A 57,671-nucleotide genomic window follows, 5' to 3' on the forward strand; every position below is an offset into this window, starting at 1 on the left:
CTCGCGCACCTGGGACCAGTTCCTGTACCAGACCGAGTCGGTCGCCAAGCAGATCCCGTGGATGGTCTCGTACGGCAACCACGACATGGAGGCCTGGTACTCGCCCAACGGCTACGGCGGCGAGGAGGCCCGCTGGACGCTCCCGGACAACGGCCCGGACCCGGAGAACCTCCCGGGCGTCTACTCGTTCGTCTACGGCAACACGGCGATCATCTCGCTGGACCCCAACGACATCTCCTTCGAGATCCCGGCGAACCTGGGCATATCCGGCGGAACCCAGACCAAGTGGTTCGAGGCCCAGCTGAAGAAGTTCCGGGCCTGCGACGACATCGATTTCGTCATCGTGTTCTTCCACCACTGCGCGTACTGCACGTCCAAGGCGCACGCCTCGGAGGGGGGCGTGCGCCAGGAGTGGGTGCCGCTGTTCGACAAGTACCAGGTGGACCTGGTCATCAACGGCCACAACCACCAGTACGAGCGCACCGACGTCATCAAGGGCGGCGAGGTCACCAAGAAGCTGCCCATCGGCGGCACCGCGTACCCCGAGACCGAGGGCGTGGTCTACGTCACCGCCGGTGCGGCGGGCCGCAGCCTGTACGCCTTCACCGCCCCGGACTCCTACGAGGGCAACGAGAACGAGGTCGACTCCGTGTCCTCGTTCATCTGCCTCAAGGACGGCGCCCGGCAGCCCGAGACCGTCACCTGGTCGCGCGTGCGCTACCTGAACTACTCCTTCCTGCGCGTGGACGTCACCCCCGCGCCGAAGGGCCGCTACACCACCCTGAAGGTCCAGGGCATCGCCGAGACCGGTGACCGGATCGACCACTTCACGGTGGCACGCCGGGCCAAGTAGGGCGTCTCCGGCAGCAGGCGGTCCGCTACATGCGTCGCAGGACCGCCTGCTTGGCCAGGGTGAACTCCTCGTCCGTCAGCACTCCCGAGCGGTGCAGCTCGCCCAGCTCCCGCAGCCGCCGCAGCAACGCGTCGTGATCGTCCTCGGCGGGGGACGCCTTCGTGAGCCGCGGCGGCTCGGGGCGTACGTCCGTCTCGGCGGGCGGCGCCGACGGGTGCGGCAGCCTGGCCTGTACGGCGGCCGCGACCAGGGCCATCAGCGGGTCCCTCTTGAAGCCCCACAGCTCGACGGCGTTGGGGTCGTACTTCGCCGGTGCGGTGGCGGGCGCGCCGCGCACGGTGAAGCGCAGATGACCGTTCTCCAGGCCCGCCGCCGGCTGCCACTCCACGGCCGTGATCTCGCTGAGCGGGATCGTACGGGGCCCGGTGGCGGCCTTCGCGTCCTCCGTCTTCCAGTTCCACTCCAGCCGCACCTGCTCGCCGTCGAAGCCCGCCGTGCCGTCCCCGGCCGAGGCGGACAGCGGCACGGACGGCCCCGGCAGCAGGTAACCGTCGACCGGGTCCGGTGAAACCCCGTCCAGCAGCAGGGCGCCTCGGACCTCGTCCGCGAAGTACTCGGCGACGCCGTACCGGTCGGACTCCACGGTCAGCTGATAGGGGTCGTGCGGCTCGGTGAGCCGGCCGCCGGTGGCGTGCAGCAGCGGGTCGGCGCCGTCGCGCAGCCGCAGCCTCAGCCGCCCGGACTTCTTCCCCTGCTCGAACGAGACCCCCGCCAACGCTCCCAGCGGTACGACGAGTTCACCCAGCGTGCCGCGCAACAGACCGATGTTCCTGTCCCGGCCCGGGGTCAGCCTGAGGGCGTCGCCGTCGAAGGCCCAGGTGCCGTCCCTCTGGATGATTTCCGCCATGCGGGGATTGTTTCACCGGATCTGCGGGAGAGTGGTCTTTACCACTCGTGAAGGGAGCGCATGTGAGACCGAACCACAGCACGACTCCCCGACTCACCCGGATCCTCGGGTCCCTGCTGCTTCTGGCGGCCGCAGGTGTGTTCACCGTCGGCGCCGCACCCGTCCCGAGCGCCGCCGCGACGACCCCGCTGGACCGGGTGGTCCCCGCGCCCGCCTCGGTCAGGCCCGCCGGATCCCCGTACCGCATCACCGGCGCCACCCAGCTCCGCGTCGACGACTCGGCCGAGGTCCGCCGGATCGGCGCCTACCTCGCCGGCATCCTGCGCCCGTCCACCGGCTATCCGCTGCCGCTCACCGCGCAGGGCACCGGCGGCATCCGACTCCACCTGGCCGACGGGCCGTTCGGCGCAGAGGGCTACCGCCTCAGCAGCGGACCCCACGGCGTCTCCCTCACCGCGCGCACCCCGGCCGGCCTCTTCCACGGCGTCCAGACCCTGCGTCAGCTGCTCCCGGCCTCGATCGAGAAGAAGACCGTCCAGTCCGGCCCCTGGCGGATCGCCGGCGGCACCATCGAGGACCGCCCGCGCTACGGCTACCGCGGCGCCATGCTGGACGTCTCCCGGCACTTCTTCACGGTCGCCCAGGTCAAGCGCTACATCGATCAGCTGGCCCTCTACAAGATCAACACGCTGCATCTGCACCTCAGCGACGACCAGGGCTGGCGCATCGCCGTCGACTCCTGGCCGCGCCTGGCCACCTACGGCGGCTCCACCCAGGTCGGCGGCGGCCACGGCGGCCACTTCACCAAGGCCGACTACCAGGAGATCGTCCGCTACGCCGGCTCCCGCTACCTGGAGGTCGTCCCCGAGATCGACATGCCCGGCCACACCAACGCGGCCCTCGCCTCCTACGCACAGCTCAACTGCAACGGCACCGCACCCCCGCTGTACACCGGCACCGACGTCGGCTTCAGCTCGCTGTGCGTGCCCAAGGAGGTGACGTACACCTTCGTGGACGACGTCATCCGCGAGCTGGCCGCCCTCACTCCGGGCCGCTACCTGCACATCGGCGGCGACGAGGCGCACTCCACCAGCCACGCCGACTACGTGAAGTTCATGAACCGCGTGCAGCCGATCGTCGCCAAGTACGGCAAGAAGGTCATCGGCTGGCACCAGTTGACCGGCGCCACCCCCGCCCAGGGCGCCCTCGCCCAGTACTGGGGCGTGGACGGCACCAGCGCGGCCGAGAAGGCCCAGGTGGCCAAGGCGGCCCAGAACGGCACCGGGCTGATCCTGTCCCCGGCCGACCGGGTCTACCTCGACATGAAGTACACCAGGAACACCAGGCTGGGCACCAAGTGGGCGGGCTACGTGGAGGTGAAGCGCTCCTACGACTGGAACCCGGGCGCCTACCTCCCCGGAGCACCCGCCTCGGCCGTCAAGGGCGTCGAGGCGCCGCTGTGGTCCGAGACGCTCACCAAGTCCGCCGACATCGAGTACATGGCCTTCCCGCGGCTGGCGGGAGCGGCCGAGCTGGGCTGGTCCCCGGCGGCCACCCATGACTGGGCCCGCTACAAGGTGCGCCTCGCGGCCCAGGGCCCGCGCTGGACCGCCCTCGGGATCACCTACTACAGGTCGCCCCAGGTGCCCTGGCCGACGAGCTGACCCACGTCCGACGGGCACCCCTGAGGACCGTACTCAGGGGTGCCCGTCCGTCTGTCAGAACCCGGCGATGGGGTTCTTCAGGTTCCCGACCAGCTGGAGCGCGCCGGACGGATCCGCCAGGTCCACCATCTGCCGGTTGTTGCGCAGCTGGAGCCGGTTCAGGCAGGACAGCGCGAACTCCGGGGCGAACATGTCGTACTGCCGGAACTTGTCCGCCAGCTCCGGTGTCGCCTCCTGGCACTCACGGGTGACCTCCGCGACCGTGCGCCAGAAACCGTCCTCCGCCAGGATCCCGTCGGCGGCGAGGTTCGCGGCCAGGAACCGGAAGAAGCAGTCGAAGACGTCGGTGAAGATCGACAGCAGCTTCTGGTCCTCGGGCACCTCGACACGGATCCGCCGCACCTCCGGCGGCAGCACCGCGTCCGGGTCCATGACGACGATCTCCTCGGCGATGTCCTTGTAGATCGCCCGCTCGACCGCACCGTCCTTCAAGACGAGGATCACGTTCTCGCCGTGCGGCATGAAGGCCAGGTCGTAGGCGTAGAAGCTGTGCAGCAGCGGGGTGAAGTAGGCCCGCAGGTACTGCCGCAGCCACTCGGCGGGCGCCAGGCCCGACCGCGCGATCAGCGCGCCCGCGAACGAGGCGCCCTCGTGGTCCACGTGCAGCAGGGACGCCATCGTCGCGAGGGACTCGCCCTCCCGCAGCGACGGCACCGGGCTCTCCCGCCACAGCGCGGCCAGCATCTTGCGGTACGGCGAGTAGCGGTCGGTGGCCTGCTCGTACTCCAGATGCCGGTAGCCGACGGCCGCCCGCTCCCGGATGATCGTGAGGCCGGTCGACTTCAGCACGCCGTCGTTCTCGACGAGCTGGGCGAGCCAGTCGTTGATCGCCGGGGTCGCCTCCATGTAGGCGGCCGAAAGCCCGCGCATGAAGCCCATGTTGAGGACGGACAGGGCCGTCTTCACATAGTGCTTGTGCGGGTCGGAGGTGTTGAAGAAGGTCCGTATGGACTGCTGGGCCAGGTACTCGTCGTCGCCCTCGCCCAGGCACACCAGGTGCCGGCGGGCCACCTCGGCGGCGAAGGTGACGCTGAGCTTGTTCCACCACTGCCAGGGGTGGACGGGTATGAGCAGGTAGTCGGCGGGGTCGAGGCCCTGCTCCGTGAGCGTCCCGTGGAACCGCTCTACGGTGGCCGCCCCCAGCTCCTGCCGGACGAAGTCCTCGTACTCGATCCCGGCCCCCGCCGTGAACGCCGCCCGCGAGCGGTGCGCGGCAAGCCACACCAGCCGGACGGGGCTCGCGGTCTCCGGGGCGTACGACAGGTACTCGTGGATGCCGAAGCCGAGCCGCCCGTTGTTCGCGACGAAGCAGGGGTGGCCCTCGGTCATCCCGGTCTCGATCGCCTGGAAGCCGCTCCGCGCCAGCTCGGCGGAGGTGACCTTCGGCTTGGTCAGCTTGTAGCAGGTGCCGGAGAGGGTGGAGGAGATCTCCTCCAGGTAGACGGGCAGGATCTCGTCGCTCAGCCCCAGCGCCTGCCGCAGCTCGACGAAGAAGTCCAGTGCGGCCAGGGGGAGTTCGGTCCCGGCGCGATGACGGGTGATCGAGTCGGCGTCGACCGCCCAGTGGTCGAGGCCGCGCAGGGTGGCCGCGAACCGGTAGACGGTGAGCCCGTCGTCGCTGCGGACGACGTACCGGTCGCCCTCCCGCTCCGGCGTGATCAGCCGCTCGTGCGTGAACTCGGCGAGCGCCTTGCGCACCAGCAGCCGGTTGGCGGTGTCCCAGCGCTCCGGGGACAGATGGGCCACGGCGTCGGGGAGGCTCATGCGGCCACCGCCTTCGCGAACTGCTCCCGCGTGCAGAAGCTCAGCAACGCCCGCTTCTCCGGCTTCCTTATCTCCCGCTCGGGCACGAACCCGACGGCCTCGTTCAGGGCGTGCACGGCCTTGTTGCGCACGTCGGGCTCGACGACCACCCGCTCCACCTCCGGGTCCTCGAAGAGGTGGGCCATGACGGCGGTGATGACGGACCGCGTGAACCCGTGCACGGGCATGTCGGTCGCGGGCGTGAGGAAGTGCATGCCGACATCACCGGGCCGCGGCTCGTACAGGCCGACCAGCTCTCGGTGGGCGGGGTCGTACACCTCCATCAGAAAGGCGGGCACACCGTCCCGCAGCCCGAGCAGGGCGTGGTGGTGCTCGTCGGCGGCGATCTCCATGTAGGCCCGCTCGACGTCCTCCAGTTTCGCGTCCTGCATCATCCAGAAGGCGGCCTTCGGGTGGGTGACCCAGGAGTGCAGCAGCTCGGCGTCCTTCAGGGGGTCGAGGGGGCGGAACGTGAAGGTCGTGGTCGGGCTGGTCATACCGAGAACTCCTGGAAGGCGATGGTCTTCTCGACCGGGTAGTACTCCGTGCCGAGCAGCTCACGGATGATGTACGAGTTCCGGTACGGGCCCATGCCCAGGTCGGGGCTGGTGATGCTGTGGGTGTGGACGCCGGCGTTCTGGAGGAAGACGCCGCGGCCCGTCACGTCGATCGCGTAGTTGCGGGCGACGTCGAAGCGGCCGTGGCCGTCGAAGCGGAGCCGGTCGCGCAGCGGGGCGAGGAAGGCCGGGGGCTCGTAGTGGTAGCCGGTGGCCAGCACCAGCCCCTCGGTGCGGATCTCGAAGTCCTTGTCCTGCTCGTCCTGGTGGAAACCGAGCGTGTAGGAGCCGTCCTCGTGAACGGCGCTCTGCAGGGAGGAGTTGGTGAGCAGCCGGGTGGGGACCGGGCGGTCGCCGCTCTCGACGTTCTTCTGGTAGAGCAGGTCGAAGATCGCGTCGATCAGGTCCGAGTTGATGCCCTTGAACAGGCCCTTCTGCTGCTTCTCCAGCCGGTAGCGGGTCTCCTCGGGCAGCGCGCGGAAGTAGTCGATGTAGTCCGGAGAGGTCATCTCCAGCGTCAGCTTGGTGTATTCGAGGGGGAAGAAGCGCGGGGAGCGGGTGACCCAGTTGAGGTCGTAGCCGTGGACGTCGATCTCGGAGAGCAGCTCGTAGTAGATCTCCGCCGCGCTCTGCCCGCTGCCGACGACGGTGATGGACTTCTTGGCCTGCAGCTCCGCCTTGCGGTGCATGTACTGGGAGGTGTGGATGACGTCGCCGCCCAGGTCGCGGCACGGCTGCGGGACGGAGGGGACCGTTCCCGTGCCGAGCACCAGGTGCCGGGCGTGAAACGTTTCCCCGCCCTGGGTGCGAACGACGTACCGCTCCTCCTCGTACGTCACCTCGGTGACCGTGGTGTTGAAGCGGACGCTGCCGAGCTTGCTCGCCGCCCAGCGGCAGTAGTCGTCGTACTCGACGCGCAGGGGATAGAAGTTCTCGCGGATGTAGAACGGGTACAGTCTGCCCTTCTCCTTCAGGTAGTTGAGGAAGGAGTACGGCGAGGTCGGGTCGGCCAGTGTGACCAGGTCCGACATGAACGGGGTCTGCAGATGGGCACCGTCGAGGAACATGCCCGCGTGCCACTCGAAGCCGGGCTTGGAGTCCAGGAAGACTCCGTCCAGTTCGGCGATCGGCTCGGTGAGGCAGGCGAGGCCGAGGTTGAAGGGGCCGAGCCCGATCCCCACGAAGTCGTGGATCGCAGGAGAAGGTGTCGGTGCTTCAGGACGCGCGGTCAAGGGACTCTCCCAGGTACTGCTCGGCGTGGCCGGCGATCAGGTCGAGGACGGCGGCGATGTCGGCCGTCGTCGTCTCGGGGTTGAGCAGGGTGAATTTCAGGTAGTGGCGGTCGCCGACCTTGGTGCCCGCGACCACGGCGTCGCCGGAGGCGAACAGGGCCCGCCGGGCGTACAGGTTGGCGCGGTCGATCTCGGCCGGGTCGGTGACGGCCGCCGGGATGCAGCGGAAGACGAGGGTGGAGAGCGAGGGCTCCACGACGACGTCGTAACGGGGGTCGGCGGCGAGCAGCTTCCAGCCCTCCTGGGCCAGCTCGCACACCTGGTCGAACAGTTCGCCGATGCCGTCGGCGCCCATCACCCGCAGCGTCATCCACAGCTTGAGGGCGTCGAAGCGGCGGGTGGTCTGCAAGGACTTGTCGACCTGGTTGGGGATGCGCTCCTGCACCATGCGGCGCGGGTTCAGGTACTCCGCGTGGTAGGTGGCGTGGCGCAGGGTGGCGGCGTCCCGGACCAGCACGGCGGAGGAACTCACCGGCTGGAAGAAGGACTTGTGGTAGTCGACGGTGACCGAGTCGGCGCGCTCGATGCCGTCGATGCGGTCCCGGTGCCTGAGCGAGGCGAGCAGACCGCAGCCGTAGGCCGCGTCCACGTGCATCCAGGCTCCGAACTGGGCGCACAGCTCCGCGATCTCCGGCAGCGGATCGATGGACCCGAAGTCGGTGGTGCCGGCGGTGGCGACGACGGCCATGGGGACGAGGCCGTCCTTCCTGCAGCGCTCCAGCTCGTGGGCGAGGGCGAGGGTCTGCATCCGCTTGTCGTGATCCACCGGGATGGAGACCACGGATTCCGGGCTCAGCCCGAGCAGTTTCGCCGACTTCTTCACGCTGAAGTGGCTGACCTCGGAGGCGAAGATGCGCAGTTTGGGGATGCAGCCCCCCTCTTCCCACCCTGCCCGCCCTGGCTTGGCCTCCTCCCGCGCCAGCAGCAGCGCCTGGAGGTTGGACTGGGTGCCGCCGGAGGTGAACACGCCGTCGGCGGCCGGGCCGAGGCCGATGCGCTCGGCCGTCCAGTCGATCAGCTTCCGCTCGATGAGGGTGCCGCCGGCGGACTGGTCCCAGGTGTCCAGGGAGGAGTTGACGGCGGAGAGCACGGCCTCGCCGAGCACCGCCGGGATGACGACCGGGCAGTTGAGGTGGGCGAGGTAGCGGGGGTGGTGGAAGTAGATCGCGTCCCGGAGGTAGAGGTCCTCCAGCTCGTCCAGGACCGCGGCGGAGTCGCCCAGTGGCCGGTCGAGGTCGATCGCGTCGATGCGGGGGGCGAGGGCGTCCACGGTGACGCCGGTGAACGGACGGTCGGTGGTGGCGAGTTTGGCCGCCACCCGCTCGACTCCTTCGGTCACGGAGCGGCGGTAGTGCTCCGCGGTGAGGCCATTGAGCAGGTGCGAGCGCATGTGGGGGTCCTCCGAGGGGACTGTCCGTGCGGGGAGATAGCTTAGGTTAGCCTAACCTAAGCTCTATGGGTCAAGGCGTGCCTGTGCCGTGACTGCCGTCACTTCAAAGGGAGTTACTCGGCGGTGCGGAGCTGTTCCTCCGTCATGCCCTGGCGCCAGTAGCCGACGAAGGTGACATGCCGCCGGTCGAACCCGCGCTCGCCGACGAAGTGCCGACGCAGCTCCTTCACCCGCCCGGACTCACCGGCGATCCACGCGTACGGCCGTTCGGCGACGGGGAGTTGAGCGTCCTGTACGACGTCGACGGCCACGGGGGAGCTGTCGTGCCGTACGAGCCACGTGACCTCCGCGTCCGCCTCGGTCGCCACGTCCTGCATGTCACCGGCGTGCGGCACCTCCAGCCAGGCGCGGACGCGGGTGCCGGCCGGGAGGGACTCGAGGATGGCGGTGGCGGCGGGCACGGCGCTCTCGTCGCCCCAGAGGACGACGAGATCCGTGTCGGCCGGCGGCCGGAACCGGATCGCCCGGTTGTCCGCGATCGCCGGCCCGAGCAGCAGGACCCGGTCACCGGCGGCGGCCCGGGAGGCCCAGCGGGAGGCGGGCCCGGCGGGCGTGTGCAGCGCGAAGTCGATGTCGATCTCGTCGGGGTCCCGGCGCAGCGCCCTCAGTGTGTACGAGCGCATCACCGCCCGTACGTCGTCGGGCAGTTCACGCCATCCCTGCCACCATCCGTCCCCCAGCTCCAGCGGTACGACGGGTTCGGTCTGCCCCGGGTGCGGCAGGAAGAGCGACAGGGACTGGTCACGCCCGTCGGAGTGGAAGGCGTGCAGATCGGCACCGGTGAAGGTGACCCGGACCAGAGACGGCCCGAGCCGCCTCGTCCGTACGACCTGAAGAGAGAAGAAGCGGAACGGGGCGGCTACGGCCGTAGTCATGGGGTCTCCTGAGGCTGGGATTCAGGAAGGGATGCGAGGGGAGGGGTTCAGCTGACCTTCTTGGCCTTTTCCAGGGCCTGCGCCAGGCTCGTCAGCAGCGGTACGCACTTGTCGTACGACAGGATCGGCTCGGGCGAGCGTGCGATGACCTGACCCGCCTTCACCGCGGGCAGCTTCTTCCAGGTGGCCTTGGTGATGTCGGCCGGCTGGATCGTCGCGGAACGGTCGTCCATCATGATGATGTCGGCCTGGTACTTGTCGACGTTCTCCCAGCTCAGCGACTCGTACCAGCCGCCGCCCTGCTTCTTGGCGCTCTCCGGGGGCTCGACGAAGTTCACGCCGAGGGCCTTGAAGTACTCCAGGTCGATGGAGAGGTTGGTGCCGGAGACGTAGAAGAGCTGGTCGCTCGCGGAGCCGGCCATCACCTTGATGCCGGGCTTGGCCTTGGCCGCGGTGCGCAGCCGGGCGGCGGCATCCTCGAACCGCTTCTTCGCGTCGGTGACGGCGGCCGCCTTCATGTCGGCGCCGAGCGACTCGGCCAGCTCCCACATGCGCTGCAGCGGCTGGGTGAGCTGACGGTCGTAGACGGAGATGCCGACGCTGGGCGCCAGCTGGGCGATCTTCTTCTTGGACTCGCCCGGGACGTACCAGAGGGTGCCGGCGCCGTCGAACATCGTCGTGATGAGCACGTCAGGCGCGAGGGCCGCGTACTTCTCGATGTTGAACTGGCCCCAGGTGTTGCCGAGGACCGTGAGCTTGCTGACGTCCATGTCGCCGGCCTGGACATCGGCCTTGCCGGCGCTGGTCTTCGTCGGGCCGAAGACGCCCTTGACCTGGATGCCGTAGTCGTACAGCGCGGCGCCGACTCCGGTGAACGCGACGATGTTCGCGGGGACCTTGTCCAGCTTCACCGTCGTGCCGCGGTCGTCCTTGAAGCTCCAGGGGCCGGACTTGCCGCTGTCGGCCGCCTTCCCGGAGTCCGAGTCTTTCCCCTTGTCGTCCCCGCAGGCGGCGAGTGCCGCGCCGAGTCCGAGGGCGCCGCCCGCGGCGAGCAGGCCGCGGCGAGTGAGGTGGGTGGCACGGGCGTTGGACATGGGTGTGACTGCTTTCGAACGGGGCGGAGCGCCCGCCGGACAAGTTCGAAGGTAGGTTAGCCTAACCTCAGTACATGTCCAGAGGCTGGTCCCGGTCACCCGCGGCGGTCGGGCGTGAACCGCCCTCCTCTGCACAGCCGTTGGCGCGAGGGCGTACTCACCTCGACAACCCGAAAGGCCCCGCGTCCGGTACTTCGAAGCCGCCCTCAGCGCCCCCGCGCACCTGAGGGGCGAGGGGGCGCTGAGGGCGGCTGAGGGGTATCACACGGGCGTGCCGGGAATCGGGGCGAACCCGGTGCCGCAGGCCGCCACCAGGTTCGACGCGTCGAACGGAGTGGCGGTCAGGCGGCAGACGGCCTCGTAGGCCACCCCGGTCGAGGCCAGCAGGGTCACGTGGACGTCCTCGGGGCTCTCGTCGATGCCCACGGAGCTGCCCACCACGCAGGACGGGGTGCCGGCGATGGCGTCGAGGTTCACCCAGACACCCGGGTTCCGGCTGTCATTGAGGAAGGCGTCCCCCTTCGTGTTCGTTGCCACGTGGATCTCGGTCGGGTTGAAGTTCCCGAAGTCCTTGACCTCGGAACTGATGGTGCGTGCCGGCTTGCACTTCTCGCCACCGACGGGGCCGCTCTGGGCCATCGCGGCCGGGGCCATGAGACCCCCGGCGAGAAGGGCTCCGGTCGCCACGGCGAGGCTTCTGCCGACCCAGGTGAAGCCCCCGCACTTGGTTTGCATCCGCTTTCGTTCCTCTCGTTTCCGAGCACGAGGCCGCGTAGCGCCGAGGGGCATCTGCCCACCCGGGCAGAGACCGGGCAGAACCGTGGACTCCCTGGACGCGTTCGGCGGCGGTGGTCGGGTCGTAGATTCCACCGGGGCCGAGGCCGAGTCGCGCCGGTGCTGATTGCTACCCGGGAGGAGTAACACTGCGCCTCGAACGGTCCTCTGCGCCCCAGAGGAAACGTCAGAGCCGACGCGCCGAGGTCATCGCCTCCGCCGCCGTCCTGTGCACAGGCTCGTCCGGGATGCGCCCCCAGTTCCCGGCAGTACTCTCCTGACGTGCGCCTCCGCGCCGCTTGGAGGACCACCACGCAGATGTGCGGGCCCCGCTTCTCCACACGGTGACCGGTACTGGCAGCGCACCACCCCGGCGTCGGCGGATGAGTACACCAAGCGTCCGGCAACATCGGGCAGAGCCAGCCGTCAGCGGCCTCGCCCGTCCTCACGGTGGTGATCCGCGCCACCCGCTGACCCAGCCCCCACGGCCGAGGCGGCCCACCCCCCGATCCTGGGGGCAAGGGGTGGGCCGCCTCCGTCCGCGGGGGCAGTCGGTTGCTGCGCAAGAGTGGAGCTGTCTCAGCCCACCAGCCCCAGCTCCCGAGCGATCAGCATCCGCTGGACCTCGCTGGTGCCCTCGCCGATTTCCAGGATCTTGGAGTCGCGCCACATGCGGGCCACCGGATACTCGTTCATGAAGCCGTAGCCGCCGTGGATCTGGGTGGCGTCGCGGGCGTTGTCGACGGCGACCGTGGAGGAGTAGAGCTTGGCGAGGGCGGCTTCCTTCTTGAAGGGTTCGCCCGAGACCAGGCGGCTGGCCGCGTCGCGCCAGGCGAGGCGGGCCGTGTGGGCCTTCATCTCCATGTCCGCGATCTTGAACTGGATGGCCTGGTTGGCGCCGATGGGCCGGCCGAAGGCGTGGCGTTCCTTGGCGTACTTGACCGACTCGTCGACACAGCCCTGGGCCAGGCCGGTCGCGAGCGCCGCGATGGCGATGCGGCCCTCGTCGAGGATGCGCAGGAACTGGGCGTAGCCCCGGCCCTCCTCGCCCAGGAGGTTGGCGGCGGGGACACGGACGTCCTGGAAGGAGAGTTCGCGGGTGTCCGAGGCGTTCCAGCCGACCTTCGAGTAGGGGGCGGCGACCGTGAAGCCGGGGGTGCCCGACGGGACGATGATCGCCGAGATCTGCGGCCTGCCGTCCGGCTTGCGGCCGGTGACCGCCGTGACCGTCACCAATCCCGTGATGTCCGTGCCGGAGTTGGTGATGAAGCACTTCGTGCCGTTGATGACCCACTCGTCGGTGTCGGGGTCCAGGCGGGCCGTGGTGCGGGTGGCCCCGGCGTCCGAGCCGCCGTCCGGCTCCGTCAGGCCGAACGCGCCCAGGATCTCGCCCGTGCACAGGCGGGGGAGCCACTCGCGCTTCTGCGCCTCGGTGCCGAACAGGTGCAGCGGCATGGCGCCCAGCGAGACGCCCGCCTCCAGGGTGATGGCCACGGACGAGTCGACGCGGGCCAGTTCCTCCAGGGCGATGCCGAGGGCCAGGTAGTCGCCGCCCATGCCGCCGTACTCCTCCGGGAACGGCAGCCCGAACAGACCCATGCGGCCCATCTCGCGGACGATCTCGTACGGGAACTCGTGCCGCTCGTAGAAGTCACCGATCTTCGGCGCCACGACGTCGTGGGCGAACTCCTCCACCGTGCGGCGGAGTTCTTCGAGTTCGGGGGAGAGTCGGTGGTCCATGGTGATCACTGCTCCTTGTGGGACAGGGCTCGGACGGTGCGAGACGGGCTGGGTCGGCCCAGGTGGGCGGCCATCCAGACGCTGGTGGCGACTAGTCGGCCGAGGTCGACTCCGGTGTCGATGCCGAGGCCCTGCAGCATCCACACGAGGTCTTCGGTGGCGAGGTTGCCGGTCGCGGACTTGGCGTAGGGGCAGCCGCCGAGACCCCCGGCGGAGGCGTCGATCGTCGTGACCCCGTGTTCCAGTGCCGCGTAGGTGTTGGCCAGTGCCTGGCCGTAGGTGTCGTGGAAGTGCACGCCGATGACGTTGGTCGGCACGCCCTCCTCGTTGAGCAGGGAGAGGAGTTCGAGGACGTGGCCCGGGGTCGCGACCCCGATGGTGTCCCCTAGGCTCAGCTCGTCGCAGCCCATGTCCGTCAGCGCCTTGCAGACGCGGGCCACCTGGTGGAGCGGGACCGCACCCTCCCAGGGGTCGCCGAAGCACATGGAGACGTAGCCGCGCACGTGCGCGCCCTGGTCCTTCGCCTGCCGCACCACCGGGTCGAACACGGCCAGTGACTCGTCGACCGTCCGGTTGAGGTTGGCCTTCGCGAAGGACTCCGTGGCGCTGGCGAACACCGCGATCCGGCGGGCGCCGAGCGCCAGCGCCCGGTCCAGGCCGCGCTGGTTGGGCACCAGCACGGGGAGTTCGACACCGAGGCCGTCGACCAGCGGGTACAGCTGCTCGGCGTCGGCGAGTTGGGGCACCCACTTGGGGTGCACGAAGCTCGTCGCCTCGATGGTGGTCAGACCGGCGTCGGCGAGCCGGCGGATGAACTCCGCCTTGATCTCCGTCGGCACGGTCATCTTCTCGTTCTGGAGCCCGTCCCGCGCGCCGACCTCGTGGATCCGCACCCGCTGGGGCAGGTCCTGGGCCGGTACGACCACGGGCAGTCCGTCGGCGCTCATTCCGCCACCGCGCCTTCCTTGTCGTGGGGTGCGATCACGGCGAGTACCTGGTCCATGGCGACCGTCGCTCCCGGGGTCACGTCCAGCTCGGCGACCGTGCCGGCGTGCGGGGCGGAGATGACGTGCTCCATCTTCATCGCCTCGACCACCAACAGGCTCTGGCCCGCGGTCACTTCGTCACCGACGGCCACCTTCACCACGGTCACCGTGCCGGGCATGGGCGCGGTCAGCGAGTCGGCGCCCGCGTGCGCGGCCCCGGTGAGGGAGGCGGCCACCGGGTCGTGGTCGCGCACCTGCCAGGCGTCGCCGTCCCGGCCGATCCAGTCACCGGCCCGGTGGAAGGAGTGCCGGACGCCGTCGAGGGTGACGGACACCCGGTCGTCGGTGACGGTGTGGGCGCCTCGCGGGGCGTATGTGACCGGGTCGGTCACGCGCAGGTCGAACGCGGGCTGCTTCGGGGTCCCGCCGAGGCGCCAGCCGCTCGGTACCGAGAAGGGGTCGGTCCAGCCTTCGGAGCGAGGCCGCAGCTCCTCCAGCCGTACGGCGGCCGCCGCCTCGTACACCTCCTCCGGGACGTCCGTGGCGACCAGCTCGTCCACCACCCGCTCGACCAGACCGGTGTCCAGCTCGCCCGACACCACGGCCGGATGGGCCAGCAGCCGTCGCAGGAAGCCCGCGTTGGTCTGCACGCCCAGCGTCACGGTCTCGGCGAGGGCGGCCCTGAGCTTGCGCAGCGCCGTCTCCCGGTCGGGGCCGTACGCGATGACCTTGGACAGCATCGGGTCGTACAGGCTGCCCACCTCGGTGCCCTGGCTGAGCCCGGAGTCGGTGCGGATGCCCTCGCCCTGCGGCTCGTTCAGGAGCAGCACCGTGCCGCCCGACGGGAGGAACCCGCGCGCGGGGTCCTCGGCGCAGATCCGGGCCTCGACCGCGTGCCCGGTCAGCCGGACGTCCTCCTGCGCGAAGCCCAGCCGCTCCCCGGCCGCCACCCGTAGCTGCCACTCGACCAGGTCGAGCCCAGTGATCAGTTCCGTGACCGGGTGCTCCACCTGGAGGCGGGTGTTCATCTCCATGAAGTAGTACGAGGACGGGTCGCCGCCCGGCACGATGAACTCCACCGTGCCCGCGCCCCGGTACCCGCACGAGCGCGCCGCCTGGACGGCCGCCTCGCCCATCGAGGCCCGGGTCTCCTCGTCGAGGAGCACGCTCGGCGCCTCCTCGATGATCTTCTGGTGCCGGCGCTGCAGCGAGCACTCGCGCTCGCCGAGGTGGACCACGTTGCCATGGCCGTCCGCCAGCACCTGGATCTCGATGTGCCGGGGACGGTCGACCCACCGCTCCACCAGGAGCGTGTCGTCGCCGAAGGAGGCGCGGGCCTCGCGGCGGGCGGCCGCGATCTCCTCCTCCAGCCGGGTCACGTCCCGCACCAGGCGCATGCCCTTGCCGCCGCCGCCCGCCGAGGGCTTGAGCAGCACGGGGGTCCCGATCTCCCGGGCCGCGTCGGCCAGCTCGGCGTCGGAGAGCCCGCTGCCGCTGGAACCCGGCACGACCGGCACCCCGGCCGCCTTCACCGTCTCCTTGGCCCGGATCTTGTCGCCCATCAGGGCGATCGCGTCCGCGGGCGGGCCGATGAAGGTCAGCCCTGCCTCCTCGCACGCGCGCGCGAAGCCCGCGTTCTCGGCGAGGAAGCCGTACCCGGGGTGGACGGCCTGGGCGCCGGTGCGGGCGGCGGCCTCCAGCAGCCGCTCCACCGACAGATAGCTCTCGGCCGCGGGCGCCGGACCGATCCGTACCGCCGTGTCGGCCTCCCGTACGTGCCGCGCATCCGCGTCGGCGTCGGAGAAGACCGCCACCGAGCGCACACCCAGCGAGCGGAGCGTACGGATGACGCGTACGGCGATCTCGCCCCGGTTGGCCACCAGCACTGTGTCGAACACGGTTCCCCTCCTCACATCCGGAAGACGCCGAACTGGGGGTCACCCAGGGGCGCGTTGGCACAGGCCGTCAGGGCGAGTCCCAGCACCTGACGGGTTTCCAGCGGGTCGATCACGCCGTCGTCCCAGAGCCGGGCGGTGGCGTAGTAGGCGTTGCCCTGGTGCTCGTACTGCCGGCGGATCGGCGCCTTGAAGGCCTCTTCGTCCTCGGCCGGCCAGTCCTCGCCGCGCGCCTCCAGCTGGTCGCGCTTGACGGTGGCGAGGACGGAGGCGGCCTGCTCGCCGCCCATCACGGAGATCTTGGCGTTGGGCCACATCCACAGGAAGCGGGGGGAGTAGGCCCGGCCGCACATCGAGTAGTTGCCCGCGCCGTAGGAGCCGCCGACCACGACGGTCAGCTTGGGGACCCTGGTGCACGCCACGGCCGTCACCATCTTGGCGCCGTGCTTGGCGATGCCACCCGCCTCGTAGTCCCTGCCGACCATGAAGCCGGAGATGTTCTGCAGGAACACCAGCGGGATGCCGCGCTGGTCGCACAGCTCGATGAAGTGCGCGCCCTTCTGGGCGGACTCGGAGAACAGGATGCCGTTGTTGGCGACGATCCCGACCGGGTGGCCGTGGATCCGGGCGAACCCGGTGATCAGGGTCTGCCCGAACTCGGCCTTGAACTCGGCGAAGCGGGAGCCGTCCACCACGCGCGCGATGATCTCGCGTACGTCGTAGGGGGTGCGGGAGTCCACCGGGACCGCGCCGTAGAGCCCGTACGGGTCCACCTTGGGCTCCGCGACCGGCGTGACCTCCCAGGGGAGGGACTGCCGGGCGGGCAGGGTGGCGACGATGTTGCGCACGATGCGCAGGGCGTGCGCGTCGTCCTCGGCGAGGTGGTCGGTGACGCCGGAGATCCGGGAGTGGACCTCGCCGCCGCCCAGCTCCTCCGCGGTGACGACCTCGCCGGTGGCCGCCTTCACCAGGGGCGGGCCGCCCAGGAAGATCGTGCCCTGGTTGCGGACGATCACGGCCTCGTCGCTCATGGCAGGGACGTACGCGCCGCCGGCCGTGCACGACCCGAGGACCGCGGCGATCTGCGGGATCCCGGCGCCGGACATCCGCGCCTGGTTGTAGAAGATCCGCCCGAAGTGCTCCCGGTCGGGGAAGACCTCGTCCTGCATGGGCAGGAAGGCGCCCCCGGAGTCGACCAGGTACAGGCAGGGCAGCCGGTTCTCCAGGGCGACCTCCTGCGCCCGCAGATGCTTCTTCACCGTCATCGGGTAGTACGTGCCGCCCTTGACGGTGGCGTCGTTGGCGACGATCACGCACTCGCGGCCGCTGACCCGCCCGATCCCGGCGATCACGCCGGCGGCCGGTGCCTGCCCGTCGTACATCCCGTCGGCCGCCAGGGGGGCCAGCTCCAGGAAGGGCGACCCGGGGTCGAGCAGTGTGTCCACCCGGTCCCTCGGCAGCAGCTTGCCGCGCGCGGTGTGCCGGGCGCGGGCCTTCTCGCCGCCGCCGAGAGCCGCGGCGCCCAGCTTGGCGCGCAGCTCGTCGACGAGTGCGAGATGGGCTTGTTCATTGGCCCGCCAGGCCTCCGACGCGGGATCTGCCGCGCTCGTCAGCTCCGGTGCCTCCTGCATCCTGCGGTCCCCTCACCCAGTGGTCGTACTGTTAATGAGCGTTAACCATTTCCTTCAGGTTAACGACCGCTAACCTCGCTGTCTAGAATTGCTTGCATGGTCACCAGAACCGACGCCCCCACCCGTCGCGAGCAGATCCTCAAGGAGGCTGCCCGGCTCTTCGCCGAGCGCGGCTTCCACGGTGTCGGCGTCGACGAGATAGGCGCCGCGGTCGGCATCAGCGGCCCCGGTCTGTACCGGCACTTCCCGGGCAAGGACGCGATGCTCGCGGAGCTGCTGGTGGGCATCAGCGGCCAGCTGCTGACCGGGGCGAAGCGGCGCCTGGCGGAGTCCGACGGCCACACCGGCCCCGGCGCCGTCCTGGACTCCCTCATCGAGGGTCACATCGACTTCGCCCTGGACGACCGTCCGCTGATCACCCTGCACGACCGCGAGCTGGACCGCCTGCGCGACAGCGACCGCAAGCTGGTGCGGCAGCTGCAGCGGCAGTACGTGGAGCTGTGGGTCGAGGTGGTCCGCGAGGTCTACCCCGCCCTGACCGAGCCCACCGCCCGCTCGGCGGTCCACTCGGTCTTCGGCCTGCTGAACTCCACCCCCCACCTCGGCCGCGCCGGTACCCTGCCCGGCCGGGGGGCCACCGCGGAGCTGCTGCACCGGATGGCGCGGGGGGCGTTCGCGGCGGCGGGTGCAACCGGGGACTGAGCCCGTGCGGGCCGATGGGCCTGCCGGCAGGGGTGAGCCTCAGTACTCTGAGGCCATGGGCATGGACTACGCGAAGATGCGCGCGATTGCCGAGGAACTCGGTGCTTACGCAGAGCAGCTCGAAGGGGCTTGGAGCGTCGAGATCGGGCCGTCGGGTCCGATACTGGCCATGATGTGCCCTTCGAAGCGTCATGAGGGCACGGTCAGCCGCATCCGTAATCAACTCAACGCGCAGCTCCCTACCACCCACCCCGGCTACGTCTGCGAGAACGGTCCCGAGATCGAGCACCCGGAGATTGGTCGTATGCGCCGACCTGATGCGGTCGTCATCCCTGACTGGGTCCTCGACGAGGAGGGCGCCGCCGTCGACGCGACGGAGGTGCTGGCGGTCATTGAGATCGTCTCGCCGTCCAACCCGAACAACGACTACATCGAGAAGCTCTCCGACTACCCGGCCATGGGCATCGCTCGCTACCTGATCGTCGACCCGCGCACCGGCACGATCGAAGTGCACTCCGACCCGTGCAAGGGCCGCTACACACGCAAGGAGCCCTACATCTTCGGTGACTCGGTGCCGTTCGGCCCTTGGACCGTGGACACCTCCGCCTTTCGCCGGTACGGCAAGGCCGGGAACTGACGCTGCCCGCCCACCCGCGCCGAGCGGGTGGGCAAGCTCACTCTGGACGCCGCAACGTACTCGCCGGTATCTTTGGGTCTGAGCAAGCGCTTAGACAGGTACCTGGAGGTGGCGGCGTGCGCCGTACGGTGTTCAACGAGGATCACGAGGCGTTCCGGGAGACCATCCGCGCCTTCATCGAGGCCGAGGTCGTGCCCGTTTACGACGAGTGGTTCGCCGCAGGCCAGGCCCCGCGCGACTTCTACTACAAGCTCGCCGAGCTGGGCGTCTTCGGTATCCGGGTCGACGAGGAGTTCGGCGGCGCGGGCATCGACTCGTACAAGTTCGAGGCCGTCATCTACGAGGAGACCGCCCGCGCGGGCATCTCCTTCGGCGGCTCCGGCGTGCACGTGCTGCTCGGCCTGCCCTACATCAAGCTGCTCGCCACCGACGAGCAGAAGAAGCGCTACCTGCCCAAGTTCGTCTCCGGCGAGGAGATGTGGGCCATCGCGATGACCGAGCCGGGCACCGGCTCCGACCTCGCGGGCATGAAGACCACCGCCAAGCTGTCGGAAGACGGCACGCACTACGTGCTGAACGGCGCCAAGACCTTCATCACGGGTGGCGTGCACGCCGACCGCATGATCGTCTGCGCCCGCACCGCCGCGCCCACCGCCGAGGACCGCCGCCACGGCATCTCCCTCTTCGTCGTGGACACCAAGGCCGAGGGCTACTCGGTCGGCCGCAAGCTCGACAAGCTCGGCCTGAAGACCTCCGACACCGCCGAGCTGGCGTTCGTCGACGTCAAGATCCCCGTCGAGGACCTCCTCGGCGAGGAGAACAAGGGCTTCTACTACCTCGGCCACAACCTCGCCTCCGAGCGCTGGGGCATCGCCTTCGGCGCCTACGCGCAGGCCAAGGCCGCCGTCCGGTTCGCCAAGCAGTACGTGCAGGACCGTGTCGTCTTCGGCCAGCCCGTCGCCGCCTTCCAGAACACCAAGTTCGAGCTGGCCGCCTGCCAGGCCGAGGTGGACGCCGCCGAGGCCGTCGCCGACCGCGCCACGGAGGCCCTGGACGCCGGCGAGCTGACCCCCGCCGAGGCCGCCTCCGCGAAGCTCTTCTGCACCGAGGTCGCCCACCGCGTCATCGACCGCTGCCTCCAGCTGCACGGCGGCTACGGCTTCATGAACGAGTACCCGATCGCCCGCCTGTACGCGGACAACCGCGTCAACCGCATCTACGGCGGCACCAGCGAGATCATGAAGACGATCATCGCCAAGGACATGGGTCTGTAAGGTCACCGCAATCACTGGCCGGTACAACTAACGCCATGAGCCAGGCACTCCAGAACCTCCTTGAGCTGCTCGACCTCGAGCAGCTCGAGGAGGACATCTTCCGCGGCCAGTCCCGCTCCGCCGTCGTCCCGCGCGTCTTCGGCGGGCAGGTCGCGGCGCAGGCGCTGGTCGCCGCCGGGCGGACGGTCCCCGCCGACCGGCTCGCCCACTCCCTGCACGCGTACTTCCTGCGTCCGGGAGACCCCGGCGCGCCGATCGTCTACAGCGTCGACCGCATCCGCGACGGCCGGTCGTTCACGACCCGCCGCGTGGTGGCCGTCCAGCACGGCAAGCCGATCTTCCACCTCTCGGCGTCCTTCCAGACGTACGAGGAGGGCCTCGACCACCAGGCCCCCATGCCGCCCGCCCCGGACCCGGAGACCCTGCCCACCTCCCAGGAGCGGCTGCGCGGCTACGACCACCTGGACCCGGCGGTCGTGGAGAAGTTCATCGAGGCCCGCGAGGCGATCGACCTGCGCTACGTGGACGAGCCGCCGTACGGGAAGTTCGGCGAGCCGCGCGAGCCGCACAGCCAGGTGTGGTTCCGGGCCAACGGCAAGCTCGACGACGACCCCCTGCTCCATGTCGTCCTCGCCACCTACGTGTCCGACATGACCCTCCTCGACGCGGTGCTGCTCGCGCACGGGCGCGGCGGCTGGGCCGTCGGGGACGTCGTCGGGGCGTCCCTGGACCACGCGATGTGGTTCCACCGGCCCTTCCGCGCCGACGAATGGCTGCTGTACGACCAGGAATCGACGTCCGCGCACGGCGGCCGGGGCCTCGGCCAGGCCCGTATCTACACCCAGGACGGGCAGCTCGCCATCTCCGTCATCCAGGAGGGCGTGGTCCGCGTCCCGCGATGACCCGCGCGCAGCTGTTGAAGGCTGAACGCATGCGGGGCGCAACGGAGTTGACGATCCGGATGTCGGCGGCGTGCCCGGCCGGGGGACGGGTGCGTCCGGGGGGCCCTCCCGGAGCCCGGGAAACAGATGGTCGCTCGAAATGACGAGTGACGCATGGGGTACTAGGCTCTTTGAGTGAAAGCCGCAGCGCACGGTTGGCCCGGCCGACGAGGCCCCGTACCCGACGGACCTCAGCCGCGGAGCCCGATGGCGCGACCGCGCACGGGTGGCCACGGGTGGCCGCAGGTGTCGACATCGTTGGCATACGCCGTGCCGCTCAACACACTGCGGTGACAGGTGACATCTGAAGACCGCGCCGCATCTTCTCTTCCCCCTTATCGCGGCGTCGGCCATCACCTCGCGCCTCCCCTCCTCGGGAGCCGCGAGAGACGATGGAGATGGAAGGTATATCCCATGCGATCACAGCGCACGAGGCGTCTTGTCGCGATGTCCGCAGCCGGGGTGCTGCTGGCCGGCGGAGCCGCCATCGGCACGGCGGGCACCGCCTTCGCGGGCTCGTCCCACAACGACCACGGTTCCTACAGCAACAACTGTGACGACCACGGCTGGTGGAACGACGACAACTGCGACAACGGCGACCACGGCGACCATGGCGGCTATGGCGGCGACCACGGCGGCTACGACAACGGCGACCACGGCGGCTACGGTGGCGACCATGGCGGTGGTGACCACGGTGACAACGGTGGTGACCACGGCGGCAATGGTGGCCACGGCGGCAATGGCGGCCACGGTGGAGGAGGCCACGGAGGTAAGTGATCCGACGAACTGAGAGTGGTGTGCGGTCCTTCCGACAGGGCCGCACATCATGCGCGGGGCGCCTGTGGGCGCCTTATGCCAGGCCCGCCTCCGCCAGCAGATACGCCGTCATCGGGTCGTAGTAGCGCGGGCTCACCACATGGTCGTCGAGCGGCACCGCCACCTGGACGGTGCCCTCGGACTCGGCGAGGAACAGCGCGGGGTCGTTGCAGTCGGCGTACCCCACGGAGTCGACGCCGTGCTGTCCGGCGTACCCGGCCCAGCCGTGGTCGGCGACCACCAGGTCCGGCAGCGGACGCCCCTCGCGCTCAAGTCCGGTCAGGATGGCCCGCATCGGCTCACCGGAGTGCGTGTGCCACAGCGTCGCACCGTGCTCCAGGACGGCCACGTCCGCGAACTGCATGACGTACCCCTCCTCCGTCTGCAGCCCGTCCGGGATGACCACGATCTCGCAGCCGGCGGCACGCAGCGCGGCGGCCGTGGCCCGGTGCACGTCCAGCAGACCGCCCGGGTGGCCGGTCGCGAACAGCACCCGCTGCTGCCCGTCCGCCGCCTTGCGCAGCCGGAGTGCGAGGCGCTCCAGGGCGTCCAGGGTCAGCTCGGGGTCGATGGTGTCCTGCCCGTACCGGTGCTCGGGATCGTCGTTGACGCCCACCCGTTCGGCCATGACCGCGAGCACGTCCTGCTCGTCCGACCAGCGGTCGCCCAGCTCCAGACCGAACCAGTAGTGGCGGTCGCCGTTGGCCAGCTTGCGGTAGTGGGAGAGGTTGTTCTCGCGGGGTGTGGCGACGTCCCCCGCGATACGGGTCCTCACCAGGTGGTCGACGAGCTGGGCGCGGCTGGGTGTCCCGGATATCGGCATGCCTCCCATTGTGAGGGCAGCGGACGGGGCGCGTCCTCGTCATATCGCACCCTGGGACGTGGCTCACTCACCCCTGGCGCAGCGCGAACCACAGCTCCATCCGTACGTCCGGGTCGTCCAGGTCGGCCTCAAGCAGGGCCGCGCAGCGGGTGATCCGCTGCCGCACGGTGTTGCGGTGCACGTCGAGCGCCACCGCCGTACGGTCCCAACTGCCGTGCAGGGAAAGCCAGGAGCGCAGGGTCTCGGCGAGCGCGGGCTGTGCGGCGAGCGGGGCGAGCAGGGCCCGGGCGTGGGCCTCGGCGTCCGCCCGGGGCACCAGGTCCTCCAGGCCCGGCCGGGCGCCGTGCCGGACCAGCGGGCTGCGGGTGGCGCGGGCGCGGGCCAGGGCGCGGGCCGCCTGGGTGTCGGCGGCCGGCCACTCCCGCGGGCCGGCGGCCGCGCTGACCCCGAGGGTCCAGCCCGGCTGCGGGACCGGTTCGCGCTCGGCGGGCACCAGCACCCGTACGACGTCCCGGGCGAGGTCGACCAGCGGCGACCCCAGCGCGGCCCCCAGCGCGGAGGCGGCCACGGCATCGGGCGCCTGGGTCTCCGGCCGGGCGTGCACGACGACCCACCGCCCTTCTCCCACGAGCGGCGCCACCTCCTCCGGCGCCGAGCCGAGCAACAGCCGTACGAGCGCGGAGGACCGGGCGGCACCGGCACCGCTGTGGTGCTCGCCGGTGAGCAGGGAGAGCAGCACGGAGGCGACGGAGGCGATGGTGTGGTCCCCGGGTTCCCGGCGCGAACTGGCCACACCGAGCACGAACCCTTCCCCGGCGCCGAGCGCGTAGGCGGCGAGGTGGGTGTCGCCGTGGGTGTCGGTGGCGGAGGTGGGGATCGGGCGGGCGGCAATGGCGGTGGCCGGTCGGGCCGCTGCCGGGTCGGTGGCGGAGGGCGAGGCGGTGGCGGACGGCGAGGCGGTGGGGCGGCCGACGGGGTGCCGGCCTGCAGATGGGCGGGAGCCCGTGGGTGCCTCGGCGTCCGGCCCGCCACTGATACGGCGGCCGGCCGCCCAGTCGGCGCTGCCGCCTGCCGGGTCGGTCGTGCTGTGGTCGGCTGACCTGCCGATGCCCCCGCCTGCCGCGCCGGTCGTGCCGCTGGTGCCGGTGCTCGCCGCCTGCGCCCCGCCGCTCGTGCGGCGGTCGGCCGCCGTGCTGGCGCTGCCGCCTGCCGGGGCGGTCGTGCCGGGGCCGGCTGACCTGCCGGCGCCGCCGCCCGCCGCGCCGGTCGGGCCGCTGGTGCCGGGGCCCGCCGAACCCGCGGCCGCCCCAGGGAGCTGCACCGGCTCGCGGGCGCTCGGTGGGCGTACGACCCCGGCCAGTGCCGCAAGGGCCTCGCGGGCTCCCTGCGCCGGCTCCCGGCCCGCCGCCGCTATCTCGGTGTCGTCGGGGCCGTAGAGGATCGCGTGACCGCTCAGGCGGCCGGCCAGCTGGCGCAGGACCGAGGGGACCGGGTCGGGGCGGGAGGCGGCGGCCGCGAGGCTCTGCTGGGCCTCCGTGACCCGGCGCAGCTCGGCCAGGCGCGCCTGTGCCATCAGCTGCCAGACCGCGCGGGCGACACCGGAGAAGGTCGTCTGCGGCGGGACCTCCAGGAGCGGGAGGTCGTAGGCGTCGCAGGCGTGGACCAGGGCGCGCGGGACCGTGTCGTGCACGGGCGCCAGGCCGAAGCCGAGGGCCGCCCCGCCCGCGGCCACGATCCGCGAGACGTAGTCGTCGAAGTAAGTCCCCGAACCCGCCGCCTCCGGGATGTGCACCCCGGCCGTGAGCAGCAGCTCGCCGCCGAGCAGGTACGGGTACGGGTCGGCCATCTCCGAGGTGTGCGCCCAGTGGATCACGATGTCCGGGTCCGAGGGCCCCGCGATCTGGCGCAGCGCGAGATCCTCGCGGGCCAGCAGGGCCGAGAGCGGTACCGGTGGGGTCGGTGGGACGGCTGGGGTGATCGCCTCCGGCATGGTGTGCATTTCCTCCATCCCGCCCCGTTCGTATGGATGAAACGTACACTTCGCAGTCGCCTTCCGGCCACCTAGTGTCAAGTCCGCACGGCAGCCGCGGGTACGGGCGGATGTCCCCGCGATCCGCTGCCGGCACCTCCACCCCCCATGTATCTGCACGACACGCCACTGACAGTGCGCAAAGGAGGGCCCCACATGGCCGTTGACTACACAGTGATCGTCGTCTATTTGGCCGGCATGCTGGCCATGGGCTGGTGGGGCATGCGCCGCGCCAAGTCCAAGAGCGAGTTCCTGGTGGCCGGGCGTCGCCTCGGGCCCGCCATGTACTCCGGCACCATGGCCGCGATCGTCCTCGGCGGCGCGTCCACCATCGGCGGCGTCGGCCTCGGCTACCAGTACGGCCTCTCCGGCGCCTGGATGGTCTTCACCATCGGCCTCGGCCTGCTGGCCCTGTCGGTCTTCTTCTCCGCCCGCATCGCCCGCCTGAAGGTCTACACCGTCTCCGAGATGCTGGACCTGCGCTACGGCGGCCGTGCCGGTGTCATCTCCGGTGTGGTCATGTGGGCGTACACCCTGATGCTCGCCGTCACCTCGACCATCGCCTACGCCACGATCTTCGACGTGCTCTTCGACATGAACCGCACGGTCGCGATCGTTCTCGGCGGCTCGATCGTCGTCGCCTACTCCACGCTCGGCGGCATGTGGTCCATCACGCTGACCGACATGGTGCAGTTCGTCGTCAAGACCATCGGCGTGCTGCTCCTGCTCCTGCCCATCGCGGTGGTCAAGGCCGGCGGCTTCTCCGAGATGAAGGCCAAGCTGCCCACCTCGTACTTCGACCCGCTGGGCATCGGCGGCGAGACGATCTTCACATACGTGCTGATCTACACCTTCGGCATGCTGATCGGCCAGGACATCTGGCAGCGCGTGTTCACGGCGCGCAGCGACAGGACCGCCAAGTGGGGCGGCACGGTGGCCGGAACCTACTGTCTGGCCTACGCCCTCGCCGGCGCCGTCATCGGTACGGCCGCCAAGGTCCTCTACCCCAAGCTCGGCAGCCCCGACGACGCCTTCGCGACCATCGTCAAGGAGGAGCTGCCCGTCGGCGTGCGCGGCCTGGTGCTGGCCGCCGCCCTCGCCGCCGTGATGTCCACGTCCTCCGGCGCCCTGATCGCCTGCGCCACGGTCGCCAACAACGACATCTGGTCCCGGCTGCGCGGCGCGGTGCGCCGCGACGGCGACGCGCACGACGAGGTCAAGGGCAACCGCGCCTTCATCCTGATCATGGGCGTCGCGGTGATCGGCACCGCGATCGCGCTCAACAACGTCGTCGAGGCCCTGACGGTCGCCTACAACCTCCTGGTCGGCGGCCTGCTCGTCCCGATCCTCGGCGGCCTGCTGTGGAAGCGCGGCACCGTGCAGGGGGCGCTGGCCTCCGTGATCGTCGGCGGCCTCGCCGTGATCGGCCTGATGGCGGGCTACGGCATCCTCGCCAACGAGCCCGTCTACTACGGCCTGCTCGCCTCCCTCGCCGCCTACGTCGCCGTCTCCCTGGCGACCAGGCCCACCGACGAGGCCGTCCTCACCACCTGGCGCGAGCGCCTCGCGGGACGGTCCCCCGAACTCGTGTCCGAACCGGTCCCGGCTCACCAGTAGAGTCATATGGAAAGCAGTACATGCGCGACGAAGCGCAAGAAGGAAGGCATTTCACTATGAGCAGCAACGAGACGCCCCGCGGCCCCGTCGACTCCTCCCGCATCCCGCGGTACGCGGGTCCCGCGACCTTCGCCCGGCTGCCCCGCCTCGACGAGGTCGGCACCGCCGACGTCGCCGTCGTGGGCGTGCCGTTCGACTCCGGCGTCTCGTACCGGCCGGGCGCCCGCTTCGGCGGCAACGCCATCCGCGAGGCGTCCCGGCTGCTGCGCCCCTACAACCCGGCGCAGGACGCCTCCCCCTTCGCCCTCGCCCAGGTCGCGGACGGCGGCGACATCGCCGTCAACCCGTTCAACATCAACGAGGCCGTCGACACCATCGAGGCCGCCGCGGACGAGCTGCTCGGCACCGGCGCCCGCCTGATGACCCTGGGCGGCGACCACACCATCGCCCTGCCCCTGCTCCGCTCGGTCGCGAAGAAGCACGGCCCGGTGGCCCTGCTCCACTTCGACGCCCACCTCGACACCTGGGACACCTACTTCGGAGCCGAGTACACCCACGGCACCCCGTTCCGTCGCGCCGTCGAGGAGGGCATCCTCGACACCTCCGCCCTCTCCCACGTCGGCACCCGCGGCCCGCTGTACGGCAAGCAGGACCTCACGGACGACGAGAAGATGGGCTTCGGCATCGTCACCTCCGCGGACATCTACCGCCGCGGCGCCGACGAGGTCGCCGACCAGCTGCGCCAGCGCATCGGCGACCGCCCGCTGTACATCTCCATCGACATCGACTGCCTGGACCCGGCCCACGCGCCCGGCACCGGCACCCCGGAGGCGGGCGGCATGACCTCCCGCGAGCTGCTGGAGATCCTGCGCGGTCTTGCGTCGTGCAACCTGGTGTCGGCGGACGTCGTCGAGGTGGCCCCCGCGTACGACCACGCGGAGATCACGTCGGTGGCGGCCTCCCACACGGCGTACGAACTGACCACCATCATGAGCCGCCAGATCGCGGCGGCCCGGAAGGACGCGTAAGCGCAGTGACTCACGACCACGACCTGGTACTCCGCCCGACGGCGGCACAGATCTCGACCGCTCTGAACCCGCCCCCCGGGCGCAACGGCGGAGACCTGGTCATGGAAACGCTGGCCGGGCTCGGCGCGACGACGGTCTTCGGGCTGCCCGGCCAGCACGCGCTGGGCATGTTCGACGCCCTGCGCCGCTCGTCCCTGCGCTACGTGGGCCTGCGGGTGGAGAACAACGCGGGCTTCGCGGCGGACGCGTACGGCCGCATCACCGGCGAGGCGGCCCCGCTGCTGCTCTCGACCGGCCCGGGGGCGCTGACCTCTCTGGCCGCGCTGCAGGAGGCCGCCGCCGCCTCCGCCCCCGTCCTGGCGATCAGCAGCCAGATCCCGACGCCGGGCCTGGGCGGCGGCCGCCACGGCTACCTGCACGAACTCCCCGACCAGGCGGCCTCGTTCCGGGGCGTGGTGAAGTCGGTCCACACGGTCCGCACCCAGTCCCAGATCCCCTCGGCCATCGCGGCGGCCTGGCAGTCGGCGCTGACGGCCCCGCCCGGTCCGGTGTGGGTGGAGATCCCGCAGGACGTGCTGCTCGCCGAGACCGCCCTGCCGGTGGTGACGGCGATGGACGCGACCCCGGAGGACCTGGTCCCGCGCCCCGAACTGACCGCGGTGGCCGCGGACCTGCTGTCCCGTGCCGCCCGCCCGGCGATCATCGCGGGCGGCGGAGTCGTACGCTCGGACGCCTCGGGGAAGCTGAAGGCGCTGGCGGAGAAGCTGGACGCCCCGGTGGTCACCACGTTCGGCGGCAAGGGCGCCTTCCCCTGGAACCACCCCCTGTCCCTCCAGTCCTGGCTGGAGGACCGCCACACGACGGACTTCCTGGAGGACGCGGACGTCCTCCTGGTGGTCGGCTCGGGCCTCGGTGAACTCTCCTCGAACTACCACACGTTCAAGCCCCGGGGCCGGGTCGTCCAGATCGAGGCGGACCTCGGCAAGCTGGAGTCCAACCACCCGGCCCTCGGCATCCACGCGGACGCCCGCCTGGCCCTTCAGGCCCTGCTGGAGACGGTGGAGGAGCGCACGGACGAGTCGGCGCCGCAGCGCGTACGCGAGGTGCTCTCCCGGGTCACGGCCCGCATCGCCGCCCAGGAACTGACCCTGGAACAGGACGTGTTGGCATCGGTCCGGCGCGCCCTCCCCGCCGACTCCCCGTCCTTCTGGGACATGACGATCCTGGCCTACTGGGCCTGGTCGGCCTTCGACCCCGAGGGCGCGAACACCATGCACTCCGCACAGGGCGCCGGCGGCCTCGGCTACGGCTTCCCGGCGGCGCTGGGCGCGGCCGCCGCGGACCCCAGCCGCCCGGTCCTGGCGGTCTCGGGCGACGGCGGAGCCCTGTACTCGATCGCCGAGCTGGCCACGGCGAGGCAGTACGACCTCCCCGTGACCTGGCTGATCGTCGACGACGGCGGCTACGGCATCCTCCGCGAGTACATGACGGACGCGTTCGGCGCGGCAACGGCCACGGAACTCACCCGCCCCGACTACGTCGCCCTCGCCGAGTCCTTCGGCGTCCCCGGGGTCCGCACGACCCCGGAGACCCTGGAGGCGGACCTGACGAAGGCACTCACATCCCCCGGCCCCTCGGTCGTCGTACTCCCCGCCGTACTGCGGATGTTCGCACCGACCCATCTGGGCTAGGGCGCCTGCGGCCTAGTCGGAGTTCTCCCAGACCAGCACCCCGGGGCCGTCGGGCGTCACGACCGGGACCCACGCCTCGTCGACCTCGGCGAGGCGGGTCTCGTCGAGGGCCAGCGGGGTGGGGAACAGGTCGTCCCGGTTGGCGGAGCCGTAGACATGGAAGGCGACCGCGCCCCTGAGCCGGTCGAGCAACTCCACCGGCCAGTCCAGCTGCCTGGCGCCCTGCCCCTTCAGCTCGCCGACGAAGATCTCCTTCAGCTCCTCGTCGAGGCCCCGCCCGAAGAGGGGGATCAGGTAGCCCTCCTGCGCGTACTGGACGCAGCCGACCCCGCCTCCCTGCACCTCGTAGACCACCCCGGTCTTTGCCGCCACGATGAGGAACGCCCAGCCCTGGTCCGTGCCGGAGCCGTCCGGGTCGAGGAAGATGTGCCGCCGGTCGTCGTCCACGTCAGCCACAGGGCGCCTCACTCGTCGTAGACCTCTCCGGTGGCGGCGTCGAGGACCGTGTTCAGCGAGCCGCAGCCGTCGCCGTTCTTGTCGGGCTTGCAGTGGGTGTCGTCGACGGTCACGGACCACACCACGCGCCAGGGGCCCTGCCAGCCCTTGGCACGTTCGGTCCTCAGCTCGTCGGCGTGGATCTTCAGGTTGCCGAGGTCGGTGCCGCTCTTCTTCTGCTCCTTGGTGGCGATCTCCTCGGCCTGCTTCGCCGAGAGCAGCCGGGCCGGAAGGTCCAGGTGCTCGGGGCCGAAGTCGACCAGCATCTGGGAGACGCGGCCGGAGCGGTTGATCTGCACGTCGAGGCTGCGCGGCATCGCCACCCCGCGCTCCTTGAACCGCCATGACGTGCGCCACCCGAACTCGGCCTTCCTGCCGACCGGTTGCGTCTCGTGGAAGGAGGCCGCACCGGCCCAGGGGTAGTGGGCCTTCATGTAGGAGCGGGCGATGCCGTACGCGTCCTGGGCGTCGTGGGGCGTGCCGGCGCCGGGGACGGGGAAGCTCGCCGGTGTCGGGGGCTCGGAGTCCTCGAAGCTCACGGTCAGCCGGCGGCCGCCGGGCCACATCAGCTCCGCGGGGAACGCGTCGGCGATCTGTATGGACATCCAGCCGTTGTAGCCGTCGACGCCAGGGCTGACGCGCACATCGCCGAGGTGGTACCGGTCGCCGAAGGCCTGACGTATGACGCGCTCGGCGGTCTCCCGCTCGTCGCCGTGTGCGTCACGCACGCCGGAACCGTCCACGTGGTTCGCGGTGATCGCGGTCTGGAAGACGACCGGCCCGGCCACGGCGCACACCAGCGCCACGATCAGCGTGGGCTTGGCCCACGCACGCCACGCGACCCGGCCCCGCAGCAGCACCAGCCCGGCAGCCACGCCGAGGACGCCGCCACCGGCGTTCATCTCCACGTCGGCGCTGTCGCAGATACCGCTCACGAACGGGGCGAGCGCCTGGGCGAGTTCGATGAGACAGGGCAACGCGAGGACACCGACGAGCACGGGAAGCGGACGCCGCAGCGCCAGGACACCGAACAGGCCCAGCGGGACGAACATCGCCAGGTTCCACAGACCCTGTGTGGTGTACAGCGGCTCGGTGATCGCATGGTTGATCACACACTCGGCCCGTCCCGCCTCGCCACCACGCAACGCGAGCGTGACGCCGAGGACACCGGTCAGACAGAACGCCAGCGGCAGCCACCAGACCGCGTGATCCACTTCGCGGCGACGGGCCACCGCCCACACGGCCAGCCCCATGACAGCGGCGACGACGGTGAGTCCGGCCAGAAACCCCATGTCGTCGCCGAAGACAGCTTCGAACAACTTGCTCTTTCCCCCGTGAAGCACCTCCGGTCTCGCCGGTGGCGCACGCTCCGACGACCTGGTCAGGGTCTCGGGCGTCAAATTGACCAAACTTTCGAAATCGACCCTACCTTGCGGAAGTTGACGCCGAGGCACCTGGACGAAGGGGCAGGGCGAGCGGCCGGGGAGTGGGCTGAGGCCGTGTTCCTCGGGCGACGACCGGACGGCCACCGTCGTGCGGCAGGACGACGGTGAACCGCCAGGAGCCGTCGTCGACCTGGGCCAGGCCGACCGGCTCGGCGGCGCCGAGCGCCTGGGCGATGGCTTCCGCGCCGTCGAGCAGCTCGTCACGGATGCTTCCCGCGGCGGCCGCCAGGACCCGGTCGTGCAGCCGTTCCTGCGTGGACGGCCGCGGCAGGGCCGCCGCCACCTGCCGACGGCACTCCGGGCACGCGCGGGGGCCGCGGGCGACGAAGATATGCCGGTAACGGACGATCCGCTGCTTCGGAATCCCGCACAGCGTCCCGCCTGAGTGCACGGCGTGTTCCGTTCCGGGAATGCCGTCGACCTGAGCGGCCCCGAACCGGGCAGGCTCGCGCGCCGTTTCGAAGGACCAACGGCCGTCCGGGACTTCAGTCATGCGGATCAGCATGCCATGCCGGTCCGCGGCCGCCCGAGGTCAGCAGGCGCCCGGACCCACCCCGTCGATGCGGCCGCCGAAGTCGCCGGAGTACTGGGAGCGCCAGTCGCCGTTGAAGACGTCCCGCTTCTCGGTCGGGTCCCAGTTGATGAAACAGGCGCGGGTGGAGGCGACGAAGGAGCCCACGTTGTCATGGAGGTTGGGCGGCATGTCGCGGTAGCCGCTGCGGGCCGTCCACTCCCAGTAGTCCCCGCCGAAGCCCTCTCCGCTCCAGAAGCACACCGAGCCGTCGGGACAGGAGGGCGCGGCGGCCTGGGCCGTGGCGCTCTGGGCGGGCAGGAGGAGGGCGGTCAGGGCGAGAGCGGCGGCCAGGGACCAGGAGCGAAACTTCACGAGCCTCTCCAGACAAGGGAGTTGGGATACCTCGGCGGTCGTGCCGAGCTGCCGCCATGCTCCTGTCCTGGAACGGGGACACGCCCGGGCCCAAGATCGACATCACTGGTGTGGGCGAACAAATAGAACTAGTACAACTGCAACCGGTCGTCGGCAGGACGGCAGTATGCTCGGCGTCGACCGGCGCACCGCTCGTCGTCTCGTGTTCCGGCCCGGTTCGGGTCGGTTCCCGCAGTCGCGGGAGACTACGGCGAGAGGAGTGCCGGAATGGCAAGGAGCAGGCGCAGGCCGGAAGGGCGCGAAGAGGTTCCGTTACCCCTGTGGGTGCGGGTCACGGTCGCGATCCTCACGCCGCTCGCCCCCCTTGTCGCGGTGTGTGTGCAGGCGCTCGCCAAATAGCGGGCGATGAGGGGTGCGGGACGGACCGGGGACCATCGCCGTAGGAATAGGCGAGGTCCGACCGGGAGTTGGCCGGCCGGACCCACCCAGCGCATGCATTGCGGTCCAGCTCCGGTGGGCCCCGGGGCTGGACCACTCACCGCGCTGACAAGCACTGGCCGGTCGGCGCCGAAATCCCATACGGCGCGGAAGGATCCAGTCCTTGCCTCTCAGGACTTTACATCCGCCTGTACGGTTTTCCGTTTCAGTCCAGGCGGTAGAGCGTCGACTGGTCGCTCTGCGAGGAGGACTTCGAGGACGCGGAGTTGGATGACGAGGAGCCGGAGGACGACGACTTCGATGTCGTGCTCTTGCTGTAGGCGCTCTCCTCCACCGCCGTACCGTGCTTCTTCACCCACGACGTCACCTCGGAGCTGAGGCTGCTGCCCCCGCCGGGCCCGCCGCCCATGCCACCGCCGCCGACCTGGACGTAGTGCAGCTCGCCCTTCTTCACCAGCTCCTTGAGCTTGGCGACGGTCATCGCGTTGTCGGTGCCGGTGAAGCCCCACATGGAGATGACCGGCACATTGCTGCTCAGCTCGATCTGCGCGGCGCTCTGCGAGTTGGACACCGCGAGCAGCCACTTGGCGCCGTCCTGGTGCTTCTTCAGGTACGAGATCAGCTCGCTGTCGGCCCCGTCCATGCCGCCGCCGGGCCCGCCGCCCATGCCGCCACCGCCGAAGCCGCCGCTCCCGCCGGGCAGTTCGCCCTGCTGGGTGCCGCCCTCGGCCGTGCCGCCGTTCGTACCGGTGCCGCCCGGCGGGGTGCCGCCCAGCTGGCCGTTGCCCCCAGGAGCCTGGCCGCTCTGGCCACTCTGGTCGTTCTGCCCGCTCGGGGCGCCGGGCATCTCGCCGTTCCCGCCGCCGGGCATCATCTCGCCGCCGCCCGGGAAGCGGCTGCTCGCCCGGCCGTTCTGGCCGCCCTGCTGGGCGCCGCCCGGCAGCTCGCCGTTGCCGGGGCCGCCCCCGTTGCCGTCCGGCCCACCACCGAAGCCGCTCCCCGTCGACGGCCCCGCCGTCGGGTTCGTACCGCCCATGCGGCCACCGCCCGACCCCGTCGGCACCGACCAGGCGTACGCCGCCGGACCGGCCACCGCCGCGACGACCGCCGCGGCGAGGGAAGCCGCGAGCAGCCGCGCCCGGTTGCCGCTCCGGAAGAGGAGCAGGCCCACGATCGCCGCCGCCATGACCACACCGATCACCGGCCACAGCCAGGTGTTCCAGCCGGAGGCCCGGCGCAGCAGCACGATCGCCCAGACGGCCGTGACGCCGAGCGCGACCGGGAGCACCCAGGCCCACCGCCCGTCGCCCCGGAACGCGCGCAGCAGCATCACGCCGCCGCCCCCGCACAGCGCAGCGATGCCGGGCGCGAGCGCGGTCGTGTAGTACGGGTGCATGGTGCCCTCGGCCATGCTGAAGGTCAGGAAGTGCAGCACGGTCCAGCCGCCCCACAGCACCAGCGCGGCGCGGGTGAGGTCGGTGCGCGGGACGCGGCCGCACAGGATCAGGCCGGCGACGAGCGCGATCGCACAGAAGGGCAGCAGCCAGGAGATCTGCCCGCCGAGGATGTCGTTGAACATCCGGCCCAGGCCCGCGGAGCCGGAGAAGCCGCCGCCTCCGCCGCCCCCGCCTCCGCCGTTGCCCTCGCCGCCGAGGACCCGGCCGAGGCCGTTGTAGCCCGTGATCAGGTTCCAGGCCGTGCCGTCCGTCGAGCCGCCGATGTAGGGGCGCTCGGAGGCCGGGACGAGGGAGACCGCCGCCGCCCACCAGAAGCTGGAAACCGCCAGGGCCACACTTGCGAGCAGCAGGTTGAAGATCCGCTTCACCAGCGGGAGCCGGGTCGCGTACAGGTACACCGCGAAGACCGCGGGCAGCGCGATGTAGCCCTGCAGCATCTTGGTGTTGAAGGCGAGTCCGAAGCAGACCGCCGAGCCGAGCAGCGGCAGCAGGCGGCCGCCCGTCACCGCGCGCAGGGCCAGGGCCGCGCCGCCGACCATCAGCAGGACCAGCAGCGTGTCGGGGTTGTTGTCCCGGTTGATGGCCACGGTGATGGGCGTCAACGCCAGGACCAGCGCGGCCAGTGCGGCCGCCCCGTGCCCCCACACCCGCTTCACGGACGTGTGCAGGATCCAGATCGTCGCCAGCGCGGCCACGATCAACGGCGCCATCATCTGCCAGGTGCCGAAGCCGAAGAGGCGGCAGGACAGGCCCATGACCATGAGGGCGAGCGGTGGTTTGTCGACGGTGAGGAAGTTGCCCGCGTCCAGCGAGCCGAAGAACCACGCCTTCCAGCTCTGCGTACCGCTGAGCACGGCCGCGCTGTAGAAGCTGTTGAGGCTGGAGCCGGAGAGGTTCCAGGAGTAGAGCACCGCCGCCAGGATCATGATCGCGATCAGGGCGGGCAGCGACCAGCGCGGCGCGGCGGCCGCAGCCGCGGCCTCGGGCGGCGGTTCGGCGGTCACGGTCGTCGGATGGGCGAGGGGATCGGTGGCTGAGGTCACGGCCGCATCGTGCCGAGCGGGGGTGGGTGAGCGCTGTGCCGCACCTTGCTGCTTCCTTTGAATGCTCCCCTCCCTGAAGGGAGGGGATTCCTGGCTCAGGCTGCCTCCCGGAGCAGCGCTCCAGGAGGTCTTACGCCCTCGACACCAGCCGGGTTCAGACCAGCCCGGACGAGCATCACACGGGCGGAGTTCTTGTCCCTGGGGGACACGCCTCCGCACGTGGTGCAGGTGTAGGTGCGTTCCGAAAGAGGAAGTGCGTGCTTGGTTCTCGCTCCGCACGATGCGCAGTTCATGGTGGTGTGCGCAGGGTGTACGAGGCGGACGTCCCGCCCGTGCTTGCGGCCCATCTCCAACAGTGCCTGCTTTGTGGCACCGATCGCCGCGTCGGTGGCCTTGCGGGCCATGGTCGTCCTGGCGAGGAACTTGGGGCGGAAGTCCTCGACCGCGATGGCGTCGTGGTCGTTCACGACGCGCTTGGCCCACTTTCGGGCGGTGTCCTGCCGCTGCCGGGCCACCTTCTTGTACGCCTTCGCTCGCAGTTTCTTGGCCTCGCGGTAGCCCTCCGAGGCCGCCTGTCCCTTCGCGGGTTTGCGGCGGGCCATCATCCGGTCGTACCGCGACAGTTTCTGCCGGGCCTTCCGGCCGTGCTGGGGATGGGAGAGGTCGTGGGCGTCCGAGGTGGTGGTCGCGATCTCCTTCACGCCCCAGTCCACACCGATCATCGCGCCCGTCTCGGGGAGCGGCTGGACTTCGGTGGGCACGACGAACGATGCGTACCAGTGACCGAGGCTGTCCCGGTACAAGCGCACGCTGGACGGGTTGGCGGGCAGGTCCCGGGACCATACGACGGTCAGAACGATGCCGCCCGCGAGGTGCAGGCGGCCGTCCTTGAGACGGAAGCCGCGCTTGGTGTAGTTCAGCGTCGGGTCGGCCTCACGCTTCTTCTTCCACCCGGGCGTCCCGGCCCGCTGCTTGAGGGACAGGCGCTCCTTGATGTCCTTCTGCGCCTTCGCGCGCGACTTGCCGAAGTCCCGGATGATCTGCTGCTGTGGCACCGAGCCGCCTTCGCGCAGCCACGGCGTACGCTCGCGGGCCTCGGTCAGCATCTTGTCGAGCTGGGCCGGGCCGCACATCAGCTTGTCCTCGGGGTGCGCCTTGTTGTGCGCGTGCACGGCCGTGGACTGCGCCCCGACCGCCTATCCGGCTTCCTTGAAGAGACCGTATGTGCGATACGCGTACACCCGCGCCCTCATCACGTCACAGTCACCACGACCAGCGAACGCGTGCACACGCGTTCGCTTCCACCCGGCTCCGCCGGCGGTATTGAGGGCGCTCCGTACCCCAGGAGGCCGGATGCGTAACGCTCTGCGTCGCCGTCACAGGATGCGATTCCTCCCCAGCGCGAACGCCGGGGTGTCCTCGCAAGGATCAGGTGAAGAGGCAAAGGGCGGGTCAACCCCGAACACCTGTGCAACTATCGGTCGCCTCCGGGTGTCAACAGGGGTATGAATCCCCGCACATTCAGTCGCGCCGGCGCGCTCGCAGCCGCTCTCGGCGCCGTGGTGCTCATACCGGCCGTCACCGCCGCCACCCCGGCCGCGGCGACGACTCCCGCCGTCAGCTGCACGTCCGCCAAGGCGGGCCTCGCCACCAAGCTGCAGAAGGACATCACGGCCGCCCTCGCGAACCGCAAGGGCACCGTCGCGGTCGGCCTGTACGACCGCTCCACCAAGACGACCTGCACCCTGCGTGCGACCAGCGCCTACGACTCGGCCAGCACGGTCAAGGTCACCGTCCTCGCCACGCTGCTGTGGGACGCGAAGAAGCACAACCGGTATCTGACGGACACCGAGCAGTCGCTCGCCACGGCCATGATCACCCAGTCGGACAACGCCGCGACCAGCAAGCTGTGGAAGCAGCTGGGCCTGACGAAGATCAAGGGCTTCCTGTCCGCCGCCGGCATGACGAAGACCACGCCCGGCGCGGACGGCTACTGGGGTCTGACCCAGGAGAACGTCACCGACGAGCAGAAGCTGCTCAAGCTCATCACCGCCAAGAACACCGTGCTGAGCGACAACTCCCGTGCCTACATCCTGAAGTTGATGGGCAAGGTCATCTCCTCGCAGCGCTGGGGCACGCCCGCCGGTGCGCCGTCCACCGTGTCCGTGCACGTCAAGAACGGCTGGCTGCAGCGCTCCACGCACGGCTGGCGGGTGCACAGCCTGGGCACCTTCAACGGCGCCGGCCACGACTACATGATCAGCGTGCTGACGCAGGACAACAGCACCATGGACTACGGCGTCACCACCATCCAGAACGTCGCCAAGGCCATCCACAAGGACCTGGTGCCGACGACGTCCAGCACCGCCCGCTACACCCCGACCAGCACGCCGAGCGAGGCGTTCGTCGCGGTGCCCCCGCAGGGCTGACGCTTCACGAGGCGGTCTCCCGCCGGTCACCGAACCGGCCTACGGTGGCGCCCATGCGCCTGAGAACCGTACTCGCGACCCTCACCGCCGGCCTGGCGGCGGCCACCTGCCTGACCGCCGCCGGGCCCGCCGGTGCCGCCAACTCCACGGGAAGCAACGCCTGTTCGCCGACCGTCTCCATCGACCGCTTCTCCGACGCGCTCGACAAGACGACGTACCAGGGCACTTTCGCCGGCAACTTCTCCGCGCTCGCGATGGACCGGGACGGCTCCCTCGCCGCGCTGGAGGACCGCTCGTCCCTCTTCGGGCTCGACCCGGAGACCCTGCAGCCGACCTCGGCCGTCCACCTCGCCGACGAGAAGGGCGCCGACCTCGACTCCGAGGGGCTCGTCATCGACCGCGACGGCACCCGGCTGATCTCCTCCGAGACCGAGCCGTCCGTCCGCCGCTACTCCCGGGACGGGAAGATCCTCGACCGCCTCCCGGTCCCCTCCTCCCTCCTGGTCGCCCCGGCCGGCCGCGCCGGCAAGAACCTGACCTTCGAGGGCCTGACGATGCTGCCCGGCGGCCGCACCCTGCTGGCCTCCATGGAGGGCTCGATCTCGGGCGACACCACCGGCACAGTCCGCTTCCAGACCTGGACCCGCCACCACGGCTCCTTCCGGCTCGCCGCCCAGTACGCCTACCGCACCGACGCCGACCTCGGCGTCCCGGAGGTCCAGGCCACCCCCGACGGCCGCCTCCTCGTCCTGGAGCGCGGCTTCACCCCGGGCGTCGGCAACACCGTCCGCCTCTACGAGGCCGACCTCCGCCACGCCACGGACACCAGCACCGTCGAGAACCTGACCGGCCAGCCGGACGTCCATCTGGTCAAGAAGACCCTCCTCACGGACATAGCCACCTGCCCGGCCCTCGGCGCCAAGGCCAAGCAGCCCCAGCCGAACCCCCTCCTCGACAACATCGAGGGCATGACGATCACGGGGCGTGACCACACCGGCCGCCTGAAGGTCCTGCTGGTCAGCGACGACAACCAGAACCAGGCCCAGACGACCCGGTTCTACTACCTGCGGGTACGTGTCTGACGTCCGCCTTCGTTCTGTTGCAGAGGGATGAAATCCGTCCCTGTTGACGTTGGAGCCTTCCGGAAGAGCAGAACTGAACGGGAGGCACCGGCGTGGCAGCGCATCGGGGATGGGCACGACGGCTGGCGGGCTACGCCTGGCGGTATCCGAAGGACGTCCTCCTCGCCCTCGGGTCCTCCCTGGCCGGCATGGCCGTGCTGGCCGTGGTCCCGCTGGTCACCAAGGTGATCATCGACGATGTCATCGGCGACCACAGCCGCTCCATGGCCCCGTGGGCCGGCGCGCTGCTCGGCGCCGCCGTCCTCGTCTACGCCCTCACCTACATACGCCGCTACTACGGCGGCCGGCTCGCCCTCGACGTCCAGCACGACCTGCGGACCGAGATGTACGACACGATCACCCGCCTGGACGGCCGCCGCCAGGACGAGCTGTCCACCGGGCAGGTGGTCGGCCGGGCCACCAGCGACCTCCAGCTGATCCAGGGCCTGCTCTTCATGCTCCCGATGACCATCGGGAACGTCCTGCTCTTCCTGATCTCCCTGGCGATCATGGCCTGGCTGTCGCTGCCGCTGACCCTGGTCGCCCTGGCCGTGGCCCCGGCCCTCGGCTGGATCGCCCGGCGCAGCCGCAGCAAGCTCCACCCCGCCACCTGGTACGCCCAGGCCCAGGCCGCCGCCGTCGCCGGTGTGGTCGACGGCGCCGTGAGCGGCGTACGCGTGGTGAAGGGCTTCGGGCAGGAGGACCAGGAGACCGGGAAGCTGCGCGAGGTCGGCCGCCGCCTCTTCGCGGGACGCCTGCGGACCATACGCCTGAACAGCAAGTTCACCCCCGCGCTCCAGGCCGTCCCGGCCCTCGGCCAGGTCGCCATGCTGGCCCTCGGCGGCTGGCTCGCGGTCCGCGGGCACATCACCCTCGGCACCTTCGTCGCCTTCTCCACCTACCTCGCCCAGCTGGTCGGCCCGGTCCGGATGCTCGCCATGGTGCTCACCGTCGGCCAGCAGGCCCGCGCCGGCACCGAGCGCGTCCTGGAGCTGATCGACACCGAGCCGACCCTGAAGGACGGCACGAAGACCCTCCCGGCCGACGCGCCCGCCACCGTCGAGTTCGACGACGTGTCCTTCGGGTACGCGCACGAGCGGCCGGTGCTCGACGGGCTCAGCTTCGAGATCCGGCCGGGGGAGACCCTGGCCGTCGTCGGCTCCTCCGGCTCCGGCAAGTCCACCCTCTCCCTGCTGCTGCCGCGCTTCTACGACGTCACCCACGGCGCCGTCCTGATCGGCGGGCACGACGTGCGCGAGCTGACCATGGACTCGCTCCGTGCGGCGATCGGGCTGGTGCCCGAAGACTCCTTCCTCTTCTCCGACACCGTCCGCAACAACATCGCCTACGGCCGCCCGGACGCCACCCAGGAGGAGATCGAGGCCGCCGCCCGCGCCGCCCAGGCGGATCGTTTCATCGCCGAGCTGCCCGAGGGCTACGACACCAAGGTCGGCGAGCAGGGCCTGACCCTCTCCGGCGGCCAGCGCCAGCGTGTCGCGCTCGCCCGCGCCCTGCTCACCGACCCGCGCCTGCTGGTCCTGGACGACGCGACCTCGGCCGTGGACGCCCGCGTGGAGCACGAGATCCACGAGGCGCTGGGGCACGTCATGGAGGGCCGCACCACCCTCCTCATCGCACACCGCCGCTCCACCCTGGGCCTCGCCGACCGCATCGCCGTCCTGGACGGCGGCCGGCTCGCCGACCTCGGCACGCACGAGGAACTCCAGGAGCGCTCCGCCCTCTACCGCCGTCTGCTGACCGACCCGGACGAGCTGGGCGGGGTCTCCCCGGGCCACGCCCGCCCGGCCCAGCCGCGGGAGGACATGTCCGTCCGCGAGGAGCTGGACGCCGAGTTCGACGCCGAGCGCGGGGTCACCCCGCGGCTGTGGACCGGCGACCGCGAGCCCAAGGACCTGGCACTCTCGGGCACCCCGGCCACCCCCGAACTCCTCGCCCAGGTCGAGGCGCTGCCCGCGGCCACCGACACCCCCGACATCGACGAGGCCCGCGCGGTACGCCCCGAGGAGTCGTACGGCCTGCGCCGTCTGCTCCGCGGCTTCGGCGCGCCCCTTCTCGTCAGCCTGCTGCTGGTCGCCGTGGATGCGGGCGCCGGCCTGCTGCTGCCGGTGCTGATCCGGCACGGCATCGACCAGGGCGTCACGAAGATGGCCCTCGGCGCGGTGTGGGCAGCCTCCCTGCTGGGCCTGTTCACCGTGCTGCTGCAGTGGGCCGCGCAGATCGGCGAGACCCGGATGACCGGCCGTACCGGCGAACGCGTCCTGTACTCGCTGCGCCTGAAGATCTTCGCCCAGCTCCAGCGGCTCGGCCTCGACTACTACGAGCGCGAGCTGACCGGCCGGATCATGACGCGGATGACGACGGACGTCGACGCCCTCTCGACGTTCCTGCAGACCGGCCTGGTCACGGCGTTCGTCTCGGTCGTCACCTTCTTCGGCATCATGGGCGTCCTGCTGGTGCTCGACGTCCAGCTCGCCCTGGTCGTCTTCGCCACCCTGCCCCCGCTGATCGTCGCCACCTTCTTCTTCCGCCGGGCGAGCGTGAAGGCGTACGAACTCGCCCGTGAGCGGGTCTCGGTGGTCAACGCCGACCTCCAGGAGTCGGTGGCCGGGCTCAGGATCGTGCAGGCGTTCCGGCGCGAGCGGGACGGCGGGCGGCGGTTCGCCGAGCGCAGCGACAGCTATCGCCAGGCCCGTATCCGGGGCCAGTGGCTGATATCCGTCTACTTCCCGTTCGTGCAGCTGCTGTCGTCGGTGGCCGCGGCGAGCGTCCTGATCGCGGGCGCGGGCCGCATCGAGGCAGCCACGCTGACCACGGGCGCCCTGGTCGCCTACCTCCTCTACATCGACCTGTTCTTCGCCCCGGTCCAGCAGCTCTCCCAGGTCTTCGACGGCTACCAGCAGGCCACGGTCTCGCTGGGCCGCATCCAGGAACTGCTGCGCGAGCCGACCTCCACGAAGTCCGCCGAAGAACCCCTCGAAGTCCTCGCCCTGCGCGGCGACATCACCTTCGAGGACGTGCACTTCGCGTACGGCGGCGCCGACGAGGCCGAGGAGGCCCTGACCGGCATCGACCTGACGATCCCGGCCGGCCAGACGGTCGCCTTCGTCGGTGAGACGGGCGCCGGCAAGTCGACGCTGGTCAAGATGGTGGCCCGTTTCTACGACCCCACCTCGGGCCGGGTCACGGCCGACGGCACGGACCTGCGCACCCTGGACCTGACCTCGTACCGGCACCGCCTCGGCGTGGTCCCGCAGGAGGCATACCTCTTCCCGGGCACCATCCGCGACGCCATCGCCTACGGCCGTCCCGACGCCACCGACGCCGAGGTCGAGGCGGCGGCACGGGCGGTCGGCGCGCACGAGATGATCGCCACGCTCGACGGCGGCTACCTCCACGAGGTCGCCGAGCGCGGCCGCAACCTCTCGGCCGGCCAGCGCCAGCTGATCGCGCTCGCCCGCGCCGAACTGGTCGACCCCGACGTCCTCCTCCTCGACGAGGCCACGGCAGCCCTGGACCTGGCCACCGAGGCCCAGGTCAATCTGGCCACCGACCGCCTGGCGGGCCGCCGTACGACGCTGGTGGTCGCCCACCGGCTGACCACGGCCGCCCGCGCGGACCGGGTGGTGCTCATGGACCACGGCCGGGTGGCGGAGGACGGCACCCACGACGAACTCCTCGCCCTCGGCGGCCGGTACGCCGACCTGTGGCGGACGTTCGTGGGCGAGGCCGAACCGGAGGAGCCGGTCGGAGTGACCGGCTGAGGCAGGCTTCCGGTCGCCCGTCCTCGTGACGGCCGTGCAACCATCCGGCACATGTCATGCGTCCGTACATCAGTACGGTCAGCGGTCATGCATGACGGCGGTACGGGGAGGACGACAGTGGACAGTGGTGCGATACGCCGACGCCTGGCGATGGGCGCGGCCGTCCTGGCCGGGTCCCTCGGGCTCGCGCTGGCGGTGCCCGGCACCGCCAGCGCGGCGGTGGACGGCTCCTGCGCCGGGCGCGAGGTGAGAACCCTGCCCTTCAGCACCGGCACCGTGCACGTCTTCAAGCGCAACGGCTACGTCTGCGCCGTCACCACCGCCCGGAACCCCGGCGTCAAGCGCGTGATGTCGGTGAGCGTGCAGGCCCGCGGCAACCGCCCGGTCGTGGACAAGGGCCGGTACAAGCACCGCGCGGGCCCGGTGACGGTCCACGCGGGACAGCGCTGCGTGTGGGTGAAGGGCACGGTGGGCCGGGATTCGGTCAGCTCCGGCTGGATCCTCTGCTGATCGCGAACATCACTCAATCTCCCCTGGTGTAACGGCAGTTGCTCCGATAGCTTCCGGCGCACATCTGTCTCACAGGGGAGAGTGCGCATGCGCAAGGCGCTCAGATGGCTGCTGGCGCTCACGGTGTTCATAGGCACGCTGAGCACAGCGGGCGCGGCCACCGCCGCACAGTCCGAGCCCACCGACATCAAGGACCGGCTCCTGTCGATACCCGGCATGAGCCTGATCCAGGAGAAGCCGTACCCCGGGTACCGCTACTTCGTCCTGAACTACACCCAGCCGGTCGACCACCGGCACCCGGACCGCGGCACCTTCCAGCAGCGCATCACCGTGCTGCACAAGGACGTGAGCCGCCCCACGGTCTTCTACACCAGCGGCTACAACGTCTCCACGACCCCGTCCCGCCGCGAGCCCACGCAGGTCGTGGACGGCAACCAGGTCTCCCTGGAGTACCGCTTCTTCACGCCCTCGCGCCCCGCCCCGGCCGACTGGTCCAAGCTGGACATCTGGCAGGCGGCGAGCGACCAGCACCGCGTCTACGAGGCGCTGAAGCCGCTCTACTCCGCCAACTGGCTGGCCACCGGCGGCTCCAAGGGCGGCATGACGGCCACCTACTACGAGCGCTTCTACCCCCGCGACATGGACGGCGTAGTGGCCTACGTGGCCCCCAACGACGTCGTCAACAACGAGGACTCGGCCTACGACCGCTTCTTCGCCCGCGTCGGCACCAAGGAGTGCCGGGACCGCCTGAACGCGGTCCAGCGTGAGGCGCTGGTACGCCGAGAGCCGCTGGAGGCGAAGTACGCCCAGTACGCCGCCGACAACCACTACACCTTCGACACCATCGGCGGCCTGGACAAGGCCTACGAGGCGGTCGTGCTCGACTACGTCTGGGGCTTTTGGCAGTACAGCCTGCTGAAGGACTGCGACTCCGTCCCGGCGAACGCGGCGACCGCGACGGACGACGCTATCTGGGACTCGGTCGACACCATCTCGGGCTTCTCGGCCTACACCGACCAGGGCCTGGAGCAGTACACCCCGTACTACTACCAGGCGGGCACCCAGCTGGGCGCTCCGACGATCCACTTCCCGTACATCGAACGGAAGTTGATCCGCTACGGCTACCAGCCCCCGCGCAACTTCGTGCCCCGCTCCATCCCGATGCGCTTCCAGCCCGGGGCGATGCGGAACGTCGACACGTGGGTCCGCCACCACGCGCACCACATGCTGTTCGTCTACGGCCAGAACGACCCCTGGGGCTCGGAACGCTTCCGCCTCGGCGCGGGCGCCCGTGACTCGTACGTCTTCACCGCGCCCGGGTTGAACCACGGGGCGAACGTGGCGGGCCTGGTGCCCGACGAGAAGGCACTGGCGACGGCACGGATCCTGGAGTGGGCGGGCGTTGCGTCGCCCACGGTCGAGAAGAACCCGTCGGCCGCGAAGCCGCTGGCTCGCTATGACGCGAAGCTGGATGTGCGGGATGTGGAGAGGGAGCCGGCGTTGCGTCCGTGACGCGCCGGTTCGACAGCCGATGACGGCGGGGTCGGCGTGGCCGACCCCGCCGTCACTCCGGCCGGGCGCACCCCACCGGCCGTCTCCCGCCCAGCTCGACGTAGAGCACCGTCGACGCAGGGCACTCGGACCGCTCGGCGACCGCCTTCGTGACCTCGTACTGCGGCTTGCGCCGCCCCGACCCGTCGCACGCCGTCTCCCGCACCTGACCGCCGCCCGAGTCGTAGACGCAGTCACCGGGCATCGTGCGGGGCCCGCCACCGCCGCCCGGGTCGCCGGGGTGGGGTGGCTCCAGGTTGCGCATGCAGGCGTAGCCCCGGGGGATCGCGCCGTCGCCGTCCTCGTCGTCCTGTGGCCGCTGTTCGCTGATGTGCAGGACGAAGTCGGTGGCCGGCGGGCACAGGGGGCCGTCGGTGGTCGTGCCGTCGTAGCGGGCGGCGACCCGGGCGGCGGCCCGCTCGCTGGTGCAGGGGACCTCGGTGAAGCTGGTGGTCCCGAAGGAGCTGCACTCGCCGACCGCGAGGAACTGGGCGCCGTAGCCGGCGGGGAGGGCGGTGGCGGGCCGGGCGTCGCCCACCGGGGCGTCCGCGTGGCCCTGGCAGCCGCTGAGCAGGGTGGCCAGGACGGCCGCCAGGGCGGCGAGGGCAGGGGTGGGTGGCAGGAGGCGGTACGCCACCCTTGCGGCACCCTTCCCGCGCATTGCCGAACCCCCAGACACTCCCTGTCCAGGTATTGCCAACCCCCAGACACCCCCCGCCCAGCGTGGCCCCGGTGCTGGGGCCACGTCAGGCGAACAGTGGAGTTTCAGCCCTTTGGGTGCGTTGTGCCCGGTGTGTGACGTACGTCTAGTACGTCAGCCCATGGCCGATGGGGTACAGCACCTGCGTCGGATCGTCTGCCCGCTGTACCGGCACCGGGAGCCTGCCGCGAGGGTTCACCCGCCCGGCGATCACCCGCGCGGCGGCCCGCAGTTCGACGTCGGTCCAGGAGTAGGTCGCCAAGTAGGCCTTGACGGAGGGGAGCTGGGCCACGTCGTAGGGGTTGCGGATGGCGACGGCCACCACCGGGGTGCCGGTGGCGAGCAGCTGTTCGACCAGGGTCTGCTGGGTGCTGCCCGCCGTCACGTTGTACGTCCCGACGACCACCGCGTCCGCGTCCCGCGCCGCCGCCACCGCCTTGGCGATGGTCGCCGTGGAGGGTGCGGTCCCGGTGGACAGGGCGGTGGCGGTGAAGCCCAGTTCGGTGAGGGCGGTGGCCAGGACCGAGGTGGGCGGGCCGGTCGTGCCGGACGGGGAGGCCGGGTCGGCGCCGACGACCAGGATCCTGGGCTCGGTGCGCGGGTCCAGAGGCAGGGCGTCGTCCTCGTTGGCCAGCAGGGTCGTGGTCCGCTCGGCGATCCGGTCCGCTGTGGCCAGGTGGGATTTCGTGCCCACCGTGCGGTCGACGCCGGACCGGCGGACGTACGCGCCGTCGAGCAGTCCGAGGCGGGCCTTCAGACGAAGGATGCGCAGGATCGATTCGTCCAGGCGGGTCTCGGTCAGCTCGCCGTTCCGCACCGCGTTCAGGACCGCGTGCCAGGCCACGTCGATCGAGGGCGGGTTGAGCAGCTGGTCGACGCCGGCCTTCAGGGCCAGCACCGGCACCCGGTCGTCGCCGTACTTGGTGCGCACGCCCTCCATGCCGAGGGAGTCGGTGACCACGACCCCGTCGTAGCCGAGTTCGCCGCGCAGGATGCCGGTGAGGATCGGGTGGGACAGGGTGGCCGGGTCGCCGGAGTCGTCGAGGGCCGGGAACTGGATGTGGGCCGTCATGATCGAGTCGATGCCCGCGGCGATCGCCGCCCGGAAGGGGGCGGCGTCCAGCTTCTCCCACAGGTCGCGGCTGTGCGTGATGACCGGGAAGCCGGTGTGGCTGTCGACGGCGGTGTCGCCGTGCCCCGGGAAGTGCTTGGCGGTCGCCGCGACCCGGGAGGACTGATAGCCCCTCACCTCGGCCGCCACCAGGGCCGCCACGGCGTCGGGGTCGGCCCCGAAGGACCGTACGCCGATGACCGGGTTGGCCGGGTTGACGTTCACGTCGGCGTCGGGGGAGTAGTCCTGGTTGATGCCCATGGCCCGGAGTTCCGCGCCGGAGATGCGGCCGAGGGTGCGGGCGTCGGAACGGGATCCGCCCGCGCCGATCCCCATCGCGCCCGGGAACAGCGTGGCCGGCCTGCCCACCCTGCACACTATGCCGTGCTCCTGGTCGGTGGCGATGAGCAGCGGCAGGCCGCGGGGCAGCTCCAGGGAGGCCTGCTGGATGCCGTTGGACAGATCGGCGATCTGGTGGGGGTCGCGGGTGTTGTGGGCCCAGGTGAAGTAGATGATCCCGCCGACCCGGTACCGCTCGATCAGCTCGGCGGCCGTGCGGACGCCGATCTCCTTGAGGTTGGTGTCGATGTCGGCCTGGTCGGGGGCGGTGGCGGAGTGGCCGTAGACCCGCATCACGAAGAGCTGGCCGACCTTCTCCTCCAGACTCATACGGGAGATGAGGGCGCGCAGTGCGCGGTCGTTCGAGGTGGCGGCATGGGCGGCGCCGGCCGATGCGGTCAGCGCGGCGGTGAGGCCCGCGGTCGCGGCGAGGACGGTCCGTCTGGACGGCCGTGCGGTGTTTCCCGTGCTTCCCGTGCTGGTGTCGTGCACGTGCGCTCCTTCCAGAGGAGAACCGCTGAAGGAAACTTCCGAGGAGTCACCAATATCCGGGAAGTTTCTTTCCGTCAAGGGACTGCACAGTAAGCCAGCATGAGGCCGCCATCGGCGCTTGGGAGGGGGGCGCGCCGATGGCGGTGGGCTGTCCGGCGTGATGCGGCGGAGAGGGTGCGTCGGCGTTCGCGGCCAGCGGCGAGGGCCGACACCGCACCACGGACTCGTCCGGCAGCTTGCGGGTTGGACGGGTGGCGGGGGCGGCGGGTTCCCGTGACGGGCAGCTCTGGGGCGAGTCGCCCGCGACGCACGCGGTCCAGCCCCTGGACATTCCGCCCCTCCGCCCGCGCGACGGACCATCATGACGGCCATGCCCGCAGTCGACATCCCCGGTTCCAAGTCCATCACCGCCCGCGCGCTCTTCCTCGCGGCCGCCGCCGACGGCGTCAGCACCCTCGTACGGCCCCTGCGCTCCGACGACACCGAGGGCTTCGCCGAGGGCCTGGTCCGGCTCGGCTACCGGGTGGGCCGCACCCCGGACGCCTGGCAGGTGGACGGCCGCCCGCAGGGACCGGCGCTCGCCGAGGCCGACGTGTACTGCCGCGACGGCGCCACCACCGCCCGCTTCCTGCCCACCCTGGCGGCCGCGGGCCACGGCACCTACCGCTTCGACGCCTCCCCGCAGATGCGCCGGCGCCCCCTCGGCCCGCTCACCCGGGCCCTGCGCGACCTCGGCGTCGACCTGCGGCACGAGGAGGCCGAGGGCCACCACCCGCTGACCGTCCGGGCGGCCGGGGTCGAGGGCGGCGAGGTCGTGCTGGACGCCGGCCAGTCCTCCCAGTACCTCACCGCGCTGCTCCTGCTCGGCCCGCTGACCCGCACCGGCCTGCGGATCCGGGTGACCGACCTGGTCTCGGCGCCGTACGTGGAGATCACGCTCGCGATGATGCGCGCGTTCGGAGTGGAGGTGGTCCGCAGCGGTGACGTCTTCGAGGTCCCGCCGGGCGGCTACCGGGCCGCCACCTACGCCATCGAGCCGGACGCCTCCACCGCGAGCTACTTCTTCGCCGCGGCCGCCGTCACCCCGGGCCGCGAGGTGATCGTGCCGGGCCTCGGGGCGGGTGCCCTCCAGGGCGACCTGCGGTTCGTCGAGGTGCTGCGGCGGATGGGCGCCGAGGTGGACGTCGCCGCGGACCGGACGACCGTACGCGGCACGGAAGTTCTGCACGGCCTGACCGTCAACATGCGGGACATCTCCGACACCATGCCGACCCTCGCCGCGATCGCACCCTTCGCCTCCGGCCCGGTCCGCATCGAGGACGTGGCCAACACGCGGGTCAAGGAGTGCGACCGGCTGGAGGCCTGCGCGGAGAACCTGCGCCGGCTCGGCGTGGACGTGGCGACCGGCCCCGACTGGATCGAGATCCGGCCCGGCACGCCCCTGCCGGACGTCGGGATCAAGTCGTACGGCGACCACCGCATCGTGATGTCCTTCGCGGTGACCGGACTGCGCACGCCCGGGCTGTCGTACGACGATCCCGGCTGCGTACGGAAGACGTTCCCGGGCTTCCACGAGGCGTTCGCGGCGCTGGGCGCGACCACCTGACGGGACGGTGGCCGTCCTCGCTGGACCGGAGGGAAGCGCTCGGAAATCATCGAACGCATGACCACACGCTCGTATCTCGTCCTGCACGGCTGGCAGAACCGCCGCCCCGAGGACCACTGGCAGCACTGGCTCGCCGACCGGCTCACCGCCCTGGGGCACCGGGTCACCTACCCGCAGTTGCCCGACCCGGACGACCCGGACCTGGAGGTGTGGCTCGGTGAACTGGCCCGGCACCTGGAGGAGTTGGACGACTCCGGGGAGCGGGTCGTCGTCGCGCACAGCCTTTCCGTCGTGCTGTGGCTGCACGCCGCGGCCCGGGACATGAAGGAACAGCGGTACGCGGACCGGGTGCTGCTGGTCGCGCCGCCGTCCGGATCCGTTCTCGCCCGGTACCCGGAGGTGGCGGGCTTCGCGCCACCCGCCCTCGACTTCGTCCTGCCCGGCCGGACCCGGCTCGTCGCGGGCGACGACGACCCGTACTGCCCCGAGGGTGCCGGCCCCCTCTTCGGCGAGCCGCTCGGCATTCCCACCGACGTCGTCCCGGGCGCCGCACACCTCGACCTGGACGCCGGTTACGGCTCCTGGCCCGCCGTGCTCGACTGGTGTCTGGCCGGCTCGGAACCGCTCACGGCACGTCCGGAGCAGTAGTACCGTCCGTCGACTCTGCGCCCCCGGAGCGCAGTTCCGGAGTCGTAGCCGCGACCGACCCCACCGCCAGGACGCACATCAGGCCGCCGGTGACCAGGGCGGTCGCCCCGGAACTCCAGCCGGCGACCAGGCCGCCCCGGACGTTGCCGAGGCTGGGCCCCGCCTGGCCGACGATCGCCTCGGCCGCCGTGACCCGGCCGAGCAGCGCGTCCGGGGTGAGGGTCTGCACGATCGTGGACCGGGAGACCACCGCCGTGGCGTCCGCCGCCCCGGCCACGACGAGCAGGGCGAGGCCGATCCAGGGGTTGGCCGACAGGCCGAAGGCCACCAGGGCCGCACCCCAGGTGCCGGAGGCGCACAGCATCACCGTGCCCGGCCGGCCGAGCCGGGTCAGCGAGCCGGACAGCGCCGTGGCCGCGACGCCGCCCACCGCGAGGGCCGACAGGAGCAGGCCGAGGGTGCGCGGACTGTTCCCGAACCGCTCGGCGTTGACCAGCGGGAACAGGCTCACCGGGAAGGACAGCACGGTGGCGGCGAGGTCGGTGATCAGCGCGCCCCGCACCACCCGGTGCCCGCCCAGGAACCTGAGCCCGTCCAGCACCCCGTGCAGCCCCGCCCGCGACGGCTCGCCCTCCGGCGGCAGCGCGGGCAGCCCGAAGGCGCCGTAGAAGGCGACACCGAAGCTGAGCGCGTCCAGCAGATAGCAGGCGCCGATGCCCAGCCAGCCCAGCAGCACACCGGCCAGGGCCGGGCCGAGCAGGAACATCGCCTGGCCGGTGATCTGGTTCAGGGCGAGACCGGCGGCCACCTGGTCCTTGGGCAGCAGCCGCGGCACGAAGACACCGGCCGCCGGGGCACCGAGCGCGCCGAAGCCCGACTGGACGGCGACCAGCGCGAGCACCACCGTCACCGGGACATGCCCGGTGAAGCCCTGCACCGCCAGCAGCAGCGAGCAGACGGACTGGCCCACGGTGGCCGTCAGGAAGATCCGACGCCGGTCCGCGCGGTCCACCCGGGCCCCCGCGAACAGCCCGAACACCACCAGTGGCAACGCCTGAGCCAGCCCGACCGCACCGGTCCACGCCGTGCTGCGGGTCATGTCCCACACCTGGTACATGACCGTCACCAGGGTCATGGACCCACCGAGCAGCGACACGGTCCGCCCCACCAGCAGCCGCCGGAAAACGGGCGAGGTACGCAGCGGCCGCACGTCGATGAGCGTGCCGGCGAGACTCATGAGAGGGAACGGGGGCAGGCGAGGGCACGGGGTGCGGGCTGCGGAATCACCGGGGGAGGGTATGCGGGGCCGTGATGGCCCGGCCAGCGAATTATCCGGGGCCGGGGCCGGGATCCGGCAGGACACCGTTGCCCGGAGCCGCTCCCCTCCGCTCCCCTCCGCTTCGCCGAACGGGCTAGGCAGCCTCTCCCAGCAGCCGTACGAGGTGATCCCGGCCCGCGCTCAGCAGGCCCGGAAGCGGGGCCGCCGACTCGTACCACCGCTTCTCGTACTCCCAGCACAGCCAGCCGTCCCAGCCGTGGCGGCACAGGACGTCCACGCACTCGGTGAGCGGGAGGACGCCCGCGCCGAGCGGCAGCGGGGTGGTGTCCTCGGCCGAGGCGATGTCCTTGACCTGGACGTAGCCGAGGTGCGGGGCGAGGGCCGCGTAGCTGTCCGAGGGCTGCTCGCCACCCAGCCAGGTGTGCATCACGTCCCACAGCGCGCCCACCTGCCGGTGGCCGACCGGGCCGAGGACACGGATCGCGTCGGCGCCGGTGCGGTGCGAGTCGTGGGTCTCCAGCAGGATCCGCACACCGAGCGCGGAGGCGTCCTCGGCGGCGGCGCCCAGCCGCCGGGCGGCGATGGCGTCGGACTCCTCGCGGGGCCGGTCCGGGTCGGCGCCGGGAAGGACCCGGACGAACGGGGCGCCCAGGTCGTGCGCCAGCTGGAGGAGTTGACGGATCTCGTCCAGGACGGGGGTGTCGTCGCCGGGCGCGGCGACGCGCGCGTACCCGGCGAGGCCCAGCACCTCGACCCCGGCCCCCTTGAACAGCGCGGCCGTCTCGGCCCGCTCGGCGGCGGCGAGGCCCGGGTGCACCGGCTCCTCCGGATGGGCGCGCAGTTCGACGCCGTGATACCCGTGCGCGGTCGCGAGCGCCAGGACCTCAGGGACGGGCAGGCCGGGGACACCGAGAGTGGAGAACGCCAGCTTCATGCTCGGACCCTACTCGTCACACGCCCGATCCGTGCAGATCCAACCGCCAGTCCTGCCCCACAAGGTCCTTGCCGAAGGAGCGGTGCGGCCGCTCGGCGACGAGCACGAAGCCGTTCCGCTGGTAGAGGTGCCGGGCGCTGCTGAGCACGTCGTTGGTCCACAGCACCAGGTCGCGGTAGCCGACCCCGCGCGCGAAGTCGACCACGGCCCGCACCAGCCGGTCGCCGATACCGTGCCCGCGCGCGTCGGGCTCCACCAGGAGCAGCCGCAACCGCGCGGTGGTCGGCACGTCGTCCCGCACGCACATCACGCACCCCACCGGCCGCCCCTCCAGCTCGGCGATCCACACCCGCTCCAGATGCGGGTCGTGGTCCTGGGCGAAGTCGGCGACGATCTTCGCAACGAGCCCCTCGTAGTCGGCGTTCCAGCCGTACTCGGCGGCGTACAGGGCGGCGTTGCGCTGCACGATCCAGCCGAGGTCACCGGGCAGCGGCTCCCGCAGGACGACCTCACCCGGCGTCGCCTTCCCGCCCCCGAGGATGCCCCGGATGGTCCGCATCGCCTCCGCCAGCCGCGGCCGGTCCTGCTCGGCCACGGTGTCCAGCAGCGCCCCCACCGTCTCCCGCGCCCGCTCGTCCAGCAGCGCGGCGGCCTCGCGCCCCGCCGTGGTGAGCGTGACGCTCCTGCGGCGGGGATCCGCCGCGGACGGCCCGCGCTCGATCAGCCCCGCCTCCTCGAACTTGTTGAGGATGCGGCTCAGATAGCCGGCGTCCAGCGCGAGCCGGGTGCGCAGGTCGGCCGCGTCCAGATGCCGGTCGTGCGCGAGTTCGTACAGGACCCGGGACTCGGTGAGGGTGTACGGCGCGTACAGGTGACGGCCGTAGTCGAGGGCGCCGATGACGCCGGTGTAGAAGCGGTTGAAGGCGCGGACGTCCTGGACGGTCATGATCGCCCCCGGATGCTTGACTCAGTCAGAGATGCCGTTCCTCCGAGGCTAGGCCCGCGGCACCGCACTGTCCACCGTCTACGACTGGCCGGCGGGCTGGAACACGTTGACCTGCACCCCGGTCTTCCCGGTCGCCGACGACACCAGCTCCCAGCTCCGCTTGCCCCCGTCCGCCGGGAAGATCGACTTGCCGCCGCCCAGCATCACCGGCATCACCACGAGCTGCAGCTCGTCCACCAGCCCCTCGGCCAGCAGCGCCCGCACCAGCGTGGGGCTGCCCATCATCGCCAGGTCCCCGCCCTCGGCGGCCCGCAGCTCGCGCACCTTCCCGACCGCCTCCGTGACCGGCACCCGCACGGAGTTCTCCCAGGTCAGCTCGTCCTCCCCGAGCGTGTCGGAAACGACGTACTTCCGCAGCGAGTTGAGCCGGTCGGCAAAGGGATCCCCGGCCCGCTCGGGCCAGGCGGCCGCCATGCTCTGATAGGTACGACGCCCGTACAGCAGCGCCTCCGCCTGCTCCAGCCCCGCGGCAAAGGCCCCGCCGACCACCTCGGGATCGAAGAAGGGGTGCGACCAACCCCCGTGCGCGAACCCGCCGTCGGTGTCCTCCTCGGGCCCGCCGGGGGCCTGGACGACGCCGTCGAGGCTGATGAACTCGGTGACGACGAGACGCATGTCGATACTCCTTGGCTGGTGGCCTTGTGACGTACGCCAGTGAAGACCGCCCCTGCCGCGGAAACTCATCGGCGCGCACACGCCGGACTCAGAAATGTGCCTCCCGTACCGCGACAGCGTCGACCCCCGCGGCCCGCAGCCTGCGCGCGAGCAACTCCGTCTCCGGAAGCGTCCCGCCGTACTCCCCGGCCACCACCTGCTCCACAAGGGCACGGACCTCCGCCGGCCCGACGCCGAGCCGCTCCCGAAGCACGCGCATGACGGCCGGCCTCTGTGCCGAGGCTCCCAGCCGCAACACGGTCCGCCCGTGCTCCGTGAGGATCCGCTCGCGCATCTCGGCCGGCAGGTCCCTCCCGCACACGGCCGTCCCGCTCCCGCAGTCCGGGCACGCCGTCTCGGTGTCCCACCGCAGCGAGTCGTCGTCCAGCAGCACTTGTGCGCCGTGCCACTGCGCGGTGGCACGGCAGGACGGGCAGGGCACCGGGCCCTCCAGGGATTCGACGATCACCGGCACCCTCTTCGCTCAGCCCCGCGGCACCCCGGTGGACCCCCGCACCATCAACTCCCCCCGCACCGAGGCGATCCCGCCCGGCGGCGGTTCCTCCCGCCCCATCGCGATACGACCAGCCCGAGCCCCAGCCTCCGACAGCGGCAACCGCACCGTCGTAAGTGAAGGCACCGCGTCGATGCTGAACGGCAGGTCGTCGAAGCCGGCCACGGACACGTCCTCGGGAATCCGCAGCCCCGATTCGCGCAGCGCGGCACACGCGCCCACTGCGACGGAGTCGTTCGCGGCCACGATCGCCGTCAGGGAGGGGTCCCGGCGCAGCAGCTCCAGCGTGGCCTCGTAACCGGACCGTCGGTCGTAGCGGCCGTGGACCGTCCAGCGCGGGTCGTCCTCCATGCCCGCCGCCGCCAGCGCGGCCCGGTGGCCCTCCAGGCGGTGCCGGGTGGTGGTCCGCTCCTCGGGGCCGCCGATGTAGCCGAGCCGGCGGTGGCCGAGGCCGATGAGGTGCTCGGTGAGTGCGCGGGCGCCCCCGCGGTTGTCGAAGGTCAGCGCGATGGCCTCGGCGTCCGGCGCCGGCGGCCGCCCGCACAGCACCACCCGCGTCCCGGCCTCCGCCAGCTTCCGCAGCTTCGCCGCCACCGCCGCCGCGTGCGGCGCGTTCTCCACGGCCCCGCCGGTCAGCACCACGGCCGCGGCCCGCTGCCGCTGCAGCAGGGTCAGGTAGGTCAGCTCGCGCTCCGGCGAACCGCCCGTGTTGCAGACGACCGCGAGGCGCTCGCCGCCCGCCCGGCCGCCCGGGCCCCCGATCTCCCCCTGGATCGCACTCGCCATGATCCCGAAGAAGGGGTCCGCGATGTCGTTCACGAGGATGCCGACGAGGTCGGAAGTGGCCGCGGCGAGTGCGCTGGCGGGGCCGTTGAGGACGTAGTCCAGCTCGTCCACGGCCCGCAGCACCCGCTCCCGCGTGGAGGCGGCCACCGGGTAGTTCCCGTTCAGCACGCGCGACACCGTCGCGGGGGAGACCTGCGCGCGGGCCGCCACATCCGCCAAGGTCACCGTCATCTGTCGTCCTCCGGTCGCGCATCTGATCGCGCATTGGTGCTCGTACGTCCACGTAGACAGGCCGCGCCCGGCCACGGTTCCGTGCGGTGTCGAGCAGACCCTAAGGCCAACCAGTCGAGTTGTTCGCCCCCTCGAACAACTCGAAGAGGACACGGTCTTGTACAGACCACAGTCCAGAGGCTAGCTTCTCTGGATAGAAAGCGCTTGCTGCACTGCGCTGGACGCTGACGACGCTGCTGATGCCGACCGGGGCGCCCGGCGCCCACGAAGGGGACAGACGTGACACGCAAGACGGTGCGTATCGCCATGAACGGCGTGACCGGGCGCATGGGCTACCGCCAGCACCTCGTCCGGTCGATCCTCGCCCTGCGCGAACAGGGCGGCCTCGACCTCGGCGACGGCACCGTGCTGTGGCCCGAGCCGATCCTGCTCGGCCGCCGCGAACACGCCCTCAGGGAGATCGCCGACCGGCACGGCCTGGAGCACGTCTCCACCGACGTGGACGCCGTCCTCGCCGACCCGACCGTCGACATCTACTTCGACTCCCAGGTCACCTCGGCCCGCGAGGAGTCGATCAAGAAGGCGATCGCGGCCGGCAAGCACATCTACACCGAGAAGCCCACCGCCACGGGACTGGAGGGCGCCCTGGAGCTGGCCCGCCTGGCCGACCAGAAGGGCATCAGGCACGGCGTCGTCCAGGACAAGATCTTCCTCCCCGGCCTCCTCAAGCTGAAGCGCCTGATCGACGGCGGCTTCTTCGGCCGGATCCTCTCCGTCCGCGGCGAGTTCGGCTACTGGGTCTTCGAGGGCGACTGGCAGCCCGCCCAGCGCCCCTCCTGGAACTACCGCGCCGAGGACGGCGGCGGCATCGTCGTCGACATGTTCCCGCACTGGGAGTACGTGCTCCACGAACTGTTCGGCCGGGTGACCTCCGTCCAGGCCCTCGCCACCACCCACATCCCGCAGCGCTGGGACGAACACGGCAAGCCCTACGACGCGACCGCCGACGACGCCGCCTACGGCACCTTCGAGCTGGAGGGCGGCGCGATCGCCCAGATCAACTCCTCCTGGGCGGTCCGCGTCAACCGCGACGAGCTGGTGGAGTTCCAGGTGGACGGCACCGAGGGCTCGGCGGTCGCCGGCCTGCGCAACTGCCGTGCCCAGCACCGCGGCGCGACCCCCAAGCCGGTCTGGAACCCGGACATCCCCGCCACCGAGGTCTTCCGCGACCAGTGGCAGGAGGTGCCGGACAACGCCGAGTTCGACAACGGCTTCAAGGCCCAGTGGGAGCTGTTCCTGAAGCACGTCTACGCCGACGCCCCGTACCACTGGGACCTGCTGGCCGGCGCCCGCGGCGTCCAGCTCGCCGAACTGGGCCTGAAGTCCTCGGCCGAGGGCCGCCGCATCGACGTACCGGAGATCTCGCTGTGACCATCCGACTCCCCGGCCCCGCCGGCGCCCTGCGGACGTACGAGCCCCGGACCGAACCGCTCGCGCCGACACCCGGCACCCCCTTCACCTCCCGCACGGTCTTCTCGGCGGCGCACGTCGTGGCCGACCCGTTCGCGGACACCACCCCCGACTCACCCGCCGCCGTCGACTGGGACGCCACCCTCGCCTTCCGCCGCCACCTGTGGTCCCACGGGCTCGGCGTCGCCGAGGCGATGGACACCGCCCAGCGCGGGATGGGCCTGGACTGGGCGGGCGCGGCCGAGCTGATCCGCCGGTCGGCGGCGGAGGCGCACAGCGTGGGCGGCCGGATCGCCTGCGGCGTCGGCACCGACCAGATCACCGGCGGCACCCTGGCCGAGATCCGCGCCGCCTACGAGGAACAGCTGGCGGTCGTGGAGGAGGCGGGCGCCCAGGCCATCCTGATGGCGTCCAGGGCACTCGCGGCCGCCGCCCGCGGCGCCGAGGACTACCTGGAGATCTACGACCACCTGCTCCGCCAGGCCGCCGAGCCGGTGATCCTCCACTGGCTGGGCCCGATGTTCGACACCGCCCTGGAGGGCTACTGGGGCTCACCGGACCTCGACGCGGCCACCGACACCTTCCTGGAGGTCATCGCCGCGCACCCGGACAAGGTCGACGGCATCAAGGTCTCGCTGCTGGACGCCCGGCGCGAGATCGACCTGCGCCGCCGCCTCCCGCAGGGTGTGCGCTGCTACACCGGCGACGACTTCAACTACCCCGAGCTGATCGCGGGCGACGAGAAGGGCTTCAGCCACGCCCTGCTCGGCATCTTCGACCCGCTGGGCCCGCTGGCGGCCGAGGCGGTACGGGTCCTGGACACGGGCGACACGGCCGGCTTCCGCGCCCTGCTCGACCCCACCGTCGACCTGTCCCGCCACCTCTTCCAGACCCCGACCCGCTTCTACAAGACCGGAGTCGTGTTCCTGGCCTGGCTGGCGGGCCACCAGTCCCACTTCACGATGGTCGGCGGCCTCCAGTCGGCCCGCTCCCTGCCCCACTTCGCCCGCGCCTACGAACTCGCCGACGGCCTCGGCCTGTTCCCGGACCCGAAACTGGCCGAGGAACGCATGAAGAACCTGCTGTCGCTGTATGGGGTGAACCAGTGAGCACCGGACTCGAACGCTTCTCCATCAACCAGATGACGGTCAAGCAGCTGTCCCTCCCCGAACTGGTCGACGCCTGCGTCCGGTTGGGCGTGCCGGGAGTGGGCCTGTGGCGCGAGCCGGTCCAGTCGTACGGCGTGGAGGCGACCGCCAAGCTGGTCCGTGACGCGGGCCTGACGGTGACGACCCTGTGCCGCGGCGGCTTCTTCACGGCGATCGACCCGGCCGAGCGGGAGCAGGCCCTGGCCGACAACCGCCGGGCGATCGACGAGGCGGCCACGCTCGGCACGGACACCCTCGTCCTGGTCTCGGGCGGCCTGCCCGCCGGCTCGCGCGACCTGCACGGCGCCCGCGAACGCATCGCCGACGCGCTGGCGGAGCTGGGCCCCTACGCCGAATCCCACGGCGTACGCCTCGCCATCGAACCCCTGCACCCCATGTACGCGTCCGACCGCTGCGTGGTCTCCACCCTCGCCCAGGCCCTGGACCTCGCCGAGCG

General features: G+C 71.2%; 47 protein-coding genes and 1 pseudogene (2 of these 48 only partly in view). 20 read left to right on the plus strand and 28 right to left on the minus strand.

Annotated features, from left to right (window positions below):
• Positions 1-853 carry the 3' portion of a purple acid phosphatase family protein gene (locus tag ACFY3C_RS04815; RefSeq protein WP_390769695.1) on the plus strand. Its footprint begins 716 nt before the window's first position, so only the last 853 of its 1,569 coding nucleotides appear in the window; the start codon falls outside the window, past its left edge; it ends in the stop codon at positions 851-853.
• Between the two features lie 25 nt (positions 854-878).
• On the opposite strand, the gene ACFY3C_RS04820 is transcribed toward ACFY3C_RS04815, so the two are convergent.
• On the minus strand, positions 879-1,760 hold the full coding sequence (locus ACFY3C_RS04820) for a DUF4429 domain-containing protein (protein ID WP_390769696.1): 882 nt from the start codon (positions 1,758-1,760) through the stop codon (positions 879-881).
• 62 nt (positions 1,761-1,822) lie between these two features.
• Between ACFY3C_RS04820 and ACFY3C_RS04825 the strand changes: the two genes are divergently transcribed.
• Entirely contained in the window at positions 1,823-3,424 is a 1,602-nt protein-coding gene (locus tag ACFY3C_RS04825) for a beta-N-acetylhexosaminidase (RefSeq protein WP_390769697.1), read from the plus strand.
• 54 nt (positions 3,425-3,478) lie between these two features.
• Here the strand turns inward: ACFY3C_RS04825 and ACFY3C_RS04830 are convergent, their stop codons facing one another.
• The 11 genes from ACFY3C_RS04830 to ACFY3C_RS04880 form a co-directional block, all read right to left on the minus strand.
• Positions 3,479-5,248, minus strand: a complete 1,770-nt coding sequence (locus ACFY3C_RS04830; RefSeq protein ID WP_390769698.1) for an IucA/IucC family protein — start codon at positions 5,246-5,248, stop codon at positions 3,479-3,481.
• The gene (locus tag ACFY3C_RS04835) at positions 5,245-5,784 is read right to left on the minus strand and encodes a GNAT family N-acetyltransferase (RefSeq protein ID WP_386580156.1); all 540 of its coding nucleotides are present in this window, start codon (positions 5,782-5,784) and stop codon (positions 5,245-5,247) included. Before ACFY3C_RS04835 ends, ACFY3C_RS04830 begins: the two co-directional genes overlap by 4 nt.
• Positions 5,781-7,076: a lysine N(6)-hydroxylase/L-ornithine N(5)-oxygenase family protein gene (locus ACFY3C_RS04840; RefSeq protein WP_386580155.1), complete on the minus strand. Its 1,296-nt coding sequence runs from the start codon at positions 7,074-7,076 to the stop codon at positions 5,781-5,783. Before ACFY3C_RS04840 ends, ACFY3C_RS04835 begins: the two co-directional genes overlap by 4 nt.
• Entirely contained in the window at positions 7,060-8,526 is a 1,467-nt protein-coding gene (gene desA / locus ACFY3C_RS04845) for a lysine decarboxylase DesA (RefSeq protein WP_390769699.1), read from the minus strand. Before desA ends, ACFY3C_RS04840 begins: the two co-directional genes overlap by 17 nt.
• A 113-nt stretch (positions 8,527-8,639) precedes the next feature.
• Positions 8,640-9,461: a siderophore-interacting protein gene (locus ACFY3C_RS04850; RefSeq protein WP_390769700.1), complete on the minus strand. Its 822-nt coding sequence runs from the start codon at positions 9,459-9,461 to the stop codon at positions 8,640-8,642.
• A gap of 47 nt (positions 9,462-9,508) precedes the next feature.
• The gene (locus ACFY3C_RS04855) at positions 9,509-10,555 is read right to left on the minus strand and encodes an ABC transporter substrate-binding protein (protein WP_386580149.1); all 1,047 of its coding nucleotides are present in this window, start codon (positions 10,553-10,555) and stop codon (positions 9,509-9,511) included.
• A 261-nt stretch (positions 10,556-10,816) separates the two neighbouring features.
• A complete protein-coding gene (locus ACFY3C_RS04860) occupies positions 10,817-11,290 on the minus strand; it encodes a hypothetical protein (RefSeq protein ID WP_390769701.1) in 474 nt (157 codons plus the stop codon).
• A 618-nt stretch (positions 11,291-11,908) separates the two neighbouring features.
• Positions 11,909-13,069 carry an acyl-CoA dehydrogenase family protein gene (locus tag ACFY3C_RS04865; protein WP_390769702.1) on the minus strand — a complete coding sequence of 387 codons (1,161 nt, stop codon included), beginning with the start codon at positions 13,067-13,069 and terminating at the stop codon, positions 11,909-11,911.
• 5 nt (positions 13,070-13,074) lie between these two features.
• On the minus strand, positions 13,075-14,016 hold the full coding sequence (locus tag ACFY3C_RS04870) for a hydroxymethylglutaryl-CoA lyase (RefSeq protein ID WP_390769703.1): 942 nt from the start codon (positions 14,014-14,016) through the stop codon (positions 13,075-13,077).
• Positions 14,013-15,953 (minus strand): acetyl/propionyl/methylcrotonyl-CoA carboxylase subunit alpha, encoded by a 1,941-nt coding sequence (locus ACFY3C_RS04875; protein ID WP_390769704.1) that lies wholly within the window; start codon positions 15,951-15,953, stop codon positions 14,013-14,015. The genes ACFY3C_RS04870 and ACFY3C_RS04875 overlap by 4 nt, the downstream gene beginning before the upstream one ends.
• An 11-nt stretch (positions 15,954-15,964) precedes the next feature.
• Positions 15,965-17,581 (minus strand): carboxyl transferase domain-containing protein, encoded by a 1,617-nt coding sequence (locus tag ACFY3C_RS04880; protein ID WP_386580140.1) that lies wholly within the window; start codon positions 17,579-17,581, stop codon positions 15,965-15,967.
• 96 nt (positions 17,582-17,677) lie between these two features.
• Here ACFY3C_RS04880 and ACFY3C_RS04885 point away from each other — a divergent pair, with 96 nt between their 5' ends.
• The 5 genes from ACFY3C_RS04885 to ACFY3C_RS04905 all read left to right on the plus strand — a co-directional run bounded on the left by ACFY3C_RS04885 (position 17,678) and on the right by ACFY3C_RS04905 (position 21,912).
• Entirely contained in the window at positions 17,678-18,283 is a 606-nt protein-coding gene (locus ACFY3C_RS04885) for a TetR/AcrR family transcriptional regulator (protein ID WP_390769705.1), read from the plus strand.
• A 61-nt stretch (positions 18,284-18,344) separates the two neighbouring features.
• Positions 18,345-18,920, plus strand: a complete 576-nt coding sequence (locus ACFY3C_RS04890; RefSeq protein WP_390769932.1) for a Uma2 family endonuclease — start codon at positions 18,345-18,347, stop codon at positions 18,918-18,920.
• A 116-nt stretch (positions 18,921-19,036) separates the two neighbouring features.
• A complete protein-coding gene (locus tag ACFY3C_RS04895) occupies positions 19,037-20,194 on the plus strand; it encodes an acyl-CoA dehydrogenase family protein (protein ID WP_386580136.1) in 1,158 nt (385 codons plus the stop codon).
• Between the two features lie 35 nt (positions 20,195-20,229).
• Positions 20,230-21,096 (plus strand): acyl-CoA thioesterase II, encoded by an 867-nt coding sequence (gene tesB, locus ACFY3C_RS04900; RefSeq protein WP_390769706.1) that lies wholly within the window; start codon positions 20,230-20,232, stop codon positions 21,094-21,096.
• Positions 21,097-21,549: 453 nt separating this feature from the next.
• Positions 21,550-21,912, plus strand: a complete 363-nt coding sequence (locus ACFY3C_RS04905) for a hypothetical protein (protein ID WP_390769707.1) — start codon at positions 21,550-21,552, stop codon at positions 21,910-21,912.
• Positions 21,913-21,985: 73 nt separating this feature from the next.
• On the opposite strand, the gene ACFY3C_RS04910 is transcribed toward ACFY3C_RS04905, so the two are convergent.
• Both ACFY3C_RS04910 and ACFY3C_RS04915 read right to left on the minus strand, forming a co-directional pair.
• The gene (locus ACFY3C_RS04910) at positions 21,986-22,774 is read right to left on the minus strand and encodes a phosphatase (protein WP_390769708.1); all 789 of its coding nucleotides are present in this window, start codon (positions 22,772-22,774) and stop codon (positions 21,986-21,988) included.
• 67 nt (positions 22,775-22,841) lie between these two features.
• The gene (locus tag ACFY3C_RS04915) at positions 22,842-24,764 is read right to left on the minus strand and encodes a PucR family transcriptional regulator ligand-binding domain-containing protein (protein ID WP_390769933.1); all 1,923 of its coding nucleotides are present in this window, start codon (positions 24,762-24,764) and stop codon (positions 22,842-22,844) included.
• Between the two features lie 195 nt (positions 24,765-24,959).
• On the opposite strand from ACFY3C_RS04915, the gene ACFY3C_RS04920 reads away from it, so the two are divergent.
• From ACFY3C_RS04920 to ACFY3C_RS04930, 3 genes are read left to right on the plus strand one after another with little or no spacing between them, the layout of a single operon-like run.
• Positions 24,960-26,420, plus strand: a complete 1,461-nt coding sequence (locus tag ACFY3C_RS04920) for a sodium:solute symporter (protein WP_390769709.1) — start codon at positions 24,960-24,962, stop codon at positions 26,418-26,420.
• Positions 26,421-26,476: 56 nt separating this feature from the next.
• Positions 26,477-27,448 carry an agmatinase gene (gene speB, locus ACFY3C_RS04925; protein WP_067314783.1) on the plus strand — a complete coding sequence of 324 codons (972 nt, stop codon included), beginning with the start codon at positions 26,477-26,479 and terminating at the stop codon, positions 27,446-27,448.
• A gap of 5 nt (positions 27,449-27,453) precedes the next feature.
• Positions 27,454-29,139 (plus strand): thiamine pyrophosphate-binding protein, encoded by a 1,686-nt coding sequence (locus ACFY3C_RS04930; RefSeq protein WP_390769710.1) that lies wholly within the window; start codon positions 27,454-27,456, stop codon positions 29,137-29,139.
• Between the two features lie 12 nt (positions 29,140-29,151).
• Here the strand turns inward: ACFY3C_RS04930 and ACFY3C_RS04935 are convergent, their stop codons facing one another.
• The 6 genes and pseudogenes from ACFY3C_RS04935 to ACFY3C_RS04960 form a co-directional block, all read right to left on the minus strand.
• Positions 29,152-29,595: a DUF6210 family protein gene (locus ACFY3C_RS04935; protein WP_390769711.1), complete on the minus strand. Its 444-nt coding sequence runs from the start codon at positions 29,593-29,595 to the stop codon at positions 29,152-29,154.
• Between the two features lie 8 nt (positions 29,596-29,603).
• The gene (locus ACFY3C_RS04940) at positions 29,604-30,953 is read right to left on the minus strand and encodes a VanZ family protein (RefSeq protein WP_390769712.1); all 1,350 of its coding nucleotides are present in this window, start codon (positions 30,951-30,953) and stop codon (positions 29,604-29,606) included.
• A 106-nt stretch (positions 30,954-31,059) separates the two neighbouring features.
• Positions 31,060-31,572 carry a hypothetical protein gene (locus ACFY3C_RS04945; protein ID WP_390769713.1) on the minus strand — a complete coding sequence of 171 codons (513 nt, stop codon included), beginning with the start codon at positions 31,570-31,572 and terminating at the stop codon, positions 31,060-31,062.
• Between the two features lie 39 nt (positions 31,573-31,611).
• Entirely contained in the window at positions 31,612-31,965 is a 354-nt protein-coding gene (locus tag ACFY3C_RS04950) for a peptidase inhibitor family I36 protein (RefSeq protein WP_390769714.1), read from the minus strand.
• 643 nt (positions 31,966-32,608) lie between these two features.
• A complete protein-coding gene (locus tag ACFY3C_RS04955; RefSeq protein ID WP_390769715.1) occupies positions 32,609-34,903 on the minus strand; it encodes an ArnT family glycosyltransferase in 2,295 nt (764 codons plus the stop codon).
• 95 nt (positions 34,904-34,998) lie between these two features.
• Positions 34,999-36,090 (minus strand): annotated as a pseudogene (locus ACFY3C_RS04960) (RNA-guided endonuclease InsQ/TnpB family protein); the annotation flags it as partial.
• 318 nt (positions 36,091-36,408) lie between these two features.
• Between ACFY3C_RS04960 and ACFY3C_RS04965 the strand changes: the two are divergent.
• The 5 genes from ACFY3C_RS04965 (at position 36,409) to ACFY3C_RS04985 (ending at position 44,257) form a co-directional block, all read left to right on the plus strand.
• Complete coding sequence (locus ACFY3C_RS04965; RefSeq protein WP_390769716.1) at positions 36,409-37,332, plus strand: serine hydrolase; 924 nt, start codon at positions 36,409-36,411, stop codon at positions 37,330-37,332.
• Positions 37,333-37,385: 53 nt separating this feature from the next.
• Positions 37,386-38,414 carry an esterase-like activity of phytase family protein gene (locus ACFY3C_RS04970; protein WP_390769717.1) on the plus strand — a complete coding sequence of 343 codons (1,029 nt, stop codon included), beginning with the start codon at positions 37,386-37,388 and terminating at the stop codon, positions 38,412-38,414.
• A gap of 92 nt (positions 38,415-38,506) precedes the next feature.
• Complete coding sequence (locus ACFY3C_RS04975; RefSeq protein ID WP_390769718.1) at positions 38,507-42,235, plus strand: ABC transporter ATP-binding protein; 3,729 nt, start codon at positions 38,507-38,509, stop codon at positions 42,233-42,235.
• Positions 42,236-42,352: 117 nt separating this feature from the next.
• Complete coding sequence (locus ACFY3C_RS04980) at positions 42,353-42,745, plus strand: hypothetical protein (RefSeq protein WP_390769719.1); 393 nt, start codon at positions 42,353-42,355, stop codon at positions 42,743-42,745.
• 87 nt (positions 42,746-42,832) lie between these two features.
• Positions 42,833-44,257, plus strand: a complete 1,425-nt coding sequence (locus ACFY3C_RS04985) for a S28 family serine protease (RefSeq protein WP_390769720.1) — start codon at positions 42,833-42,835, stop codon at positions 44,255-44,257.
• A 52-nt stretch (positions 44,258-44,309) separates the two neighbouring features.
• Here ACFY3C_RS04985 and ACFY3C_RS04990 read toward each other — a convergent pair whose 3' ends face one another.
• Positions 44,310-44,957: a hypothetical protein gene (locus ACFY3C_RS04990; protein WP_390769721.1), complete on the minus strand. Its 648-nt coding sequence runs from the start codon at positions 44,955-44,957 to the stop codon at positions 44,310-44,312.
• Between the two features lie 145 nt (positions 44,958-45,102).
• Positions 45,103-46,938 carry a glycoside hydrolase family 3 protein gene (locus tag ACFY3C_RS04995; protein WP_390769722.1) on the minus strand — a complete coding sequence of 612 codons (1,836 nt, stop codon included), beginning with the start codon at positions 46,936-46,938 and terminating at the stop codon, positions 45,103-45,105.
• A gap of 370 nt (positions 46,939-47,308) precedes the next feature.
• On the opposite strand from ACFY3C_RS04995, the gene aroA reads away from it, so the two are divergent.
• Both aroA and ACFY3C_RS05005 read left to right on the plus strand, forming a co-directional pair.
• Positions 47,309-48,544: a 3-phosphoshikimate 1-carboxyvinyltransferase gene (aroA, locus tag ACFY3C_RS05000; protein WP_390769723.1), complete on the plus strand. Its 1,236-nt coding sequence runs from the start codon at positions 47,309-47,311 to the stop codon at positions 48,542-48,544.
• 57 nt (positions 48,545-48,601) lie between these two features.
• Positions 48,602-49,192, plus strand: coding sequence for an alpha/beta hydrolase (locus ACFY3C_RS05005; RefSeq protein WP_390769724.1), 591 nt, complete (start codon positions 48,602-48,604; stop codon positions 49,190-49,192).
• On the opposite strand, the gene ACFY3C_RS05010 is transcribed toward ACFY3C_RS05005, so the two are convergent.
• The 6 genes from ACFY3C_RS05010 to ACFY3C_RS05035 form a co-directional block, all read right to left on the minus strand.
• A complete protein-coding gene (locus tag ACFY3C_RS05010; protein ID WP_390769725.1) occupies positions 49,170-50,429 on the minus strand; it encodes an MFS transporter in 1,260 nt (419 codons plus the stop codon). The genes ACFY3C_RS05005 and ACFY3C_RS05010 overlap by 23 nt on opposite strands.
• A gap of 175 nt (positions 50,430-50,604) precedes the next feature.
• A complete protein-coding gene (locus ACFY3C_RS05015; protein ID WP_390769726.1) occupies positions 50,605-51,405 on the minus strand; it encodes a sugar phosphate isomerase/epimerase family protein in 801 nt (266 codons plus the stop codon).
• A gap of 16 nt (positions 51,406-51,421) precedes the next feature.
• Positions 51,422-52,351 (minus strand): GNAT family N-acetyltransferase, encoded by a 930-nt coding sequence (locus ACFY3C_RS05020; protein WP_390769727.1) that lies wholly within the window; start codon positions 52,349-52,351, stop codon positions 51,422-51,424.
• Between the two features lie 78 nt (positions 52,352-52,429).
• Positions 52,430-53,026: a dihydrofolate reductase family protein gene (locus ACFY3C_RS05025; protein WP_390769728.1), complete on the minus strand. Its 597-nt coding sequence runs from the start codon at positions 53,024-53,026 to the stop codon at positions 52,430-52,432.
• 88 nt (positions 53,027-53,114) lie between these two features.
• A complete protein-coding gene (locus tag ACFY3C_RS05030; RefSeq protein WP_386581956.1) occupies positions 53,115-53,534 on the minus strand; it encodes a hypothetical protein in 420 nt (139 codons plus the stop codon).
• Positions 53,535-53,549: 15 nt separating this feature from the next.
• Positions 53,550-54,596 (minus strand): LacI family DNA-binding transcriptional regulator, encoded by a 1,047-nt coding sequence (locus ACFY3C_RS05035; RefSeq protein WP_390769729.1) that lies wholly within the window; start codon positions 54,594-54,596, stop codon positions 53,550-53,552.
• A gap of 279 nt (positions 54,597-54,875) precedes the next feature.
• Here ACFY3C_RS05035 and ACFY3C_RS05040 point away from each other — a divergent pair, with 279 nt between their 5' ends.
• The 3 genes in view from ACFY3C_RS05040 to ACFY3C_RS05050 are tightly spaced (at most 32 nt apart) and all read left to right on the plus strand, a layout consistent with a single transcriptional unit that may run on beyond the window.
• On the plus strand, positions 54,876-56,027 hold the full coding sequence (locus ACFY3C_RS05040) for a Gfo/Idh/MocA family protein (RefSeq protein ID WP_390769730.1): 1,152 nt from the start codon (positions 54,876-54,878) through the stop codon (positions 56,025-56,027).
• Complete coding sequence (locus ACFY3C_RS05045) at positions 56,024-57,175, plus strand: dihydrodipicolinate synthase family protein (RefSeq protein WP_390769731.1); 1,152 nt, start codon at positions 56,024-56,026, stop codon at positions 57,173-57,175. Before ACFY3C_RS05040 ends, ACFY3C_RS05045 begins: the two co-directional genes overlap by 4 nt.
• Positions 57,176-57,207: 32 nt before the next feature.
• Positions 57,208-57,671, plus strand: partial view of a sugar phosphate isomerase/epimerase family protein gene (locus ACFY3C_RS05050; protein WP_390769934.1) — the 5' portion only. 337 nt of this gene lie beyond the right edge of the window; only the first 464 of its 801 coding nucleotides appear in the window; it begins with the start codon at positions 57,208-57,210; its stop codon lies beyond the right edge, outside the window.

This window comes from Streptomyces sp. NPDC001410 (genome assembly GCF_042895235.1).
Taxonomy (GTDB): Bacteria; Actinomycetota; Actinomycetes; order Streptomycetales; family Streptomycetaceae; genus Streptomyces.

What these genes read in the sequence shown, in the direction of transcription:
- ACFY3C_RS04820 (WP_390769696.1), bottom strand. Translation starts at nt 1,760, where the DNA reads ATGGCGGAAATCATCCAGAGGGACGGCACCTGGGCCTTCGACGGCGAC.
- ACFY3C_RS04830 (WP_390769698.1), bottom strand. Translation starts at nt 5,248, where the DNA reads ATGAGCCTCCCCGACGCCGTGGCCCATCTGTCCCCGGAGCGCTGGGAC.
- ACFY3C_RS04835 (WP_386580156.1), bottom strand. Translation starts at nt 5,784, where the DNA reads ATGACCAGCCCGACCACGACCTTCACGTTCCGCCCCCTCGACCCCCTG.
- desA (WP_390769699.1), bottom strand. Translation starts at nt 8,526, where the DNA reads ATGCGCTCGCACCTGCTCAATGGCCTCACCGCGGAGCACTACCGCCGC.
- ACFY3C_RS04850 (WP_390769700.1), bottom strand. Translation starts at nt 9,461, where the DNA reads ATGACTACGGCCGTAGCCGCCCCGTTCCGCTTCTTCTCTCTTCAGGTC.
- ACFY3C_RS04855 (WP_386580149.1), bottom strand. Translation starts at nt 10,555, where the DNA reads ATGTCCAACGCCCGTGCCACCCACCTCACTCGCCGCGGCCTGCTCGCC.
- ACFY3C_RS04860 (WP_390769701.1), bottom strand. Translation starts at nt 11,290, where the DNA reads ATGCAAACCAAGTGCGGGGGCTTCACCTGGGTCGGCAGAAGCCTCGCC.
- ACFY3C_RS04865 (WP_390769702.1), bottom strand. Translation starts at nt 13,069, where the DNA reads ATGGACCACCGACTCTCCCCCGAACTCGAAGAACTCCGCCGCACGGTG.
- ACFY3C_RS04870 (WP_390769703.1), bottom strand. Translation starts at nt 14,016, where the DNA reads ATGAGCGCCGACGGACTGCCCGTGGTCGTACCGGCCCAGGACCTGCCC.
- ACFY3C_RS04880 (WP_386580140.1), bottom strand. Translation starts at nt 17,581, where the DNA reads ATGCAGGAGGCACCGGAGCTGACGAGCGCGGCAGATCCCGCGTCGGAG.
- ACFY3C_RS04885 (WP_390769705.1), top strand. Translation starts at nt 17,678, where the DNA reads ATGGTCACCAGAACCGACGCCCCCACCCGTCGCGAGCAGATCCTCAAG.
- ACFY3C_RS04890 (WP_390769932.1), top strand. Translation starts at nt 18,345, where the DNA reads ATGGACTACGCGAAGATGCGCGCGATTGCCGAGGAACTCGGTGCTTAC.
- tesB (WP_390769706.1), top strand. Translation starts at nt 20,230, where the DNA reads ATGAGCCAGGCACTCCAGAACCTCCTTGAGCTGCTCGACCTCGAGCAG.
- ACFY3C_RS04905 (WP_390769707.1), top strand. Translation starts at nt 21,550, where the DNA reads ATGCGATCACAGCGCACGAGGCGTCTTGTCGCGATGTCCGCAGCCGGG.
- ACFY3C_RS04910 (WP_390769708.1), bottom strand. Translation starts at nt 22,774, where the DNA reads ATGCCGATATCCGGGACACCCAGCCGCGCCCAGCTCGTCGACCACCTG.
- ACFY3C_RS04915 (WP_390769933.1), bottom strand. Translation starts at nt 24,764, where the DNA reads ATGCCGGAGGCGATCACCCCAGCCGTCCCACCGACCCCACCGGTACCG.
- ACFY3C_RS04920 (WP_390769709.1), top strand. Translation starts at nt 24,960, where the DNA reads ATGGCCGTTGACTACACAGTGATCGTCGTCTATTTGGCCGGCATGCTG.
- speB (WP_067314783.1), top strand. Translation starts at nt 26,477, where the DNA reads ATGAGCAGCAACGAGACGCCCCGCGGCCCCGTCGACTCCTCCCGCATC.
- ACFY3C_RS04945 (WP_390769713.1), bottom strand. Translation starts at nt 31,572, where the DNA reads ATGACTGAAGTCCCGGACGGCCGTTGGTCCTTCGAAACGGCGCGCGAG.
- ACFY3C_RS04965 (WP_390769716.1), top strand. Translation starts at nt 36,409, where the DNA reads ATGAATCCCCGCACATTCAGTCGCGCCGGCGCGCTCGCAGCCGCTCTC.
- ACFY3C_RS04970 (WP_390769717.1), top strand. Translation starts at nt 37,386, where the DNA reads ATGCGCCTGAGAACCGTACTCGCGACCCTCACCGCCGGCCTGGCGGCG.
- ACFY3C_RS04985 (WP_390769720.1), top strand. Translation starts at nt 42,833, where the DNA reads ATGCGCAAGGCGCTCAGATGGCTGCTGGCGCTCACGGTGTTCATAGGC.
- ACFY3C_RS04990 (WP_390769721.1), bottom strand. Translation starts at nt 44,957, where the DNA reads ATGCGCGGGAAGGGTGCCGCAAGGGTGGCGTACCGCCTCCTGCCACCC.
- aroA (WP_390769723.1), top strand. Translation starts at nt 47,309, where the DNA reads ATGCCCGCAGTCGACATCCCCGGTTCCAAGTCCATCACCGCCCGCGCG.
- ACFY3C_RS05005 (WP_390769724.1), top strand. Translation starts at nt 48,602, where the DNA reads ATGACCACACGCTCGTATCTCGTCCTGCACGGCTGGCAGAACCGCCGC.
- ACFY3C_RS05010 (WP_390769725.1), bottom strand. Translation starts at nt 50,429, where the DNA reads ATGAGTCTCGCCGGCACGCTCATCGACGTGCGGCCGCTGCGTACCTCG.
- ACFY3C_RS05015 (WP_390769726.1), bottom strand. Translation starts at nt 51,405, where the DNA reads ATGAAGCTGGCGTTCTCCACTCTCGGTGTCCCCGGCCTGCCCGTCCCT.
- ACFY3C_RS05020 (WP_390769727.1), bottom strand. Translation starts at nt 52,351, where the DNA reads ATGACCGTCCAGGACGTCCGCGCCTTCAACCGCTTCTACACCGGCGTC.
- ACFY3C_RS05025 (WP_390769728.1), bottom strand. Translation starts at nt 53,026, where the DNA reads ATGCGTCTCGTCGTCACCGAGTTCATCAGCCTCGACGGCGTCGTCCAG.
- ACFY3C_RS05035 (WP_390769729.1), bottom strand. Translation starts at nt 54,596, where the DNA reads ATGACGGTGACCTTGGCGGATGTGGCGGCCCGCGCGCAGGTCTCCCCC.